The organism is Xanthobacter sp. NM-59 (genome assembly GCF_021401125.1).
Classification (GTDB): domain Bacteria; phylum Pseudomonadota; class Alphaproteobacteria; order Rhizobiales; family Xanthobacteraceae; genus Xanthobacter.
In genome coordinates, this window is sequence record NZ_JACBFQ010000011.1 from 115344 (window position 1) to 159909 (window position 44566).

Below are 44566 nucleotides of genomic sequence, written 5' to 3' on the forward strand. Positions count from 1 at the left end.
GCGTCGAGCTTCGCGCCGTGACCGGGCCGGACTATGGTCGAATCTGGGACCATGAGCTTGTCGGCGCCGTCATGAAGATCGCCGGCAACGGCACGGGCGACACCCTGTGGAAGGTCCCGGGGGTGCTGGATTGGGCCACCATGACGCACAACCCCCTCGTGGACATCACCAAGGACACGACCACCCTTTATGCCAGCGACCGCGACGTGTTCCTGTTCCTCGTGGACGATACTCACCCCATCGAGGCCGGGCGCCTGCCGAACGGGGAGCCGGATTTGTACTTCCGGGGCTTCTATTGTTGGAACTCGGAAGTCGGCAGCAAGACGCTGGGCATCGCGTCTTTCTATCTCCGGGCGGTTTGCATGAACCGCAACCTGTGGGGCGTGGAGGGCTTCGAGGAAATCACCATCCGGCACAGCAAGTTTGCCGCACAGCGTTTCGCCCATGAGGCGGCACCCGCCCTTACGCGTTTCGCCCAGTCCTCCCCGGCGCCATTCGTGGCCGGCATCAAGGCGGCCCGCGAGCGCATCGTCGCCCGCACCGACGAGGACCGGGAAACCTTCCTGCGCCGGCGCGGCTTCTCCAAGACCGAAACCGGAAAGATCATCGAGACCGTGTTGCGGGAGGAGGGCCGCCCGCCGGAAAGCCTGTTCGACTTCGTGCAGGGCTTGACGGCCCATGCCCGCACCAAGCCCCATCAGGATGGCCGGCTTGAACTGGAGGCGAAGGCGAAGAATTTGCTTGAGCGGGCAGCATAGACACCAAAGTCGCGTGGCCGATCATCGGCTGCGCGACTTTCCGCATCCGGGAGTTTCCGCCGATCCGTCAATTCGGATCGGCCGCGTGCGGAGGAGACGGTCCGCGGCTCGCCGGGCTATGCCCGGCTCGCAAAACCCACGCACTGTTGTCCCAACAGGCATGGCGCCGATCCGAATCCCTAGTATATTGGGTGGAAAGGATGCGAGGCGGCCGGCGACTTCTCCCGCATGGAACTGCGGGAGCGAGTGGCGAGAAACCTGCGCCGCCTTGGCCTGCCCCGATTGAGTGGTCCAGTTTAATCCTAATGCATTGTCGGCCTTAGTGCGGGGTTTGATGTTGCCGGTGGCGGCACGATGACGGCCGGCGCCGGCGGTTTGTAGCCGAGCGAGGAATGAGGCCGCTCAGTGTTGTAATGCTGCCGCCAACTCTCGATGACGATCCTGGCCTCGGCAAGGCTGTAGAAGATCTCGCCATCGAGGAGTTCGTCGCGGAGCTTGGAATTGAAGCTCTCGCAATAGCCATTCTCCCACGGCGAGCCCGGCTCGATGAAGGCCGTCCTGGCCCCGACTGCGGCAATCCAGTCCCGGACGGCGGTGGCGATGAACTCCGGGCCGTTGTCTGAACGAACATGCCCCGGCACGCCCCGCAGCACGAATAGGTCCGTCAGAACGTCGATGACGGCGGTCGAGTTGAGCCTCCGGTCGATGCGGATGGCCAAGCATTCCCGGGTATATTCGTCGATAACGTTCAACATGCGGAACTTTCGGCCATTGTGAGTGCGATCCTCGACGAAGTCGTAGGACCAGACGTGGTTGGGATATTCCGGCCGCAGCCGCACGCAGGACCCGTCATTGAGCCAGAGCCGGCCTTTCTTCGGTTGCTTGTGCGGCACCTTGAGCCCCTCCCGCCGCCAGATCCGCTCCACCCGCTTGACGTTCACCGCCCACCCGGCGGCGTGCAGCAAGGCCGTGATCCGGCGATAGCCATAGCGTCCGTACCGGGTGGCGAGTTCGACGATGTCCGCGGTCAGGGCCGCCTCGTCGGCACGACCCACCGGCACCTTGCGTTGGGTCGATCGATGTTGCCCCAAAACCCGGCAGGCCAGCCGTTCCGACACGCCGAGCTTGCTCACGACGTGTGCGACGCAGCGACGGCGCCGGGCGGGGCTCAGAAGTTTCCCGCCGCAGCTTCCTTCAGTATCAGCTTCTCGAGCGTCAGATCCGAGACCGCCTTGCGCAGCCGCTCGTTCTCCTTCTCGAGTTCCTTCAGCCTCTTGACCTGGTCGCTCTTCAGCCCGCCAAACTCCTTGCGCCAGCGGTAATACGTGAACGCCGTCACCCCGATCGCCCTGATCGCTTCGGCAACGGGGCGCCCCTGCGACACCAGAACGTCGACCTGCCGAAGCTTCGCGACGATCTCTTCCGGTTTGTGCTTCTTCTGCGCCATTGCGCCATCCTCCAAAGGCCCGAAAGCCTACTTCACGGAGGACCACTTTTCAGGGGGCAGGCCAGCCTGAGACAGGAAAAATCCATCTCTCAGGAGGAGCTGGCCCATCGTGCCCAGATCAATCGCAACTATGTGGGCATGCTGGAGCGGGAGGAATATGCCGCCACCGTGGACATGCTGGAAAAGCTCGCAACAGCTCTCGACGTGGACCCGATCGAGTTCATGCGCTCCGACAAGTGATGGGTTTGTAGCATCTGCCGGATTCGACTCCAGGATTTCGGTGGCTGCGCTGGTTGCGCCTTTTGTCAGAACCGGAGGGGAACGCTGGGCCTTGCCCCGCTGGAGGCATGGCGTCATTCCAAATTCGAGGTATCCCGTCCGTTGCCAGACGGTTGCGCGCTGGTCCGGCTCCGCTAGGGTTTGAGAGCGGCGGGTGAAGCACGGGGAACAGCCGCGATGAGCAAGCCGACCTTCCAGGAGAGCCCGCCTCTCACCGCGCGGGTGAACGCCTATGACGAGGCGCATCTCGCCACCTATCTCCGCCTTCTCGACGCCGCCGAGGAAGGCGTCGACTGGCGTGAGGTGGCCCGCATCGTGTTCGGCCTCGATGTCGAGGCCGACCCCGCCCGCGCGAAGCGTATCCACGACAGCCATCTCGCCCGCGCCCGCTGGATGACGGAGCACGGCTATCCGCACCTGCGCGAACCACGGATGCAGTAAGGGGGCGTCCGATTCCTGCTGGGGGCGTTAAGCCAGGTGTTACCTGGCAACCATAGATTGTTCAGCCGGCCAAGCATTACCCATTCCAATTTTCCGTCTTCCTGCACTCGTGCTCGCCTCGATACTCGAATCAGGCCGAAGGCACGAACGAAGCAGGAGGCAACGGCATGACGTCGCTGCAGGACTGGCGCTCGCCGCAATTCGAGGAGGAGTTGCGCTGTCTCGATCGCGGCGGCATCAGCTTCGAGTTTCTCCGCCGCAACCCGCAGTACCGACGGGACTATGCCCATACGCTGGCGGCCATCGAAAGCGGGAGCACAACATCGGCCGAAGCCATGAAACGCTTCTCCCGCCGCTGGGGGCTCGCGTTTCCCGGCCGACCCCGCTGCATCGGCCCTGACTGCCCGTCCCGTCTGGAGCGCGAGCCGCTACCCTGCCGTGGTCATTGTCACGGCGCCGCCGGAGAGCCTTGCGCCTTCTTTGCGTCCTGATCGACAGACCCTCTCGTTCCTCGGCCCGTCGGCGGGCGATGGCCTCTATGCCGTCGTGGAGGACGACGAAGGTGCTCACCAGGTCTGGCTGCCCGATGGCGATGCACCCACCACGATGGCTGCCCTCATTCCCTTTGATGCCCATTTCCTGTGGCGCGTGCGCAGCGCCACACGCTTCAAGCGGCGGATGGACGGCAAGCTTGCCGGCCCATGGCCACGCGAGCAGCGCCTGTCTCCCCTCCAGCTCCGCCAGGCTGCCCTCATGCTGCGGGCGTGGGACGGGACAGCATCCGGAGCCTCGCGGCGCGAGGTCGCCAGCCTTCTCCTTAACCGCGATGTCGAAAGCTTACGCGCCCTCGACTGGAAGAACGCGCCGGAGCGCCGTCGTCTCGCCCGTCTCCTGAAGGTTGCCCGCGAGACGATCGACGGCGGTTATCTGGGCTGGCTCACCCCTCGCAGTCGCCGCCGCTGAGGCCATCCGGTCCACCGCCGTCATCGTGCGCTACGAGCCTCCATTCCCCGTGCCGGCAGGGGGACATTTCTGCCTGCCTCCACCTTTGTCACTCCCCCGGATCGCCGCGCCTTCGCCATCGTCGCTTTCGATCCGCCGTTGTGGCGGCGACCGCGATGGAGGCGCGCGATGCAGGACAAGACCGACAGCAACTGGCCGCGCTTCGTGCGCACGCCGGAGGCCGCCCGCCTCCTCGACCTGTCGCCCCGCACCCTGGAGAAGCACCGCTGCGACGGCACCGGGCCGGTCTATCACAAGCTCGGTGGCCGGGTGGTCTATGCGGTCGCTGACCTCCAGGCCTGGATCGAGGCCAGCGCACGGCAGTCCACCTCGCAAGCCGCCGCCGGCCATTCGGCCGCGGCGGCGCGCTGATCCGGGGTCGCGTCCCATGTCCATGCGCCGCACCATCGACGGCCGGCAGCTGGAACTGTTCCGGGCGCGCTCCGGCGACATCGCCGCCCGCGACGCGCAGGACCTGATGAGCTGGCCCTTCTTCTCCCTCGCCAAATCCCGCCGGGTGACGCCCATCGACTTCCGCATGGGCGAGGTGTCGATCCGTGTTGAGGCCACTGCCGAGCACGGCATGGCCACTATCTGGGATGCTGACGTCCTGATCTGGGCGGCCTCGCAGATCGTCGATGCCCGCGACCGGGGCCTCGCCACCTCGCGGCTGATGGCGGCCACACCCTATGAGATCCTGGCGTTCATCGGCCGGACCGATTCCGGCCTGAACTACGATCGGCTGAAGGCGGCGCTGGATCGGCTGCAATCCACCACTGTCGCCACCTCGATCCGCCAGCCCGTCGAACGGCGGCGCCATCGCTTCTCATGGATCAACGAGTGGAAGGAGCGCCTGGACGAGACGGGTCGTCCCCGCGGCATCGAGCTGATCCTGCCCGACTGGTTCTATGCGGGCGTCCTCCATGACGACCTGATCCTGACCATCGACCGGGACTATTTCCGTCTGACAGGTGGCCTGGAGCGCTGGCTGTACCGGCTCGTGCGCAAGCATGGCGGCCGCCAAAGCGGAGGCTGGAGCTTCGAGGTCGCGCACCTTCACCTGAAGTCCGGCAGCCTCGCCCCCCTGCGGCGCTTCCGCTTCGAGCTTCGCGCCATCGTCCGTCGCCAGTCGCTGCCCGGCTATCACCTGGCGCTCGTTGCCGATCCCGACGGACGGGAGCGGCTGACCTTCCGGCCCACGCGCGCCGCCTGGATCGGAACAACGCGGAAACTCGAGCAGGGCACGCGATGAAGGAGCCTCGCCCGACAGCCTGGGCCCGCCGCTGTGGATGGGCTGTGGATGCGCCCGTTCCATCGGGAACGCCAATTCCCGACCTTCCGGGAACGCGATCCCCGATCTATCGGGAACGCTCGCCCTCTCCAAATCTTTGGCACAACAGGTGGAATCCTGCCCCCTCTAACAGTGCTAACAAGGAATCCTTCGGATTCCTGCTAACGCGGCCACACGATTTCGCACATCGGGGACAACCGGACACCGGACGCGCCGGTTCGGCGACGGGCTCGGGTCACCCCTGGAGGATCGCCCCCATGACGATCCTCAGCGGCAACTGCCGCATCCTTGGACCCGATTCCACTCCCTTCGACCTGGCCCTCACCCAAGCTTGCCAGCTCTCGTGCCGCCGCTCTCTCGGCTGCCAGATCAACCTCGGCATGGCGGCATGGACGCGGGCGCGCCTCACGGCTGGGCGGCCCTTTGCCAAAGGAGTGCAGCGATGACGATACCCCTCACATCCGATGACGGATCGAACAGCCATACGTTCGTTCACCTGACCTGGCACGAGAAGCATATCGAGCATTGGATCCGCTTTGGCCGGATCGCCGGAGAGCAGCATCTCGATCGGCACCGGCGGATCGTCTCGTTCGCGCCAAGCAGCATCTTCGCCTGCGTGCGCTGGGCCGGCAACGCGCACGGCACGATCACATCGCGCATCGACATCGTGCGCGCGTCGGTGCCGGGAGAGCCCTGCCAGACGCTGCCGTTCGTGCGTCCCGGCGGCGACATCCTTCTACGCATAGCGGGCTGGCCGAAGGTCGAGTTGGTGCTGGGAGCGATCGACAGCATCGAGGCCATGGGGATTGAGCCGGCCGACGTCGCCCCCGACCACTGGCGGCACATCCACACCCGCATCGTTGTCAACGAGCCGTTCCGCACCTACACGCGCGAGCAGCACCGCGCCTGGCTGCGCCGCCGCGGGCTGCTGTCGTGACCCGCCGTGCTCTGACGCTCGCCGCCATGCTCGCCGGCGTGACCCTCGTCGTCGCCCCGGCATGGAGCCGACCCGACATCCGCTTCGTGTGGAATGCCTCGGCCAGCGTGCCGGTTGGGCTCTACCGGATCGTGCCCGGCGCCACCGTCGACGTCACCGACCTTGCCGTGGTGATGCCGCCCGCGGAACTGGCCGGCTTCCTCGACGCGCGCGGTTACCTGCCGCGCGGCCTGCCCCTCGTCAAGCGGGTGCTGGCGCTGAGCGGAACCGAAGTCTGCCGCACCGGCGCAGACATCATTGCCTACGGCATGGCTTACGGGCGGGCGTGGGAGCGCGACAGGCGGAGCCGCCCGCTGCCCGTCTGGCAGGGCTGCCGGACGCTGCGCAAGGACGAAGCCTTCTTCATGAACTGGGACAGCCCGGACAGCTTCGACAGCCGGTACTTCGGGCCGCTGCCCCTTTCCACCGTGGTGGGCCGGGCGATCCCGCTCTGGACCACCCACGACCCCGATCCGGCCACGGAGGCTTTCCGCGTGCCGGTCCCCGACGCGCCGTGACGGCGCGTTCCTCCCACCTGAGAAAGGCTCCCCCCAATGCCCCAGATCGGCACCTTCACCCGCAACTCGGATGGCTTCTTCGACCGCGTCCGCACGCTGACCCTTGACGTCGAGGTGGCCATCTTGCCCGCTGACGGATCGAATGCAGAGAATACGCCTGACCACCGCGTCTTCTTCGACGGGCTGGAGGTGGGTGCCGCCTGGGATCGCACCGGCGAGAAGGCCGGAACCTATCTCTCGCTGTCCATCGACGACCCGTCCTTCGCCGAGCCGCTACGCGCCCAGTTGTTCGAGTCCGACACCAGGAAGGATACCTGGACCCTACACTGGTCGCGCCGGGCAAAGCGCGATGGCGAGGGGTGACAGGCATGCGCCGCCGCCACTCCCGTGATCCGTCAGGTTCAATCCCCTTGATCGGTCGAACGACGATCAATCCCCTCGACCCGATCGCCCATAGGGCGGCCGTCGCGCGCAGCGGAGGTCAAGGGCGGCGGCGTGTTTTCTGGAAGGCGGACCCATCGTCCGATGCGGCCCGTCTGGAAAACGTCGGCCACCGGCGCAGCCTTGCCCTGGACCGGAGCGAGCACGATGGCAGGCTGATGGCGCATCGGGACGGCGGGACCTGCGCTGCCAGCCTGACGCTCATGACGCTGTTCGTGGCCTGCGTCCTGATCGCAGGCCTGCCGTCGGAGGCAACGGCTGAGCCACCTGCGGCTCGCCCATCGGCTGCCACGGTATTGTCCGATCCCTGGGCCGCTCCCATCGCCGAGGCGGCCGAGCGCTTCGCCATCCCCGAGCGCTGGATTCGCGCTGTGATGATGGAGAACGGCGGCGATCCGGCCAGGCTCTCGCCCCGTGGAGCCATCGGCCTGATGCAGATCATGCCCGACACCTGGGCGGCGCTGCGCGAGAAATACGACCTCGGCGACGACCCATGGGAGCCGCGCGCCAACATCTTCGCCGGCACCGCGTTGTTGCGGCAGATGCACGATCGCTACGGCACCGTCGACGCGATGCTCGCCGCCTACCATGCCGGGACCGTGCGCTACGACGAACACCGCAAGAGCGGCCGCGCGCTGCCCGCGGAGGCCGTCGCATACTTCGCGAAGATCGCGCCGATGATCGGCGACGTGACGGCGGAACGACCCGCTCCTGTCCATGACGAGGAGCCGTCATGGCAAGGCGCGGCGCTGTTCGTCACGCGCCCCGCCGTCACCGGCAACGACCCTTCTGCGGCGGTCTATCCGCCCTCCGCTCGACCTCCGAACAACCCCGTAGTCGTCGATCTGTCTGCGTTCGTGCCGCGGTCCGATGACCTATTCGTGCGCGCACCGGCATCGGAAGGGAAACGGCGATGAACTGCGTGTTTTTTCGTACTGTGGAGCAGGCAATCGCAAGCATTGTGGAACACTGCGGGGCAGCAGAAGAAGCGACCGACGGATGGCAGGATAGAAGGTCGCACATCGCGGCTCGGTCGGTTTGGGGTCGTTCCTGGATTTGCAGGGATTTTCCGCACATCGCGGCGCAGAACTGCGATGTGGTCCCCTTGAAAATATCGAACAAGTTCAAAGAAATCTGCACATCTTACAGGGGCCGGCATGACCCGTGACGACAATTTCCGCGTCCGGCCCGGCCGCATCCGCTCATCACGCGCCCAGCGGGCAAAGCCTTTTGTCGCCCAGGCCCTCGCCGCCGCTCAGAAGGCCGGCGGGCGCATCTCCCGCGCCGGCAAGATCACCTCCGGTTCAGGCTCCCGCTTCGGGCGCGGCCGCACCGCCAGCGTGCGCGCCAACCGCCTCATCACCAGCCGTTCGCGCGGCGCCGTCGTCAAGGCCCGCGTGGTCTGGCACACCGCCCGGTCCACGCCGCTCGCCGCCCATCTTGTCTATCTGCGCCGCGAGGGTGTCACGCGCGACGGTGAGAAGGCGCGCATGTTCGGTCCCGACACCGACGAGGCCGACGTCAAGGACTTCGGGGAAAGCTGCCAGGACGACCGCCACCATTTCCGCTTCATCGTCTCCCCCGACGACGCCGTGGAGATGTCGGATCTCAGGAGCTTCACCCGGGATCTCATGGCGCAGGTGGAGGAGGATCTCGGTACGAAGCTCGACTGGGTGGCGGTCGACCACTGGAACACGGAGCATCCCCACGTCCACGTGATCCTGCGCGGCCGCGCCGACGACGGCCGGGATCTTGTCATCGCCCGTGACTACATCAAGGAGGGGATGCGCAGCCGCGCGCAGGATCTCGTCACCCAGGACCTCGGCCCGCGGACCGACCACGATATCCGCCATGCCCTCGAACGCCAGATCGAGGCCGAGCGCTGGACCCAGGTTGACCGCCAGCTCAAGCATGATGCAGACCGCAGCGGCCTTGTCGACCTTGCGCCGGCACCCGACCGGAAGCCGGACGCGTACCTCGCCTTGAAGGTGGGCCGGCTGCGCAAGCTCGAAAGCTTTGGCCTTGCCGAGGCCGTCTCCCCCGGCCGCTGGATCATCGTCGAGGAGGCCGAAGCCACCTTGCGCGAGCTGGGCGAGCGCGGCGACATCATCAAGCGGATGCACCACGCGCTCACCGAGCGGGGAATCGAACGGGGACTGACGGACTACGTCCTGTCCGGGGAGATCCACCGGGAGCCGATCATCGGCCGCCTCGTCGATCGCGGTCTTGACGACGAGCTCCGCGGCACCGCTTTTGCCGTGGTGGACGGCATCGACGGCCGTACCCATCACATCCGCTTCTCCGACCTCGATGCTGCCGGCGACAGCGCCCCCGGCTCCGTCGTCGAGCTGCGCCGCTACGAGGACACCGAGGGCCGCACCCGCACCGCGCTCGCTGTCCGCTCGGACCTCTCCATCGAGGCGCAGGTGACGGCGACCGGTGCCACCTGGCTCGACCGCCGGCTCGTCACCCGAGATCCGGCGCACCTCGGTGGTGGCTTCGGCCTGGAGGTGCAGCAGGCCATGGCGGCCCGCACCGATCACCTTGTCTCCGAGGGCTTCGCCCGGCGCGAGGGCCAGCGCATCGTCTTCGCCCGCAACCTCCTCACGACGCTGCGCGAGCGCGAACTGAATGCCCTCGGCCAGAGGCTCGCCGGCGAGATGGGGGCGCCCTTCCAGAAGGTAGCTGCCGACGAGTATGTCGCCGGCACCTACCGGCAGCGCTTCGCCCTCGCCTCCGGCCGCTTCGCGCTAATCGGCGGCGGGCTGGGCTTCCAGCTCGTACCCTGGACGCCGTCCATCGAGAAATATATCGGTCAGGAAATCTCCGGCGTCGCCCGCGCCGATGGCGGCATCGACTGGTCGTTCGGGCGCAAGCGCGGGCTGGGGTTGTGAATGGCCGCAGCAGGCTTGCGCTCCAGATGCGTTCTCCCTATGTAGGTAACTACCTACATGGAGGTGCGCCATGACCCTCACAACCCTGTCCAGCCGCGAGCTGAACCACGACGTCAGCAGCGCCAAGAAGGCGGCGCAGAAGGGCCCGGTCATCATCACCGACCGCGGCAAGCCTTCCCATGTGCTGATGACCTGGGACGAGTTCCGACGGCTGACCGGCCGGCGTCGCAGCCTCGCCGAGGCGCTTTCCATGCCCGGCCTGTCGGACATCGACTTCGAGCCCGCCCGCGTCCAGATTGCCCCGCGAAGCGTCGACCTGTCGTGAGCTGGCTGCTGGACACCAACGTCGTCTCTGAGTTGCGCAAGCTCGGGGACGGCAAGGCGGACGCCAACGTCGTGGCGTGGATCGAGGCGGAGGACGTGGAGAGCTTCTTCATCTCGGCCATCACGATCCTCGAGCTGGAACGCGGGGTGCTCGGCATCCAGCGCCGCGACGGCGCGCAAGGCGCCCGTCTGAGGGCCTGGCTCGACACCCACGTCCGGCCCGGCTTCGCCGGCCGGATCCTGCCGGTGGACGATGCCGTCGCGACCCGCTGCGCGCATCTGCATGTTCCCGACCGGCGCAACGAAGCCGATGCCCTGATCGCCGCCACGGCCCTCGTCCACGGCATGGCCGTCGCCACGCGCAACGTCCGGGACTTCGAGGGCACAGGCGTCGTCGTGGTCAATCCCTGGCGGGGGTAAGCTTCCGATCAGATGCGATGATCCGGCCATCGCCGCCGCCCGGCACATCAGCTACCAGACTTCAAGGGATTCGACTCACCGCATTGCACAAGTTCTTTCCGCAACCATTTCGCCCCGCTGCGATCCGCCGCCGCCCCACCATTGCAAGCTGCCCGTCATCTGTCGTTCCTCGCTCTGTCGAGCGCAAGGGAGCCCCGCCGCCGTGTCCGCCAGCCGTGTCCTGTGGGGCCAGATCGCCGTCGTGTGCTCCATCGTGGTTGCCGCCGTCTGGGGCGCGACGCAGTGGACCGCGTGGCGGCTCGGCTTCCAGATGCAGCTCGGCGCGCCCTGGTTCGAGCTGGCTGGCCTGCCCCTCTACCCGCCGCCTGCAATCTTCTGGTGGTGGTATCTCTACGACGCCTATGCGCCCGGCATCTTCCTGGAAGGCGCCGCCATCGCCGCCTCCGGCGGCCTTCTCGGCGCCGCCGTGGCCATCCTCATGTCCATCATGCGGGCGCGGGTGGCGCCGGATGCGCGCACCTTCGGCTCCGCCCGCTGGGCCGAACGGGAGGAGATCGAAGCCGCCGGCCTCCTTGGTGCCGACGGCGTGGTGCTCGGCCGCCATGAGCGCGACTACCTCCGCCACGACGGCGCCGAGCATGTCCTGTGCTTCGCGCCCACCAGATCAGGCAAGGGCGTCGGCCTCGTCGTGCCCACGCTCCTCACCTGGCCGGGAAGCGCGATCGTCCACGACATCAAGGGCGAAAACTGGGAGCTGACCGCCGGCCTGCGCTCTCGCATCGGCTGCGTGCTCCGGTTCGATCCCACCAACCCGGCCTCCGATGCCTACAACCCGCTGCTGGAGGTGCGCAAAGGAGAGAGCGAGGTGCGGGACGTCCAGAACATCGCCGACGTGCTGGTCGATCCGGAGGGCTCGCTCGAAAAGCGGAACCACTGGGAGAAGACCTCCCATGCTTTGCTTGTCGGCGCCATCCTGCACGTGCTCCATGCCGAGCCCGACAAGACCCTGGGCGGCGTCGCCGCCTTCCTCTCCGATCCGCGCCGCTCCATCGAGGCGACGCTCAACGCCATGATGGCGACGCCCCATCTCGGCGAGAACGGGCCGCACCCGGTGGTGGCCAGCAGCGCCCGCGAGCTGCTCAACAAGTCCGACAACGAACGGTCCGGCGTCCTGAGCACGGCTATGTCCTTCCTGGGGCTGTACCGCGACCCGGTGGTCGCCGCCGTCACCGGCCGCTGCGACTGGCGCATCGCCGACATCATGTCGGGGGAGACACCGGCGACGCTCTACCTGGTCGTCCCGCCCTCCGACATCTCTCGCACTCGGCCGCTGGTGCGCCTCCTTCTCAATCAGATCGGCCGCCGCCTCACCGAGGACCTGCACGCCAACGACAAGGCCCATCGCCTGCTGCTGATGCTCGACGAGTTTCCGAGCCTCGGCCGGCTGGACTTCTTCGAGTCGGCGCTCGCCTTCCTCGCCGGCTACCGGATCAAGGCGTTCCTCATCTCCCAGTCTTTGAACCAGATCGAGCGTTCATACGGCGCCAACAACGCCATCCTAGACAATTGCCACGTCAGGGTGTGCTTCTCCACGAACGATGAGCGCACGGCCAAAAGGGTGAGCGATGCGCTGGGCACCGCCACCGAGACACGGACCATGCAGAACTATGCCGGCCACCGCCTCGCCCCCTGGCTCGGCCACCTCATGATCTCGCGCTCGGAAACCGCTCGTCCCCTGCTGACCCCCGGCGAGATCATGCAGCTCCCGCCCGACGAGGAGATCGTGATGGTGGCCGGCAGCCCGCCGATCCGGGCAAGGAAGGCACGCTACTATGAGGATGTGCGCTTTCGGGAGCGCCTGCTCCCCGTGCCTGCGGCCCGCAATGCCGCCGAGCCCACGAGGCCTGACGACTGGTCGGCATTGCCTCCGATCGTCCCGTCGGCGCGCGCTGCCATCGCCACAGAGCCCCTCGATTCCGCCGCCTCTGGAGCATCGAAGCCCGACGACGAGCCGGCCAGTTCCGGCCTGCGCCGCGAACCCGGCCTTGAGCCACACAAGGACATCGCGCCGGAGCCGCCACGGTCCACTATCAATGAATTCGATCCCGATGCCGATGCATCCGAACACGATGCCGTCGCCGGCCGCGCCGTCATCCGCACCATGCGGCTCATGGCGCGGCAGGCCGCTTTGGACCCCGGCGACGGCATGGAGCTGTGAGCCATGAGCGAACGCCACGACAAAAAGGCCCGGCTGTCCGTCTATCTCGATCCGGACCTCATGCGCCTTCTGGCGGATTTCGCCGACCGGCGTGGGCAGTCCCGCTCCCTCATCGCCGAGGCGGCCATTGCCTCCTTCCTCTCGCCTGATGCCGACGAGCGGCAGGAGGCCGCGCTCGCCAAGCGACTCGACCGGATCGACCGCAACCTCCAGCGTCTGGAGCGCGACATAGGCATCTCCAACGAGGCCTTCGCCGTGTTCATCCGCGCTTGGCTGACCTCCACCGCGCAGCTCCCCGAGACTACCCAGGCTGCCGCCCGCGCCAAGGGTGGGGAACGCTACGACAAATTCATGGAAGCGCTCGGCCGCCGCCTTGCCAAGGGGCCACGGCTCCGCCAGGAGGTGCTTGAAGACATGACCTGAGTGGCTACACAGTGGGGCCTCAGGAATGCTGCTACCTTCTCACCCGTCTTGCTCTCCTTGGGCCCCCATCGTCACAGCCTATCTGAATCCGCCGAGAATGCCTCGACATTGCGTGGCTCCTCAAGGCCCGTCAACACCGCGGAAATGCTCGGAAAGCGGGCCCATGGCAAGCGAAGGCAGAAAGCCAAGGGCCACCAGAACGATGATCGTCGAAAGCAGCAGCAGGGCGAACGTTGGCGTATCTGTGGGGAGCGAACCGGCTGACGTCTGCTTTCGGTTCTGTTCCACGAGATGACCCGCTAAAGCCAATGCAAGCGCAGCAGGACCGAGGCGTCCGACGAGCATCGCAAGCCCCGTCGTCATATTGTAGAAGATGCTATTCGCGCTCAACCCGGCAAAGTTCTGCCCGTTGTTCGCGAATGAGCTTGCGTACGCGAACAGGATTCCCGTGAAGCCGTGCGCCCCGTCGTTGGTCGTAAGTCCGGTGCGACCCCAATCTGTCGCAACCGCGATGGCGGTCAGGCTCAGGACGCAGGCACTGCCGATGATCATGTATAGAGCCGCCAGCTTCATCTCGGGGGCGCCGATCTGCTTGCCAAGATAGGTGGGCGTGCGCCCGATCATCAGGCCTCCGATAAAGGCGCAGAGGAGCACCATCATCACCATGCCGCAGAGGCCCGTACCCAGCCCTCCGAAGACGATCTCCCCCAGAAGCATGTTGACCAGCGGGACCATGCCGCCGATGGCGCTGTAGCTGTCGTGCATGGAATTGTAGGAGCCGGTGGCGCCATTGGACGTGGTGACGGCCGCGAGCACGGAACCATGGATGCCGAACCGGACTTCCTTGCCCTCCATGTTGCCGCCCGCCAATCCACCACCCGCCTGCTCTGCCCATCCACAGGCGATGAGCCCGCCGATGAACAGAAGCACCATCACGCCATAGAGCATCCATCCCTGCCGCGGTTGGCCTGTCATCCGGCCAAAGGTGTAGGTGAGAGCCGCGGGCACGATGGCGATCATCCACATTTCCAGGAGATTGGTTAGCGCGGTCGGGTTTTCATAGGGGTGAGCCCCGTTGGTGTTGAAGAATCCACCACCGTTCGTTCCGAGGTTCTTGATCGCCTCAAACGCCGCGACGGGCCCGTGCGCGATGATCTGAGCCCCGCCTTCGAGAGTCGCGGCATGCACATAGGGGGCGAAATTCATCGGTACGCCCTGCCAGACCAAGATCAGGCCGCCGATGATCGACGACGGCAGGAGGATCCACAGCACGGCGCGCGTCACGTCCACCCAGAAATTGCCGAGCGCGTTGGTATTCTGGCGGGCGAAGCCGCGGATGAAAGCGATCCCAACGGCAAGGCCCGCGGCGGCTCCGAGAAAGTTCTGCGCAGCAAGGCCAGCCATTTGCGAGAGGTAGCTCATGGTCGTCTCGCCGCCATAAGCCTGCCACGTGGTGGTCGTGGCGAAGCTGATGGCGGTGTTCGCTGCCAAGTCGGCGGTCATCGGAGTGGTCAGATGGTCGGAATCGTACCATGGCAGTTGCTGCTGCATCAGAAGAATGGCCGCGAGCAGCACGGCACCGACGCCCGTAAAAATCACAAAGGCGGCGAGATACTGCTTCCAATCCATTTCTGCAGGGCGATCAACGCCACAGAGGCGATAGAGCAGGCTCTCGACGGGGCGAAGGGCGAAATAGAGTCAGGTCTTCTGATGGTCGAACACGCGGAATACATAAAGCCCGACCGGTTTGACGCAGAGGCTCACGACCACCAGAAACAACGCATATTGAAGAAGGTGCGAGAGATGCACGATCTCAGCTCCATGTTTCAGCCCAACCGTTCATCGGAAGCCGCGGGCCGGGCTCTTGACGCGCTTTCCCAGATCCGGCGCGCTCATGTCTTCGCCGGCCTGACAACCCCCGCGCTCGACCGTGTTTCGTTGCGCCGACGCCACCAGTCGCCGAGGAAAAGCAGGATGGGTGCGGCGATGAAGATGGACGAGCTGGTAGCGACGACAATGCCGAATACCAGCGGGACGGCGAAGTTGGCGACCGCGCTGCCACCCCACACCGCCATGGGCAGCATGCAAAGGAAGCTCGCGAACGAGGTGTAGATGCACCGGGTGAGCACCTGATTGATGCTGAGATCGATCAGTTCACGAAGCGGCATGCGTTTGTAAAGCCGCAGATTTTCCCGCATGCGGTCATAAACGACTACCTTGTCGTTGACCGAGTAGCCGATGATCGTCAGCAGCGCGGCGATGGCGGTGAGATTGAAGTCGATGCCCAACAGCGCGAAGAACCCGATGGTCTTCGTTACGTCGAGGGCCAGGGTCACGATAGCGCCCACAGCGAAGTTCCACTCGAAGCGCCACCATATGTACGCCACCATGGCGAGGCATGCGAACAGAACCGCGAGAACACCCGATTGCGCGAGTTCCCCGCTGACCTTCGGTCCGACGATGTCGGTGCGCTCGAAGTGGGCATCCGGAGCGATCTGGAAGATCTCGCTCTTGACCTTATCCACTGCTGCGAGCTGCGCGGCCTCGCCGCCCTCTTGGCGCTGAAGGCGAACAAGAATGTTGCGGTCGCCACCGACGTTCTGAAGCGTCACCTCGCCGAGGTCCAGCGCGCCCAGCCGCGCCCGCAGCGCACTCAGGTCCGCGGGCTGCGGCGTGACCATCTCCATCTGGATCCCGCCCTTGAAGTCGATGCCGTAGTTGAGCCCGGGGATCACGAACAGGACCAGGGATGCCACCGATAGAAATGCCGACACCGCAATGCCGAGGAAGCGCGCTTTCATGAAGGAGACATGGGTGCCCTCCGGCACCAGGCGGAAGAGCGGCTCCATGTGGATGGTCTTCATCCGGCGACGGCGCACGACTTCCTGCATCAGCACACGGACGACCGTGACGGCGGTGAACATGGAGATGCAGACTCCCAGACCCATGGTGACGGCAAAGCCACGCACCGGCCCAGACCCGAAGGCGAACAAGAGAGTGGTGACGATAAGAGCCGTGACATTGGCATCGACGATGGTCGAGTAAGCGTGGCGAAAGCCATGGTCGAGCGCGGCGAAGGCGCTCGCGCCCTTGCGGCTCTCCTCCCGGATCCGTTCGTTGATGAGGATGTTGGCATCCACGGCGAGGCCGATCCCGAGAATGATGCCGGCGATCCCCGGCAGCGTGAGAGTGGCGCCGAGCAAGCTCAGGGCTCCGATTGTCAGGATCACATTGAGGCCCAGCGCCACGTTCACGATGAGGCCCCAGCCGCGATAAAGAACGAACATGAGCGCGGCAACCAACGCAAAGCCCGCGATGCCGGTGACGAGCCCCATCCGGATGACATCGCCGCCGAGGTCGGGACCCACCGTGCGCTCCTCGATCACGGTAAGCGGAGCTGGCAGCGCGCCAGCCCGCAAGAGGGCGGAAAGAACCACCGTGTCCTCGACGGTGAAATGACCGCTGATCTGGCCCGAGCCGCCGGTGATAGGCTCGCGGATGACGGGCGCCGCAAGCACCTTGCCGTCGAGCACGATGGCAAAGGGACGGCCGACCTCGGCCGTGGTGATTTCGGAGAACTGCCGGGCGCCAACGCTATCAAAGCGGAAGGAGACAATGGGCTCCCCTGTGTGCGCGTCAAAGCCGGCCCGAGCATCCGCGAGGCGCTCGCCGCTTAACGCCACACGGTCCTCCACCGGATACTGCGCCGCGCCTTTGGAATCCGGCAGCAGTGACACGCCGCGCGGCAGAGCGTCCGTCGAACCCGCGTTGGCAACCATCTGGAACGTCAGCCGAGCGGTGCTGCCCAGCAGCGCCCGCAGCCGCGAGGGATCCTGAAGGCCGGGGAGTTGAACGAGCAGCCGATCCGGCCCGACACGTTGGATCGTCGGCTCGCTGACGCCGACCTGATCCACGCGCTGGCGCACGATCTCCATGCTCTGCTGCAGCGCCGCGGAGAGCCGGTCCCTTAGCCCCGCCTCCGTGAGCGCGATCTGAATCTGCCGACCGGTACTCGATATCTCGAGGTCCCGTTCTGAGGCGGCCGGACCGCTGGCGGGCGAGGTCAAGCTGCGCAACGCGGCGGTGGCGCGCTCCCGGCTTGCGTCGTCCTGCAGGGCGATGACAACCGCCTCCGGTGCGGTCCGCACTGACTGGAAGGGGATTTTTTCCGAACGGAGGAGACCACGCACGTCATCCTGCAGCGCCCGGAGACGATCCCGTTTCAGGGCCGCCCCATCGACCTCCAACACGAGGTGCGCCCCGCCACGCAGATCGAGGCCGAGCGCGATCTGCCGGCCCGGCAGCCAGCTCGGCCACGCCTCAAGTTGCCGGGATGAAAGAATGTTGGGTAGTGCTGCGAACAAACCGAACACGATAATGGCAAGATAGGCCACCAGAACCCAGCGTGATGTTCGCATAGTTTGTCTCGCAACAGCCATTTTTTAGCCAGCAAAGACGACCTATGCCGCGATGCGTGGCCCGTTTGAAGAACTTGTCTTGCTTTCTCGAAGGCGGCCATTCCCGAGTGACGCATCATTGATCGATGTCATCCGGGCCCGTATCAATCGGATACGATGGATATACGCTTCATGTGGAAGGCATCTTGTGCAGCGATCTTCAGGCAATCCCGCGTTGCCAAGATGCTCTTCGTTCCTTTTTGTTCGCTTCTCGCTCGCGGACTCGCGGATCATTTCGACTCTGGGCCGACTCGGTCGTCGTTCCCGCTTCCTGGTTTCGTCCGGGAGGCCTTTCGTTCGGATCGTGAACCCATCGCTCGCCCCGACTGGCGATGTTGTCGGTTATCCGCTTATCCAAGTCTTGCAGAAAACTTCGAAGTGCATTCCAGATCATGGCCGCCTCCATGGCGGTGGTTGAACACCTGCAAGGCATCAAACCGAGTTCGACACACAGGTGTCGTCGGGAGACAAATGCCGTGCGCTGAGATTCATCAGTTCCATCGTGATTCTGCCGTCCGGCAGGTGGATGTAGAAGCGATAAGAGCCACACCGCTCGCCTTTGAGCCGCGCCGCTTTCATCGCGTCCTCACGCGACGCATAGGCCGTGTCGTGCCACTCACCTTCCCGGCGGACGCACCAAGTCCCGTCAAGCTTTTGAAAGGCCCAAAGAACCACAGGCCGACGAGGATTGCTATTCTGTGGCTGCCCTTCAACGCGCACCGCATGTTCCATTTGCGCACCTTCTTTCTGTCTCAACTATATGTCGATGCCGTGTAGGAATTCCAGATTTGATGGCCGGACGATAAATAAATAAAACATAAAAATCCTTGCCTCGATCATCGCGCGTGGGAAACTCAAGTGTGGTGCTTGAATGCTTCCGCACAATTCTCGATGTTGGTGTACTCTTTTTATGCGCTTAATCGACGCCTGTTGGCGATGGGTGGACAATATAAATTTAGATCTCTAAGAGGTTTTTCCTCCACTCAGATGTCATGAAGGCAAAATTGCAGCGGAAAAAGTCGATACCGCGTGTAGCACTCCCGCCAACGACCCGAGCCAAAATGCTTCGTCCCAAAAATTTAACGCATAACTTCTGACACGCTCTCTCCGAAAGAAGGCAAAACACATCGAAATAAACGCGTATGCAGAGACCCACCAAGCCAGTGAATGAATCACATTTCGAGAATTTGTTGCTAAGATGATAATGATGGCGACAAGCAGCTTGAAGCCGATACGCCAAAGTATTTCACAGAGGGTATTGCGCTCGCGCTGGGGAGACATGGCTATTCCTAGGCTTTCCCCTGTCCGCTACGATCTCGGGCCAGGATCATGCGGACAAAAGTGCCGGTCCATTTCGATTGCCCGTAGCACGGCATGCCGCGGTAATTGAGTAATGTTGCGATCTCGGTAGGATCTGCCGTTCGCGTGCTAGCGTATTCCCGCAGCAGTGGCAGGATGTCTGTAATGAAGCCGTTGAGTTGGCGGATGTGAGCATCGCTGGCACTGTTGAGACTGGCGCCGTGGTCTTCGATCGAACCGAAGCAGGGGTGACGCTCGCCGATCATGAATTGTGAATGGGGATACATCGTTTCATCCCGGCTACGGTTGCCAGATGAGGCTCGTGAGCACGTAAAATCCAATCAAGTTTTATTTATCAGTTATATATCGAATTCAATTCTCTAAAATTAATAATATATATTGCTTTAGAAATGATTATGGAAGAAGCATACGATGCGCTATCTTCAGAGCCTGGGAGATGGCGACTAGCCAAAGGACTTCGTCCCAATGCGTGAGTGAGGTCATCTGGAAGCGTATACCGCCAAGCAATGCGAGAATTGCCGTGATCCCGGCGTAGAGTGACAGCCAAGCGGACGTCACTAACATATAGCTGGATTGTCCGAGCAGAGAAATGGCCATAGCAAGGCACAGCTTGAAGCTAAATCTTGCGATCGTTTGGCGCGAGATGCTGTCGAGGCACGCTGTCATGTTGGCCGTTTAGAGATCAAAGAGATTAGTAAAGTGTTATCTTCGCGAGAAATTTCCGCATCGGTTAAGCATGTGGTGATGTTCTGCAGCGCTGAGGTTAGTCAGACCAAATGAAGCGACCATCGCGGAGTTGAATGTAGATTCGAAAATATCCAAGCGCGTCCCCCTTTTTGCGTGCGGATTCAACGGCTTCTTGACGCGAAGATTGCGGGGTTTCTCCCATCACATCGCCTTCGGTGCGCACATACCAGCGAGAATCATAGCCGCGAAAAACCCAAAGTACGGCGGCTCCATCGGCGAGCGGCCGCGGGAGGTTCCCGCGTATGAGATTGGCATTGGACATATCGATAACCTCCGTGTGAAGGTAGAATACGCCAATAAAAATAAAAAAACAATATTTAGAAATCAACAGAAAAATAAATAGTTATAAAAGTGCGATCGAATAAAAATATCTATACGTAGTTATGATCGATTAGTCGCAAACGCCTGTATCACAGTTTGCGTTCTAATTGCCTGAGTATGCCTATATCACTTATGTGATCCGCAAAAATAGATAATAAATTGGAGAGGCAAAAACCAACATATATGGAGTGATGTTTGGATGGGTGCGCCGACGTCAAGCGATTGCAATTCAAGTGGAGCCATCGCAATTCAGAGAAGCCTTTGACGATAAGACGCCTGTGATCGACCTCGGTCCCCTCGCGGTTTTCGGCGTACCCATCGCCCGTTCCTTGCCGCATGGCAACGGCTAGGCGAAAGGTCAAAGCTTTACACGGCTATAAGCATAATTATATCATAAACATTATTAGGCTATTTGGTTTATGAATTGCAACATGAGAGCCGTCGCACCCAGCCAGATTGCCTCATCCCAATAGCTTAAGTGGTCTCGCGAAAGCCGTTGTCGCTCCAGCACGGCGTAGATCGCAGCAAATACGGCATATAGAAAGACCCAGAGCGAGAAGGAAAGCAAGTAATTATCATGTTTTATGATGCGGGCAATCAAGGCGGAAATGATCACCTTCGTAAGATACCGTCCGAGGTGCTCCTTTGTTTCTTCGTGCATGCGTGCACCAAATGCGTTTCATGCGCAGAATAAAAATGTGAAATTATCCTTCTCAACCTCCTGCTACCAGAGGGCCAAGACTAGCTTGTATCCTATCGCTGTGAGTCCCATCAGCATCATGACGCCTATAAGAACCATCTCCATCCGAATAGCTCTCCTTCGCGCGACAGACGCCAGCCTTGGCGTCGACAGTTTGGCATCTGCCCTGGTCTTGTCCACCATCTTTCTTTCTCCCCGCCGCGAATTCGCCACCGGTCACGCTTTTGATTGCGCGAACGTCAGGTCGATCTGCACCCAAGCTGACACTGAACCACTGGGAGCCAGATATTGGGTGGCTACAGCAGACCCGTGTAGGAATTCGAGATCAATTCGGCTTGAAGTTTATAGGCTTGTTTTTATGTTCCGGTTTCGCCGAGTTTCGCATTTCCCGGCATCATGACCATCATGGTTTAGCCGTTGCGTTCATTCTTTGTCGTAGGCAAAGCCCAAAGCGTAACGGCGACCAAAAAAATACGGGATTCATATTTTTTTGCCGCGCCTTCCGCATGGAATTCCAATGCGAGTGCGATTTATGTTTGTTGTCTGGCTCCGCATCGGTAGCTAGATGCGATTAATGGCGTCGTACGACATGTTGAGATCGCCGAATAACGGTGGGCTTAAAGCGACGAATCACCACCCAAATCCGGGACGAATGCCACACGCTCGGTTGGCATTCGAAGTCGTGATGGGCGTTAGCTTTCGTCGGCTTTCGCATTCAGCCTCCAGATCATCTCCGATTTGTTCGAATAGGCCAGATGTCTGCCAAAGCGAGGTGCATTTCTCTGCCATCTCCCGGTCGTTCGCGGGAGAATGGGCATGACCACCCGTGCGAGTGGGCTCCGCCACTGCGCTAGGCGAATACGCCTAATTCTTATGGTCGACGTCGGGCTCCGCTCCAGGGGTAGGCGCGAAGAGCGCGCGAAGGCGGTGGGCATCCGGTGGCATTTCTCCAATGGCTGCAGCTTGGCGCGTGCAAGCCTTTGGAAAGGTGGCCATATATGCGGACGGGGGCTGGCCATTACAACCTCGAAGCATGTCGCGCCTTGGAAAGGTATATAGCCATGTTGGCCGCTTCGATTCAGACGTTTCGCGGTTCGATCCCGGCGCTGATCACACCATTTCTGCCGGGCAATGCCGCGGTCGTCGATCGCCAGGCGCTCGGACGCCTCGCAATTCGCGTCGCGGAGAGAGGCTCTTGCGCGGTCGTGGTTTGCGGGAGTACGGGCGAAGGATTCGCTCTCGATGCGAAGGAGCATGCCGAAGCGGTGGAAACCGTCGTGCAAGCTCTGCATGGACGCATACCCGTGATCGCAGGCATCTGTGCGCCCTCGACCGAGGGCGCCGTCTGTTTGGCCACCGCTGCGGAACGGCGTGGTGCCGATGCGCTGCTCGTGTCGGCGCCGCCCTACGTGCGGCCGACCCAGGAGGGGCTGGGCCTCCATGTTCGCGCCGTCGCTGGCGCTTCCAGGCTGCCGGTTGTGCTCTACGATGTGCCATCCCGCGTTGGTGTCGCCTTTTCCGATGAGACGATAGCGCGTCTGCGGAGCGACGGCAGCATTCAGGGACTCAAGGATGCAACTGCTGATTTAGCGCGAACGACCCGGCTCCGCCGCCTGTGCGGTGAGGACTTTCTGCAGTTTTCGGGCGACGACGCAACCGCTCTAGCATATCGTGCCGCTGGCGGCGTGGGCTGCATTTCCGTGACGGCCAACATTGTGCCTGCGCTCTGCGCGAAGCTGCACGCTGCGTGGGATGCGCGCGACGTCGCCAAGGCGATCAACATGGGCGAACGACTCGCGCCGCTGCACGCCATGCTGTTCCTCGAGACCAATCCGATACCGGTCAAGGCGGTTCTCGGCCTGCTTGGTCTTTGCGATCCGACACCGCGTCTGCCTCTGACGCGAGCGGCAAGGGAAACCATGCGTCAGCTTACGGACATCGTTCCACAGCTCATCGCCGAGGACGACATCTGCACAGCTGAGCGCTATCGAGCCGCCTAAGCTGCGGGAGGGCCGGCAATGATGGCGCAACATCTCAACCGGGTTTCCCGCGCGACGATTGTACGTTTCACGGTAAAAATTTGCGTGTCGATGCTTCTCGCGGCGCTGAGCAAGGGCGGATTCTTCCTCGCGGCTTCGGCGTGGCTGATTCTCTATGCCGCCTTCACAGGTATTCTGGCAGTGCTACTCAAAGAGAGGATCGAGAAAGAATCGTTCAATCATCTGGACGAGATGTTGTGGCTCGCCGCCACCTCTCAGGCTTTCGAAATGGCTTATAGGGTGACGTCGTGATGAGCATCGCGTCGCTATGGTGCCGCGGTAGGGAACTTGCCGCCAGCTCTGACATGGGTGGCAGCTCGATCCGAGGTTTTCATGGTGATCAGGACGATGGACAGATTGGCCTGTCAATTCTCGGCAAGGCGGAATAGGCAATGAATTCTAATATCAGTCCATCAGCATGGGAAACTATCGGCCGCTTCCTCTTCAAGGTTGGCCTATCTGTATTCTTTGCATCCTTTGGCAGTGGCTCCTTTGTGTTGGGCCTCTATGGGTGGCTGGCCGTGTTTGGAACCGCGACTGCGGGCGTTGCATTTTTTCGGCGCCAACGCTTTCAGTTTGGTTCCTTCACCCAGTGGGACGAGGTGCTGTGGCTGACGGCAGGGTCGGCAGGCTTACTTCTAGCTCACGAGGCAGTTATATGATAAATATGGCGTAAACGGATGTATTGTCAATGCAATATCAGCCGAAAAAGGCAGAATCAGCGGATAATATCCGAAATTCGTTCATTTGACGCCACATGCATCGAAGTAATGGTGGGTCATATGAAAGGCGCGAAATCAAGGTGTCATTTTGGCGAATGACCATAATATTAATTTCTCTCTTATTTCTTTTGGTTAAAAGCACAATCGAATTCATATGACAGATCCGTTATCCTCGCCACTGCTGGATGATTGATCATAGCGGAACTCCAAGGAGGCTGCGATGGCCTCAAACAATCCGGTGACCATCAGGAGTAATGACGATGTTCGGTCGTTTGGCCCTGTATTGCCACCTGCTGCAAGCGAGCAAGGCCGAAAATGCCATGTCGAGAACGGGCAGGAAACGCCGATCGACAGCACAGACCCGATCTTCGCCAGAAGTGGGAATGCTTCTCCGCCTCGCCTGCGTCATCACGCCAGTCTTGGCCGCGGTGGCGATCGTGCAATGGGTGGCACATTGACGGCACATTTCGAGCAATGGCGCCTGCTAAGAAGGGATGAATTTTATGAACAAAGTGGTGCAGGAATCCGAGCCTCCCTCGTGTCACTATGCGTTTATCGTCGGGCGCGACACAAGGGGGCGATGGGTCGTTCGTGATCGAAGTGGCTCCACAGGTGGCATCTTTGTGGATCGTGCGTCAGCGCTTAACTTTGCCAGACGGGAAAGCCACTATATCTCGGGTGCCGTATCTTGCGCGGTGGACCCCCCAGAACTTGATTTTTTTGCCATGCTCGGACCAGAGCCTCTGCCGGATCTGCCGGATCTGCCGGTTCAGCCGATGACGATACGGCGCGCTGCGTAGGAGCGCGCTGAGATGCGCAGCGCCGAACCTCTCGTGGCCTGATGCCGTTGATCCCCGAGGCGGAAAATGCCGCTCAAGCTAGGAAACGATGGGAAAGGCCTCCACCCCATCGCCAGGAACCGCCGTGTGGCACGAGGCTCGTGAGAAGCGGACGTGCAGCCCCCCCCCCCCGATGATGGGGCTGGAGAGGCGGCATAAACGGCGCCTTTGGCTGCGCGTCCGTTTACTCTCGCAACTACGGCCGCGCAGAGCGGACCTTCCATGGATATGAAACGGCCCTCATGGCGAAAAAGACAGAATGTAGATGTTCCGGCATCAGCAAGAGACGAGTCTCGCTACAGTAAGGCACCTTGGCCTCTCGAGGGGTTCAGTTTCATGGGCGATAAAATAGTCGCGGACTCAACCGAGTTTTCGCAGATGCAGCTTGTAATCGGACGAAACAGGCTCGGCCAATGGATTGTAGCCGATTTCAGGCGCGGCGAGGGGTGGATTTTCAACAACAGACAGGACGCACTAAACTTTGCGATGTTCCCGCGCGGCGCTCAGCCGCGTGCTGTCCTGTTCATCCCGGACGTCTTGGAGGTGCGTTGAACGATGGACGATATACAAATTAATGCCATCGCCGTGTATAATTATATAATGATATGGTTAAACGATGGCTATATATGGCATATGATCCCTGTCGGACGGACGAGGTGTTTTGACGTATCTGTCGAATTATCGATGTCGCCGGAATGGAATGGCGTTTAAGACGATAGACGTGCACCAGTCCATGTGTGTATGCCGATCGCCGGGGAAATTCACTGGATGAAAGCCAAATGCACAGAGCTCGTCGCATCAAACTGCGATGGCCGCCCTTCTAGCTGGTTTGACCCCGACCGGCCGTGGCATGCCGAGCATCATGATACGGTGTGCTGGGCGCTTGGGTCAGGTGGCGCCGGCCTCAGCGCCGTGGAGGCATCCCGGCGCTTGGTCGAGTTCGGCGCGAACGCGCTGCCCCGACCATCTCCACCGCATCCGCTCTTCCGTTTCCTTGCGCAGTTCAACAGTGCCCTGATCTTCTTCCTGCTCGCCTCGGCGATCGCCGCCTTGGTTATTGGTCATCCGATCGATGCGGCCGTCATCCTGGCCGTCGTCATCGTCAATGCGGTTGTCGGCTTCGTGCAGGAGGGGCGGGCTGAACAAGCGCTCGACGCGATTCGCAACCTCATCGCACCGACTGCGGTCATCATTCGTGACGGGGCCAGGCAGACCAGCCCGGCGGACGAACTGGTTCCGGGCGACATCGTAGTCCTGGAGGGCGGGGACCGGGTGCCAGCCGACCTGCGGCTCCTCAGCGTGCGCGGTATGACGATTAACGAGGCCCTCTTGACCGGAGAGTCCGGTGCGGCGGTGAAGCAGGAAGGTAGGCTCCTCCAGGAGGCCGCGTTGGGAGACCGCAGCAACATGGCGTTCTGCGGAGCGCTGGTGTCATCTGGGCACGCCATAGGCGTTGCTGTGGCCACCGGAGCGCACACCCAGATCGGGCGTATCAGCACGATGCTGAAGGACGTCGAGGGGGTGACGACGCCGTTGCTGCGTCAGATGGCCAGCTTCAGCCGCCGCGTCGCGCTGTTCATCGGGATGGGGGCCGCGGCGCTCTTCGCTTTTGCGGTCCTTGTCCAGGGTTTCGAATGGACAGATGCTCTGATCGCGGCCGTCGCGCTCGCCGTCGCGCTCATCCCTGAAGGTCTGCCGGCGGTCATCTCCATCACCCTGGCGGTTGGGGTCCGTCGGATGGCCGCGCGCAACGCGGTGATCCGCAAGCTTCCGGCCGTCGAGACCCTCGGAGCGATCTCTGTGATCTGCACCGACAAGACGGGAACCCTGACCCGGAATGAGATGACCGTCCGCCACCTCATGGTCGAGGGCCATGACTTTCAGGCCGGCGGGGGCGGCTATGGACCCGCAGGCGAACTCCCGACCAACGGCGAAGAGGATGGCGCGGCCCGCGCCGCCGCGGCGCCTCTCATACGCTGTGCCGTGCTGTGCAACGACGCCTCCCTTCACGAGGACGGCCTGGGATGGCATGTCCAGGGCGATCCGATGGAGGGCGCGCTCCTTTCGTTCGCCATGAAGGCCGGTGTCAGTCCCGCGCATGAACGCGGCGAATGGCCACGGATCAATCTCATTCCCTTCGACGCCAGCCATCGCTTCATGGCCACGCTCCACAAGGGGCTGGGCGGCGAGCATCTCATCTTCGTGAAAGGCGCGCCGGAAGTCGTGCTCGACATGGCGAAAATGAGCTCTCCCGTCTGGATGGAGCGCATGGCGGCATCCGCGGCGAGAGGCGAGCGGGTCCTCGGCTTCGCTGTCCGGCGGCTGCCGCAGGCCCAACAGTCCCTCACCGTCGATGACCTCACTCAAGACGTGCAATTTATCGGGTTGATGAGCTTCATCGATCCGCCGCGGCCGGAGGCTGCAGCCGCCGTTGCTCAGTGCCGTGCGGCCGGAATTGCCGTCAAGATGATCACTGGCGACCATGTCGAGACGGCGTTGGCGATCGGGCGGCAGTTGCACCTCGACGATGATCCACGGGCCATAACAGGTGCGGAGCTCGATCGGCTCACCGATGGCGAGTTGGTCAATGCCGTCGCCCATATCTGCGTCTTCGCGCGCACCAGCCCCGAGCACAAATTGCGCATTGTCCGTGCATTGCAGAAGGAGGGCGCAATCGTCGCGATGACCGGCGACGGCGTGAACGATGCCCCTTCGCTCAAGCAGGCGGATGTTGGCATCGCCATGGGCGGGAAAGGCACGGAGGCTGCCAAGGAAGCCTCCCAAATGGTTCTCCTCGATGACAATTTCGCCTCGATCGTCGCCGCCGTCCATGAAGGGCGGACCGTGTACGACAACATCCGCAAAGTGATCGCCTGGACCTTGCCAACCAATGGAGGCGAGGCACTCGCCGTCGTGCTGGCCATGCTGTTCAACTTCACCCTGCCCATGACGGCAGGGCAGATTCTTTGGGTCAATCTCATCCTCGCCGTTACCCATGGACTCGCGCTCGCCTTCGAACCGCCGGAGCCCCGGAGCATGACGCGGCCGCCGCGCCCCGCCTCGGCGTCGCTCCTTTCGCCATTCCTTCTGTGGAGGGTTTTCCTGGTGTCGGCGCTGATGGCTGTGGCGGAGCTGGCCATGTTCTTCCATGCACTCGATGCGGGGCGCGACATCGAGACCGCGCGGACCCTTGTCGTCAACGCCGTGATGGTCATGGCGACATTTTACCTGTTCAACGTCAGGTTTCTGCATATGCGCTCGCTGACCTGGCAGGGTGCGCTTGGGACCCCATCGGTACTTGTTTCAATCGCCGTCGTTGTGGCTGCGCAGCTCGTCTTTACCTTTTCGCCGATCATGAACCAACTCTTTGATACCCGTCCTCTGACGCTTGCCGATGGCGTATGGCTTATCGCCATCGGATTACTCCTGATGTTGCTGCTTGAGGGTGAAAAGCTGGCTGTTCGAAGCTTGTCTGGAAGAGCGAGTATGGCGCGCGCTGACCGGAAATGACGAGCACGGTCGTGCCGTGCTCCACGCGCCGATCGTTATTCCCAGGCCGGCAAACGCAAATGGTGTCCGGCAAGAACGACTACCGCCCGAGAGGCCTGCTTGGTGTGGCTTTTGTCGATGCAACACCATGGGCGCTGATTTCCGCATCGAACACCGGTCAGACCCTCTGTCCCCGGTCGGCGGGCTATTTCTGGCGGTCGGACTGCGAATCTCCGGGGAGCGGAGGCGGCCAAACCATCGCTCGCGTTTCCTCCAGATCCGTGAGCTGTTGCTGCCTGCTAAGAGACTGTTTGAAAAGTCGGACGGGCAGCGGTGGTTCTATCGCCACCGGGTCTTTTCGGCGCCCGGTTCGTCGAAAATTTGGCCCGATGCGCGGCATCGCGCCTGCATTTTCTCCTGCCGGAGCACCAAAAATCCCTCGGCGGCCCTCAACCGCCGACTTTCCAAACAGTCTCTAAGGCATATGTCCGATCAAACGCTCCAGATCGCGGCAACTGATCGCGCCCGACAAATGCCAGGCGGCACTCCGTGAATGGACGAGTGGTGCTGCGTGGCCTGAAAATTTTATGGAATTTTAATTCCTTTGGCATCCCAGCCATCTCGAACCTTTATGCGGTTTCGATCCATATTCCCGCCAAAATTCGGCAAGGCACGGGATCGGTGCAGACCCCGAATATCAATTTTTGCGCGTTTATTTCATCGCTGAACCAAGCATGGCTCAGAATGAAGTGTATCAGCATATGCAACGCATGGAGTGATGCGGATGGATGTCATCATGATCGCGATAGGGGTTACCTTCTTTGCTGCATCGCTCGCCTACGTGGCGGTATGTGACATTCTATAGGGATAGGACGGATCAATGATTGTCGAATACCTTCTCGGTGGAGCGGTGACGGCGTTCCTACTCTTTTATCTCACCTATGCCCTCATTCGCCCGGAGCGGTTCTGACCGCTCGCGCTCGTTCGGAAAGCAATCTCCATGACGCTGAATGGATGGATTCAGATCCTCGTTTTCTGCGGGATCATCATCGCGCTCGCGCGGCCGCTGGGCGGCTACATGACGCGCGTCTTCAACGGCGAGCGCACGCTCTTCGCACCCGTGCTCGGCCCGGCCGAGCGGGGACTCTACCGCCTGGCCGGCACCGGCCCGAACGAGGAGCAGCACTGGACGACCTATGCGGTCGCGCTGCTGCTGTTCAACCTCGCCGGCTTCGCGCTGCTCTACCTGCTGCAGCGGGTGCAGGGGGCGCTGCCCTTCAACCCCGCCGACATGGGCGCCGTGCCGCCCGAGCTCGCCTTCAACACCGCCGCCAGCTTCATGACCAACACCAACTGGCAGAACTACGGCGGCGAGAGCACCATGTCGTACCTGACCCAAATGGCGGGCCTGGCGGTGCAGAACTTCCTCTCCGCCGCCACCGGCATCGCCATCGCCTTGGCGGTGATCCGCGCCTTCTCGCGCAAGTCGACGAAGACGCTGGGCAGCTTCTGGGTCGATCTCACGCGTGCCACCATCTACGTGCTGCTGCCCCTGTGCATCGTGCTGACGCTCGCCTATGTGGCGCTCGGCGTGCCACAGACCCTCGGGTCCTATGTGGAAGCTGACACCCTGGAGGGGGCGAAGCAGACCATCGCGGTCGGCCCCGTGGCCTCCCAGCTCGCCATCAAGATGCTCGGCACGAACGGGGGCGGATTCTTCAACGCCAATTCGTCCCACCCGTTCGAGAATCCGGGCGCGATCTCCAACCTCATCCAGATGGTGTCCATCTTCGCCATCGGCGCGGCGCTCACCAACGTCTTCGGTCGCATGGTGGGCGACGAGCGCCAGGGCTGGGCCATCTTCTCCGCCATGGGCCTGCTGTTCCTCGCCGGCGTCGCCGTCTGCTACTGGGCGGAAGCGGCGGGCAACCCGCTGGTGCACGCCCTCGGCATCGACGGCGGCAATATGGAAGGCAAGGAGACCCGCTTCGGCATCGCCTTGTCCGCCCTGTTCGCGGTGGTGACCACCGCCGCCTCATGCGGCGCCGTGAACGCCATGCACGACAGCTTCATGGCGCTCGGCGGCATGATCCCCCTCATCAACATGATGCTGGGCGAGATCATCATCGGCGGCGTGGGCGCGGGCTTCTACGGCATCATCCTGTTCGTGGTGGTGGCGGTGTTCGTGGCCGGCCTCATGGTGGGCCGCACGCCGGAATATCTCGGCAAGAAGATCGAGGCTAAAGAAGTCAAGATGGCCATGCTGGCCATTCTGTGCCTGCCGCTCTCGATGCTCGGCTTCACGGCGGCAGCGAGCGTGCTGCCGGGGGCGGTGGCCTCCATCGCCAATCCCGGCCCGCACGGTTTCTCCGAGATCCTCTACGCCTACACCTCGGGCACGGCCAACAACGGCTCGGCCTTCGGCGGCCTCACCGGCAACACGCCTTGGTATAACGTGACCATCGGCCTTGCCATGCTGATGGGCCGCTTCCTGGTTATCATTCCCGCCCTGGCGCTCGCCGGGTCGCTGGTGGCGAAGAAGGCGGTTCCGGAATCGGCCGGCACCTTCCCCACCCATGGAGGCCTGTTCGTGGGCTTGCTGGTGGGCGTCATCATCATTGTCGGTGGTCTGACCTTCTTCCCCGCCATCGCGCTCGGTCCCATCGTGGAGCATCTGGCGATGCTCCAGGGCACGAGCTTCTGAGCATGGCCATGGCAAGCCAGCCCCGTTTTCCCCGCCGGCCTCCAAGGCCCGGCGGGGGGCGCCGAGAGGCAGACGAGCCTGGCGAGCCGCGAGCGTCGAGCATCCTTCTCGGCATGCTGGCGATCGTCATCATCGGCCTCGCCTTCGCTACCGCACTCGCCCTGGTATCGCCCACGGACTGAAGGCCCGCGGCCTGATCCAGGATCCTTTCGCTGGAGTCTTTCATGAGCCATCCCAAAACCGCGAGCATCCTCGATGCCCGCATTCTCGGTCCCGCGGTGGGCGATGCCTTTCGCAAGCTGGACCCGCGCAAGCTTGCCAAGAACCCGGTCATGTTCGTGGTGGCGGTGGTGTCCGCCCTCACCACCGTCCTGCTGGTGAAAGACGCGCTGACCGGCGGCGCCAATCTCGGCTTTTCGTTCCAAATCGTACTGTGGCTATGGTTCACGGTGCTGTTCGCCAATTTCGCCGAGGCGGTGGCGGAAGGCCGCGGCAAGGCCCAGGCCGACGCCCTGCGCCGCACCCGCACGGAGACGCAGGCCAAGCTGCTGGCGAACCCTGCCGGAAGCGGCTTCCGCACCGTGCCCGGCACCTCGCTCAAGGTGGGCGACGTCGTGCTGGTGGAAGCCGGCGACATCATCCCCTCCGATGGCGAGGTGATCGAGGGCGTGGCCTCGGTGAACGAGGCGGCCATCACCGGCGAGAGCGCGCCGGTGATCCGCGAGAGCGGCGGCGACCGCTCAGCGGTGACCGGCGGCACCACGGTGATCTCCGACTCGATCAAGGTGCGCATCACGGCAGCCGCGGGCTCTACCTTCATCGACCGCATGATCGCTTTGGTAGAGGGCGCCGAGCGGCAGAAGACCCCCAACGAGATCGCCCTCAACATCCTGCTCGCGGGCATGACGCTGATCTTCGTCCTCGCCACCGCCACCATCCCGAGCTTCGCGTCCTATGCCGGCGGCTACATTCCGGTGATCGTGCTGGTGGCGCTGTTCGTCACCCTCATCCCCACCACCATCGGCGCGCTGCTCTCCGCCATCGGCATCGCCGGCATGGACCGGCTGGTGCGCTTCAACGTGCTCGCCATGTCCGGCCGGGCGGTGGAGGCGGCGGGCGACGTGGACACGCTGCTGCTCGACAAGACCGGGACCATCACGCTGGGCAACCGTCAGGCGGCTGAGTTCCTGCCGGTGCACGGGGTCAGCGATCGCGAGCTGGCGGACGCCGCCCAGCTCGCCTCGCTCGCCGACGAGACCCCGGAAGGCCGCTCCATCGTGGTGCTGGCGAAGGAGAAATACGCCATCCGCGCCCGCGACATGGCCACCCTGCATGCCGCTTTCGTGCCGTTCACCGCCCAGACCCGCATGAGCGGGGTGGACATGGATGGCATCTCCATCCGCAAGGGCGCTGTAGACGCCGTGCTGAAGCATGTGGAGCTGGCCTACGCTGCTACCGGCGCCGGCCGCAACGGCGCGGAGACGATCCGCGAGTTGCAGGCCATCGCCGACGAGGTGGCGAAGGCGGGTGGCACGCCGCTGGCCGTGGTGCGCGACAACCGCCTGCTGGGCGTTGTGCACCTGAAGGACATCGTGAAAGGTGGCATCAAGGAGCGCTTCAGCGAGCTGCGGCGCATGGGCATCCGCACCGTGATGATCACCGGCGACAACCCCATGACCGCCGCCGCCATCGCCGCCGAGGCCGGCGTGGACGATTTCCTCGCCCAGGCGACGCCGGAGAACAAGCTTACCCTCATCCGCGAGGAACAGGCCAAGGGCAAGCTCGTCGCCATGTGCGGCGACGGCACCAATGACGCGCCCGCCCTGGCCCAGGCGGATGTGGGCGTCGCCATGAACACCGGCACGGTGGCCGCCCGCGAGGCCGGCAACATGGTGGATCTGGACAGCGACCCGACCAAGCTCATCGAGATCGTCGAGATCGGCAAGCAATTGCTGATGACCCGCGGCGCGCTCACCACCTTCTCCATCGCCAACGACGTGGCGAAGTATTTCGCCATCATCCCGGCCCTGTTCGTGGCCTTCTACCCGCAGCTGGGGGCGCTCAACATCATGGGGCTGGCAACGCCGCAGAGCGCCATCCTCTCCGCCATCATCTTCAACGCCCTCATCATCGTGGCGCTGATCCCGCTGGCGCTGAAGGGCGTGAGGTACCGCGCCGTCGGCGCCGGCGCCCTGCTGACGCGCAATCTCGTCATCTACGGCCTCGGCGGCATCATCGTGCCGTTCGTGGGCATCAAGGCCATCGACATGGCCATCACCGCCCTCGGTCTCGCCTGAAGCCCGAGGGAGAAACACAGGACGTCCCTTTCCAGCGGGGAGAGAAAGGGACGCAGCACCCGTTCCCGGTGCCGCGCGTGCCAGGAACGGGTCTCTGCCCTCCCCGGGCCAACGCGAATGTCGTGCGCGCGCCGTCTCCGAATTAAAGGATAAACCATGCTGAAGCAGCTTCGTCCCGCCCTGGTGATGATCGTGGCGCTCACGGTGATCACCGGCCTCGCCTATCCGCTGGCGATGACCGGCATCGCCCAGGCGGTGTTCCCACGCCAAGCCAACGGCAGCCTCATCGAGAAGGACGGCAAGGTGGTCGGCTCTGCCCTCATCGGCCAGAGCTTCACCAGCGAGCGCTATTTCCACGGACGTCCGTCCGCCACCACCGGCGCCGATCCGAATGATCCCACGAAGAGCGTGGCGCAGCCCTACAACGCCGCGAACTCCATGGGATCAAACCTCGGCCCCACCAATGCAGCCCTGATCGAGCGCATCAAGACTGACGCGGCGGCGCTGAAGGCCGAGAACCCCACCACACCGGTACCCATGGACCTCGTCACGACGTCGGGCAGCGGCCTCGATCCCGATATCTCGCCCGAAGCGGCCTATTTCCAGGTGCAGCGAGTGGCAAAAGCCCGCGGCATGACCGAGCAGGCGGTACGAGCGCTGGTGGATGCCCATACCGAAGCCCGTGAGCTGGGCTTCATGGGAGAGCCGACGGTGAACGTCCTCGCGCTCAACCTTGCATTGGACGGCTCCGGCCGGCGCTGACATGCCAGGCCCGCGACGCCCGCCGAAACGGGATGAGCGGGCGAGCGGAGTGACGATATGGCTGACGAGAAGCGTGACACCGGCGCCCGCCCGTCCCCTGAGGCGCTCCTGGAAAGCGCAGAGCGCGAGACCAGGGGACGCCTGAAGATCTTCCTCGGCGCCGCGCCCGGCGTCGGCAAGACCTACGAGATGCTCATGTCCGGCCGCGCCCGCCTCAGTGAGGGGGTGGACGTGGTGATCGGCGTGGTGGAGACCCATGGCCGCAAGGAAACCGAGGCCCTGGTGGACGGCTTCGAGGTCATCCCGCGCCGGATGGTGGAGTATAAGGGCCGTGTGCTCGACGAAATGGACCTCGACGGGATCCTCGCGCGGCAGCCGGCCCTGGTGCTGGTGGACGAGCTCGCGCACACCAATGCCGAGGGCAGCCGCCACCCCAAGCGCTATCTCGACGTGGAGGAACTGCTGGCACGGGGCATCGACGTCTACACCACGCTGAACATCCAGCATGTGGAGAGCCTCAACGACGTGGTGGCGCAGATCACCCGCATCCGGGTGCGGGAGACGGTGCCGGATTCCATCATCGACCGGGCCGACGACATCGAGATCATCGACCTCACCCCCGACGACCTCATCAAACGGCTGAACGAAGGCAAGGTCTACCTGCCGAAGACGGCACGGCGGGCGATCGAGAACTACTTCTCGCCCGGAAATCTTACGGCTCTCCGTGAGCTGGCCCTGCGGCGCACTGCTCAGCGGGTGGACGAGCAACTTGTCAGCCACATGCAGGCGCACGCCATCCCCGGTCCCTGGGCGGCGGGCGAACGGGTGCTGGTGTGCGTGAACGAGAAAGCGCGCGGCCGTGCCTTGGTGCGCTATGCCCGCCGCCTGGCAGACCGCCTGCGCGCGCCCTGGGCCGCGCTGCACGTGGAGACCTCCCGTGACGCCGCGCTTTCCGAGGAGGACAAGGACCGTATCGCGGCTCATCTGCGCCTTGCCGAGCAACTCGGTGCCGAGGCGGTCACCGTTCCCGGCCAGGAGGTGGCGAAGGACATCCTGCGCTACGCCACGGCCAACAACTTCACCCACGTCGTCGTAGGGAGCCCCGGCCAGCCGCGCTGGCGGGAACTGCTGACCGGTTCGGTGTCTCACGAGCTCATCCGCCGCGCCGGCGATATCAGCGTGCATGTGATCTCCGGGGCGGAGCGCGAGAATGGCGCGACGGCGCGCAGCGTGAAGGCGGCGGCTGTGCGTCCGCCGATCCGGATCTGGCCTTATGTGATCAGCACCCTCTATGTGGGGGGTGCGCTTGCAGCGAGTATAGTGCTCGATCGGATGCTCGACGTGCGCAATCTCGCGCTCGTTTTCCTCATGGGCGTGCTCGGTTCGGCCGTGACGGCGGGGCTTTGGCCGGCGCTCTATGCCTGCCTCGTGAGCGCGCTCGCCTTCAACTACTTCTTCCTGGAGCCGCGCTACACCCTCACCGTCCAGGACCCCGAGAGCGTCCTCGCCCTCGTGTTCTTTCTCGTCGTTGCGGTGACGGCCAGCAACCTCATGGGGCGGGTACAGCGGCAGGCAGAAACCGCCCGCCAACGCGCACGGGCCACCGAGGATCTCTATCTCTTCTCCAAGAAACTCGCCGGCGCCGGGACCCTCGACGACGTGCTGTGGGCCACCGCCCACCAGATCGCGCTGATGCTGAAGGTGCGGGTGGTGATCCTGCTGCCGGAGGAAAGCGGCGTCGCGGTGAGAGCCGGCTATCCGCCCGACGACACGCTGGTGGAGGCCGACCTCGCTGCGGCCCGCTGGGCCTTCGAGCACGACCGACCCGCCGGACGGGGTGCTGACACGCTGCCGGGAGCGAAGCGCCTCTACATGCCGCTGAAGTCGAGCCGCACCATCCTCGGCGTCATCGGCCTCGACAATGACCGGCAAGGCCCTTTGCTGACGCCCGAGCAGCAACGCCTGTTCGACGCGCTGGCCGACCAGGCTGCCCTCGCCATCGAGCGCATCCAGCTCGTCGCCGACATCGACCACGCCAAGCGCGTGGCGGAGACCGACCGCCTGCGTTCCGCCCTGCTGACCTCCATCTCCCACGACCTGAAGACGCCGCTCTCCGCCATCCTCGGGGCCGCCGGCGCTTTGCGGGACTATTCCGGATCCATGTCCGAGCCGGACCGCTCCGACCTGCTCGCCACCGTGATCGACGAGGCGGAACGGCTCAACCGCTTCATCGCCAACCTGCTCGACATGACGCGGCTGGAAACCGGGGCAATGCAGCCGAATGCATCTTTCTATTTCGCAGGGGATATCGTCGGCGCAGCACTGCGGCGAGCATCCAAAATCCTCGCCCGGCATCGTGTCGAAGTCGACATCTCCTCCGACCTTCCGATGCTGAAGACCGACGCGGTGTTGTTCGAGCAGGTGCTGTTCAACCTGCTGGACAATGCGGCCAAATACGCACCGGCCGGCTCCCTGGTGCTCATAGGTGGGCGCCAGGAAGGGCGGGATCTCGTCTTTCGTGTGATGGACGAAGGTCCCGGCATCCCCGCGGAGGATCTCGAGCGGGTGTTCGATTCCTTCTACAGGGTGCGCAAAACCGACCACGTCCGTGCGGGTACGGGCCTTGGGCTTTCCATCTGCCGCGGCTTCATCGAGGCCATGGGGGGAACAATCTCGGTGACGAACAGGATGGATCGCAGTGGCGCGATCTTCACCATCCGCATGCCGGTTTCGGCGGACACGCCAAATCTGGACAACCAACTATGACTGTTTCGACGGTAAAAATTCTGGTCGTTGACGACGAGCCTCCCATTCGCAAGCTGCTCCGCGTCGGGCTCGTCGCCGAAGGCTTCACGATTGCTGAAGCGACCAACGCCCGGGAAGCCATGGAATCCGCCAAAGCGGAGCGCCCGGATCTCGTCCTGCTCGACCTCGGGCTGCCCGACCTCCCGGGTCATGACCTTCTCGGGAAGTGGCGCGGAGAGCTGCTGGAAGTTCCTATCATCATCCTGTCGAGCCGCACTGACGAGACCGGGATCGTGAAGGCGCTTGAACTGGGCGCGGACGACTACGTGACCAAGCCGTTCGGCATGAAGGAGCTGGTGGCACGGATCCGTGTCGCCCTGCGCCACAAGTTCCAGCAGCAGGGCGAGAAGCCGGTGTTCCAGACCGGAGGTCTGAGCGTGGACCTCGTGAAGCGGATCGTGAAGGTCGATGGCCAGGAGGTGAAGCTCTCTCCGAAGGAATACGATATCCTGCGTGTCCTCGTGCAGCACGCCGGCAAGGTCATCACGCATCAGCACCTGCTCAACCAAGTCTGGGGCGAAGCCACTGATGTGCAATATCTGCGCGTCTATGTGCGGCAACTGCGGCAGAAAATCGAGAGATCGCCCGACCAGCCTCAGTACATCATGACCGAAACCGGTGTTGGCTATCGCCTGCGTGAGGCTGACGGCTGAAGGGGGCGCCCTCATGCTGCGCCTCATCTGACCCGCGCGAATGAAGTGAACAAAATCATGAAGATTTCCGACTTTCTCCAGCCGGAGAACGTTTTCATCGACCTGCCTTCGACATCCAAGGCAGACGTCTTGAAGCGGCTGTCCGATGCCGCGAGCCGGCAGCTTGGCATCGATGGAAGCGTCATCTTCGACACGCTCCACTCACGTGAGCGGCTCGGTTCAACGGGAGTGGGCGGAGGAATCGCTATTCCTCACGCCCGAGTTCCGAACCTGAAACGACCCTTCGGAATGCTGGCGAGACTTGCCAGTGATGTCGCATTTGAAGCCATCGATGACATTCCGGTGGATATCGTCTTTGTCCTTCTCATGCCAGACGATAGCACCAAGGCCCATCTTAACATGCTCGCATGCATCGCTCGGCGCCTGCGGACAGCCGAAGTCCTAAAGGAAGTGCGCGCCGCGAGGGATTCGGATCAACTATATGCTGCTGTGGTAGACAGGCCGGAGACGAAGTTACCGATAGAATGAAATTGTCTTGAGTGATTATGTTGTTATTTTCCTGTCGGATGGATGTCGCAGTTTTTTTAATATAGAATAATTTACTTCTTAAGTTTAGTGGAAAATTACACGCTCTGTGCGGTCGTGTTGATTTCCATGATTGAAGAGGGATCTGGGTGGACCTGCGCCATCTTCGCTACGTCGTCGCCAGTGCCCGCAACGGCAGCTTCAGCGCCGCCGCGCAGGAGCTGAACGTCCGCCAGCCCATCGTGAGCCGGCGCATCAAGGAGGTCGAGGACGAACTAGGGGTCTCCCTGTTCGACCGCTCCAAGGCCGGCGCGCGCCTGACCCCGACCGGCGAGGCCTTCCTCGTTGCCGCCCGCCGCATCCTCTGCGACGTGGAGCGGCTGTCGGAGCAGACCAAGGCGAACGCGGCGGGCATTCTCGGCCGTGTCGTCGTCGGCTTCTACAAGTCGCTTTCCTCGGGCGCATTCCGGGCCGCCTTGCGCGACTTCCGCTGCCAATATCCCGGCATCGAGGTGGAGCTGATCGAATCCCCCTTCGCCGAGCTGAAGGCCGGCGTCCTCGCCGGCACCATCGACACCGCCATCGTTCTGGGCGATGCCGGATCCAGCGACGCTCTGTCCGCGCTGGAGCTCTGGTCCGAGCACCTCGTCGTTGCCCTGCCGCAGCACCATCCCCTCGCAGGCAAGCCGGTCATCTACTGGCCGGAGCTGAAGGGCGAGCGCTTCCTCCTGAGCCATCACGACCCCGGCCCCGACATGCGCAACATCCTGCTGCGCCATCTCGCCGCCCCGTCGGATCATCCGCTCGTCGCGACGCGGCATCTGAGCCGGGAGAGCATCCTCGGCGAAGTGGCTGAGGGCCAGGGCATCACCCTCCAGTGCGAATCCGCCGAAGGTCTCGCGGGCCTCGGCGTGGTCTTCCGGCCGATCCACGACGGCAGCGGCGCGACCCGTCTCGGCTATGTGGCCTGCTGGCGGCCCGACACCATCAATCCCGCGCTGACGAGCTTCCTGGACGTCCTGAAGCCCCGCCGCTGATTTCCACAGAAGATCTCGGCTGCGGCGGTGGCGCCCACCCGTTCAGGACCGGGGCCGACCGAGCGGGCGTCTCATGGCGCGCGCGGCAAAGCCCGCCGCCTTGATCATGAGGCATGCGAAGCCCCAGATGCCGGCCAGCATTGGAATGGCGAGCCAATCCAATTCGTTGAGGATGATCGCCCTGACGATGGCGAAGGTGAGCACGAGGGCCTGGAAGGCGAAGACGATCTTCTTGCCGCGTTCCAGAAACGTAACGAACATCCCGCGTCCCTCGGCGACACTCACGGAACATATCACGCGATCGCCCGCGTACTGACAGCCGCAATCCGACTGTTCACCCACATCGGCGCGCCGCGAGTCCCATGTATTTTTTCGCTCTCCTACGCCCGGCTGCGACATCAGCAACAATGATGTTGCCCGCCTGCAATTTGTGCCTTTCTTGATTGTCCCCGTCGCCATCCCGCTTCCCGCGGATGGCCGCAGACGGGGGCGCAATGTCGGTACATCACAATGGCGGCGAAGGTCTTTCGCGCGGCGCGCGCATGCTGCGCACCGCGCTCGGCCCGGCCATCGCCGCATGGCTCGAAGATCCTGACATTGTCGAGGTGATGCTCAACCCCGATGGCCGACTTTGGGTCGACCGGCTACGCGAGGGCCTCCTCGACACGGGCGAATGGCTCCTGCCGGCCGACGGCGAGCGCATCGTCCGCCTCGTCGCCCATCACGTCGGCGCCGAGGTCCACGCCGGCGCCCCACGCGTCTCCGCAGAACTGCCTGGGACCGGCGATCGCTTTGAGGGCTTGCTGCCGCCGATCGTGACCGCGCCGGCCTTCGCCATCCGCAAGCCGGCGGTGGCCGTCTTCACCCTCACCGACTATGTCGTTGCCGGCATCATGACAGAGAGCCAAGCCGAGGTGCTGCGGCTCGCTGTCGGGGGGCGCCGGAACATCCTGGTCGCCGGCGGCACCTCCACCGGTAAGACCACGCTTGCCAATGCCCTCCTCGCTGAGGTCGCCGGGACTTCGGATCGGGTGGTACTGATCGAGGATACCCGCGAACTGCAATGCGCCGCGCCGAACCTCGTGGCGCTGCGGACGAAGGACGGCGTCGCCTCGCTTTCCGACCTCGTGAAGTCGTCGTTGCGCCTGCGCCCCGACCGCATCCCGGTGGGCGAAGTCCGCGGCGCCGAGGCGCTGGACCTGCTCAAGGCCTGGTCCACCGGCCACCCCGGCGGCATCGGCACCATCCATGCCAGCTCCGCGCTCGGCGCGCTGCGGCGCCTGGAGCAACTCGTGCAGGAGGCCGTGGTCACGGTGCCGCGCGCGCTGATCGCCGAAACCATCGGCATCATCGCCGTGCTCGCCGGCCGCGGGACCGCCCGCCGCCTCGCCGAGATCGCCCTGGTGGACGGACTCGATCCCGCCACCGGGGACTACCGGACCATCCGCGCCCAGCTCGATCCCGATCCGGACCTCGATCCCGACCTTTATCCCTTGCCCGCACCCAAAGGAGAAGACCTGTGACCCTGCCTGCCTTCCAACGCCTTCGCCATGGCCTCGCTTATGTGACCGCCCTGGCCGCCGTCTCCGCCCTCATGGTCGCCCCGGCCCACGCTTCCGGCTCGTCCATGCCCTGGGAGGAGCCGCTTCAGAAGATCCTCGAATCCGTCGAGGGGCCGGTGGCCAAGATTGTCGCCGTCATCATCATTATCACCACCGGCCTGACGCTGGCCTTCGGCGACACTTCGGGCGGCTTCCGCCGGCTCGTGCAGATCGTGTTCGGCCTGTCCATCGCCTTCGCCGCGTCGAGCTTCTTCCTCTCCTTCTTCTCCTTCGGCGGCGGGGCGCTGGTGTGATGGAGGAGGAGGTCCGCGGCTTCTTCGCTCCGGTGCGCCGCTCGCTCACCCAGCCGATCCTGCTCGGCGGTGCCCCGCGCGCCGTCGCCATCGCCAACGGCACGCTCGCCGGCGCAATCGGCCTCGGTCTGCGCCTGTGGATCGCCGGCCTCGTCCTTTGGGCCATCGGGCACTTCGCCGCCGTGTGGGCGGCGCGGCGCGACGCCCAGTTCGTCGATGTGGTGCGCAGGCACCTGCGCTATCCCGCGCATATGGGCGTGTGAGGTCCGCCATGCTGAACCTCACCGAATACCGCAAGAGAAGCGCGCGCCTCGCCGACTTCCTGCCCTGGGCCGCCTTGGTGGCGCCGGGTATCGTGCTCAACAAGGATGGATCGTTCCAACGCTCCGCCGCCTTCCGCGGTCCCGACCTTGACAGCGCCACTTCGGCCGAGCTGGTCGGTGCAGCGGGGCGCCTCAACAACGCCCTGCGCCGCCTCGGCACCGGCTGGGCGATCTTCGTCGAGGCCCAGCGCAACCCCGCCGCCTTCTATCCCGACAGCCTGTTCCCCGACCCCGCCTCGGCTCTGGTCGATGCGGAGCGGCGCGCGCAGTTCGAGGACAGCGGCGTGCTGTTCGAGTCGCGCTACTTCCTCACTTTCGTCTGGTTGCCGCCGGCCGAGGACGCCTCTCGCCTGGAGAGCTGGCTCTATGAGGGCCGCGAACGGAGCGGCGTCGATCCCCAAGAGCTGTTGATGGGCTTCGTCGACCGCACCGACCGGGTGCTCAACCTCATCGCGGGGCTTGTGCCCGAGGCCGCCTGGCTGGATGACGCCGAAACGCTCACCTATCTGCACTCGACCGTCTCGACCCGGCGCCAGCGCGTGCGCGTCCCGGACGTCCCCGTCTATCTCGACGCGCTGCTGGCCGACCAGCCGCTCGCCGGTGGGTTGGAGCCCCGCCTCGGCGACGTCCACCTGCGCACCCTCACCATCATCGGGTTTCCTGGGGCAACCTTCCCCGGCATCCTCGACGACCTCAACCGGCTCGCCTTCCTCTATCGCTGGTCGACCCGCGTGGTCCTGCTCGACAAGCTGGAGGCGACGCGCCTCGTGACGAAGATCCGGCGGCAGTGGTTCGCCAAACGGAAAAGCGTCGGCGCCATTCTGAAGGAGGTGATGACCAACGAGCAGTCGGTGCTGCTCGACAGCGATGCCGCCAACCAGGCGGCGGACGCCGATGCGGCCCTGCAGGAGTTGGGCTCCGATGAGGTGGGCACGGCCTACGTCACCGCCACGGTGACGGTCTGGGATGCCGATCGCGCCATCGCCGACGAAAAGCTGCGCCTCGTGGAGAAGGTGATCCAGTCCCGCGACTTCACCTCTATCGTCGAGGGCGTCAACGCCGTCGAGGCGTGGCTCGGCAGCCTTCCCGGCCACGTCTACGCCAATGTCCGGCAGCCGCCGCTCTCCACCTTGAACATCGCCCACATGATCCCGCTCTCGGCCATCTGGGCCGGGCCGGAGACGGACGCGCACCTCGATGCGCCGCCGCTGTTCTACGCCCGGACGGAAGGATCGACCCCGTTCCGCTTCGGCCTGTACATCGGCGATGTGGGACACGTCATGGTCGTGGGACCGACCGGCGCCGGCAAGTCCGTGCTGCTGGCGCTCATGGCGCTCCAGTTCCGCCGCTATCGAGGTTCCCAAGTCTTCGTCTTCGACTTCGGAGGATCGATCCGTGCCGCCACGCTCGCCATGGGCGGCGACTGGCAGGACCTTGGTGGCTCCTTCTCCGACGACGAGGTCTTGTCTTCCGTCTCGCTCCAGCCGCTTGCCGGCATCCATCACACGCCGGAGCGGGCCTGGGCTGCTGACTGGCTCGTCGACATCCTCGCCCGCGAGGGCGTGACCGTCACTCCGGACGTGAAGGAACACCTCTGGGCCGCGCTCACCTCGCTCACCTCCGCGCCGGTGGAGGAGCGCACCCTCACCGGCCTCGCCGTCCTGCTGCAGTCCGCGGCGCTGAAGCAGGCCCTCGGCCCCTATTGCATCGGCGGCGCCCATGGCCGGCTGCTCGATGCCGAGCACGAGCATCTGGGCACCGCCTCCGTGCAGGCCTTCGAGACTGAGGGGCTGGTCGGCACCGCCGCCGCGCCCGCCGTGCTCGCCTATCTGTTCCATCGCATCGAGGCGCGCTTCGACGGAAGTCCGACCCTGCTCGTCATCGACGAGGGCTGGCGCGCCCTCGTCGACGGCGGCTTTGCGTCGAAGATCAAGGAGTGGCTGAAGACGCTGCGGAAGAAGAACGTCAGCGTTGTCTTCTCCTCCCAGTCCCTCGCCGACATCGAAGCCTCGCCTATCGCCCCGGTGCTGGTGGAGAGTTGCCCGACCCGCATCTTCCTTGCCAACGAGCGCGCCATCGAGCCGCAGATCGCCGCCATCTACCGCAAGTTCGGCCTGAACGGCCGGCAGATCGAGATCATCGCGCGGGCAACCCCCAAGCGCGACTATTACTGCCAGTCGAGGGGCGGCAACCGCTTGTTCGAGCTGGGGCTCGGCCCGGTCGCGCTGGCCCTGTGCGCCGCCTCCGACAAGGCCGCCCACGCCCGCATGGACGAGTTGCCGCGCGCGGGAGTGGGGGAACATTTCCTCGATGCCTGGCTGCGCGTCGGCGGTCTCGACTGGGCCGCCGACCTCATCCCTGAGCTCGACAACGTGATCGATCCGTTCGACGCGGAGGTGTCCCCATGAAGTTCCGTCATGCTGGCCTGTGCCGGGGGCTTGCCGCCGGCGCGCTCGTCGCCCTGCTGTCGTCCGCCCCGGCGGCGGCGCAGATCGTGTTCGATCCGAACAACTATGCGCAGAACGTCCTCACCGCAGCCCGCGCCCTCCAGCAGATCAACAACCAGATCACGTCGCTTGCCAACGAGGCGCAGATGCTGCTCAACCAGGCGAGGCACCTCGCCAATCTTCCCACCTCGGTACTCTCCCGGATCGAGGATAATTTCGCCGAGATGCAGCGCCTGACAAGCGAGGCCGGCCGGCTCGCCTACAGCGTCGAGGACATCGACCGCAGATTTTCGTCCTCCTATCGGGACTTCGCCTCCGACAAGACCGGCGCCCAGCTTGCCGCTTCCGCGCGCGAGCGCTGGCAGCAGTCGCTCTCCGCCTACGAGCACACGCTGAAGGTTGGCGCGGTCGCCGTCAGCAACATCGACGGCACGCGGACCCAAACCACCACGCTGGTGGAGGCGAGCCAGTCGGCGGTGGGTGCGCTTCAGGCCGCACAGGCCGGCAACCAACTCCTCGCCGTGCAGGCCCGGCAGATGGCCGACCTCACGGCCATGCTCGCGGCACAGGGGCGGGCCGAGGCGCTGGAGACCTCCCGCAAGGCCGCGGCACAGGAGCAGGCCCGCGAACAGCTCGGCCGCTTCCTCGCCGGCACCGGCTACAGCGCGTCCACCGTCCGCATGTTCCATGACTGAGACGCCAGCCATGGACATCAGGATCGTCACCCGGATGCTGGCCGTCCTCGCCCTCGTCGCCGCCGTGGCCTTTGCTGCCACGTCGCTCCGCGAGAACGGCGCGGAGGAGGACGCCCCCAGCCCGATCCTCCGCCATCCGGGCGGCGAGCCGGCGGCGAGCGAGCTGGCCCGCTGCCGGGGCCTCGGCGAAGCAGCGACCGAGGATGATGCCTGCCGCAAGGCGTGGGACGAGAACCGCCGCCGCTTCCTGGGCACGGACCGGGAGCGGCCCCGCCCGTGAAAGTAGAGATGAAGCGCTCCATCCCCTCTCGGAGACGAGTTTCTCCATCCCTCTTCCCGAACCGGACGTGCGGGTTTCCTCGCATCCGGCTCTCCATGCACGGGCGCTTCCACGCCC

The 44566-nt window shown here is 63.8% G+C and carries 43 protein-coding genes and 1 pseudogene (1 of these 44 running past the window's edge); 35 read left to right on the plus strand and 9 right to left on the minus strand.

What is annotated here, in order from left to right; all coding sequences use genetic code 11:
• Nucleotides 1–758: the 3' portion of a DUF932 domain-containing protein gene (locus L0966_RS18185; protein ID WP_234053400.1), read on the plus strand. The gene continues 442 nt to the left of window position 1, outside the view; the window shows 758 of its 1200 coding nt (coding positions 443–1200); its start codon lies beyond the left edge, outside the window; the stop codon is at nucleotides 756–758.
• A 302-nt stretch (nucleotides 759–1060) separates the two neighbouring features.
• Here L0966_RS18185 and L0966_RS18190 read toward each other — a convergent pair.
• Nucleotides 1061–2205 (minus strand): IS3 family transposase gene (locus L0966_RS18190; RefSeq protein WP_234053401.1). Its coding sequence is split into 2 segments (ribosomal slippage): nucleotides 1061–1941 and nucleotides 1941–2205, totalling 1146 coding nucleotides; the frame shifts between segments, so codons are not numbered across the junction.
• Between L0966_RS18190 and L0966_RS18195 the strand changes: the two genes are divergently transcribed.
• The 16 genes from L0966_RS18195 to L0966_RS18270 all read left to right on the plus strand — a co-directional run bounded on the left by L0966_RS18195 (nucleotide 2188) and on the right by L0966_RS18270 (nucleotide 13432).
• Entirely contained in the window at nucleotides 2188–2445 is a 258-nt protein-coding gene (locus L0966_RS18195; RefSeq protein ID WP_234053402.1) for a helix-turn-helix transcriptional regulator, read from the plus strand. The genes L0966_RS18190 and L0966_RS18195 overlap by 18 nt on opposite strands.
• Nucleotides 2446–2625: 180 nt before the next feature.
• Nucleotides 2626–2925: a DNA -binding domain-containing protein gene (locus tag L0966_RS18200; protein ID WP_255684128.1), complete on the plus strand. Its 300-nt coding sequence runs from the start codon at nucleotides 2626–2628 to the stop codon at nucleotides 2923–2925.
• A gap of 167 nt (nucleotides 2926–3092) precedes the next feature.
• Nucleotides 3093–3416 (plus strand): transcriptional regulator domain-containing protein, encoded by a 324-nt coding sequence (locus L0966_RS18205; RefSeq protein WP_234053406.1) that lies wholly within the window; start codon nucleotides 3093–3095, stop codon nucleotides 3414–3416.
• A complete protein-coding gene (locus tag L0966_RS18210) occupies nucleotides 3406–3888 on the plus strand; it encodes a DUF2285 domain-containing protein (protein ID WP_234053407.1) in 483 nt (160 codons plus the stop codon). The genes L0966_RS18205 and L0966_RS18210 overlap by 11 nt, the downstream gene beginning before the upstream one ends.
• Before the next feature lie 168 nt (nucleotides 3889–4056).
• Complete coding sequence (locus L0966_RS18215) at nucleotides 4057–4299, plus strand: AlpA family transcriptional regulator (protein ID WP_234053408.1); 243 nt, start codon at nucleotides 4057–4059, stop codon at nucleotides 4297–4299.
• 16 nt (nucleotides 4300–4315) lie between these two features.
• Nucleotides 4316–5179 (plus strand): replication initiator protein A, encoded by an 864-nt coding sequence (locus L0966_RS18220; protein ID WP_234053409.1) that lies wholly within the window; start codon nucleotides 4316–4318, stop codon nucleotides 5177–5179.
• Between the two features lie 296 nt (nucleotides 5180–5475).
• Entirely contained in the window at nucleotides 5476–5664 is a 189-nt protein-coding gene (locus L0966_RS18225; protein ID WP_234053410.1) for a hypothetical protein, read from the plus strand.
• Entirely contained in the window at nucleotides 5661–6155 is a 495-nt protein-coding gene (locus L0966_RS18230) for a DUF2840 domain-containing protein (protein WP_234053411.1), read from the plus strand. The genes L0966_RS18225 and L0966_RS18230 overlap by 4 nt, the downstream gene beginning before the upstream one ends.
• Nucleotides 6152–6712 carry a S26 family signal peptidase gene (locus tag L0966_RS18235; protein WP_234053412.1) on the plus strand — a complete coding sequence of 187 codons (561 nt, stop codon included), beginning with the start codon at nucleotides 6152–6154 and terminating at the stop codon, nucleotides 6710–6712. The genes L0966_RS18230 and L0966_RS18235 overlap by 4 nt, the downstream gene beginning before the upstream one ends.
• 36 nt (nucleotides 6713–6748) lie before the next feature.
• Nucleotides 6749–7075 carry a DUF736 domain-containing protein gene (locus L0966_RS18240; protein WP_234053413.1) on the plus strand — a complete coding sequence of 109 codons (327 nt, stop codon included), beginning with the start codon at nucleotides 6749–6751 and terminating at the stop codon, nucleotides 7073–7075.
• Nucleotides 7076–7122: 47 nt separating this feature from the next.
• Complete coding sequence (locus tag L0966_RS18245) at nucleotides 7123–8070, plus strand: lytic transglycosylase domain-containing protein (RefSeq protein WP_234053414.1); 948 nt, start codon at nucleotides 7123–7125, stop codon at nucleotides 8068–8070.
• 240 nt (nucleotides 8071–8310) lie between these two features.
• Nucleotides 8311–10047, plus strand: a complete 1737-nt coding sequence (locus L0966_RS18250; RefSeq protein ID WP_234053415.1) for a VirD2 family relaxase/mobilization nuclease — start codon at nucleotides 8311–8313, stop codon at nucleotides 10045–10047.
• Between the two features lie 70 nt (nucleotides 10048–10117).
• Nucleotides 10118–10372, plus strand: coding sequence for a type II toxin-antitoxin system prevent-host-death family antitoxin (locus tag L0966_RS18255; RefSeq protein ID WP_234053416.1), 255 nt, complete (start codon nucleotides 10118–10120; stop codon nucleotides 10370–10372).
• Entirely contained in the window at nucleotides 10369–10791 is a 423-nt protein-coding gene (locus L0966_RS18260; RefSeq protein ID WP_234053417.1) for a type II toxin-antitoxin system VapC family toxin, read from the plus strand. The genes L0966_RS18255 and L0966_RS18260 overlap by 4 nt, the downstream gene beginning before the upstream one ends.
• Before the next feature lie 202 nt (nucleotides 10792–10993).
• Nucleotides 10994–13009 (plus strand): conjugal transfer protein TraG, encoded by a 2016-nt coding sequence (locus L0966_RS18265; protein ID WP_234053419.1) that lies wholly within the window; start codon nucleotides 10994–10996, stop codon nucleotides 13007–13009.
• A 3-nt stretch (nucleotides 13010–13012) separates the two neighbouring features.
• Nucleotides 13013–13432, plus strand: a complete 420-nt coding sequence (locus L0966_RS18270; RefSeq protein ID WP_234053421.1) for a ribbon-helix-helix protein, CopG family — start codon at nucleotides 13013–13015, stop codon at nucleotides 13430–13432.
• Nucleotides 13433–13552: 120 nt separating this feature from the next.
• On the opposite strand, the pseudogene kdpA (L0966_RS18275) reads toward L0966_RS18270, so the two are convergent.
• From kdpA (L0966_RS18275) to L0966_RS18305, 7 genes and pseudogenes are all read right to left on the minus strand, one after another.
• A pseudogene (gene kdpA, locus L0966_RS18275) lies at nucleotides 13553–15106 on the minus strand (potassium-transporting ATPase subunit KdpA); the annotation flags it as partial.
• Nucleotides 15107–15324: 218 nt separating this feature from the next.
• A complete protein-coding gene (gene secD, locus L0966_RS18280) occupies nucleotides 15325–17850 on the minus strand; it encodes a protein translocase subunit SecD (protein ID WP_234053422.1) in 2526 nt (841 codons plus the stop codon).
• A gap of 471 nt (nucleotides 17851–18321) precedes the next feature.
• Nucleotides 18322–18621, minus strand: a complete 300-nt coding sequence (locus L0966_RS18285) for a hypothetical protein (RefSeq protein WP_234053423.1) — start codon at nucleotides 18619–18621, stop codon at nucleotides 18322–18324.
• Nucleotides 18622–18879: 258 nt separating this feature from the next.
• Nucleotides 18880–19170: a hypothetical protein gene (locus L0966_RS18290; RefSeq protein WP_234053424.1), complete on the minus strand. Its 291-nt coding sequence runs from the start codon at nucleotides 19168–19170 to the stop codon at nucleotides 18880–18882.
• 8 nt (nucleotides 19171–19178) lie between these two features.
• Nucleotides 19179–19475 carry a hypothetical protein gene (locus L0966_RS18295; RefSeq protein ID WP_234053425.1) on the minus strand — a complete coding sequence of 99 codons (297 nt, stop codon included), beginning with the start codon at nucleotides 19473–19475 and terminating at the stop codon, nucleotides 19179–19181.
• A gap of 497 nt (nucleotides 19476–19972) precedes the next feature.
• Complete coding sequence (locus L0966_RS18300; protein WP_234053426.1) at nucleotides 19973–20218, minus strand: DUF2188 domain-containing protein; 246 nt, start codon at nucleotides 20216–20218, stop codon at nucleotides 19973–19975.
• Nucleotides 20219–20680: 462 nt separating this feature from the next.
• Nucleotides 20681–20938, minus strand: a complete 258-nt coding sequence (locus L0966_RS18305) for a hypothetical protein (RefSeq protein WP_234053427.1) — start codon at nucleotides 20936–20938, stop codon at nucleotides 20681–20683.
• Nucleotides 20939–22038: 1100 nt separating this feature from the next.
• Here L0966_RS18305 and dapA point away from each other — a divergent pair.
• The 12 genes from dapA (at nucleotide 22039) to L0966_RS18365 (ending at nucleotide 38849) form a co-directional block, all read left to right on the plus strand.
• Nucleotides 22039–22977, plus strand: coding sequence for a 4-hydroxy-tetrahydrodipicolinate synthase (gene dapA, locus L0966_RS18310; RefSeq protein WP_234053428.1), 939 nt, complete (start codon nucleotides 22039–22041; stop codon nucleotides 22975–22977).
• Nucleotides 22978–22995: 18 nt separating this feature from the next.
• Nucleotides 22996–23268 carry a hypothetical protein gene (locus L0966_RS18315; protein ID WP_234053429.1) on the plus strand — a complete coding sequence of 91 codons (273 nt, stop codon included), beginning with the start codon at nucleotides 22996–22998 and terminating at the stop codon, nucleotides 23266–23268.
• A 140-nt stretch (nucleotides 23269–23408) separates the two neighbouring features.
• On the plus strand, nucleotides 23409–23678 hold the full coding sequence (locus L0966_RS18320) for a hypothetical protein (protein ID WP_234053430.1): 270 nt from the start codon (nucleotides 23409–23411) through the stop codon (nucleotides 23676–23678).
• 1667 nt (nucleotides 23679–25345) lie between these two features.
• Nucleotides 25346–28087, plus strand: a complete 2742-nt coding sequence (locus tag L0966_RS18325; protein WP_255684138.1) for an HAD-IC family P-type ATPase — start codon at nucleotides 25346–25348, stop codon at nucleotides 28085–28087.
• Nucleotides 28088–28946: 859 nt separating this feature from the next.
• Nucleotides 28947–29036 (plus strand): K(+)-transporting ATPase subunit F, encoded by a 90-nt coding sequence (gene kdpF, locus L0966_RS18330; protein WP_234053433.1) that lies wholly within the window; start codon nucleotides 28947–28949, stop codon nucleotides 29034–29036.
• A 30-nt stretch (nucleotides 29037–29066) separates the two neighbouring features.
• The gene (gene kdpA / locus L0966_RS18335) at nucleotides 29067–30770 is read left to right on the plus strand and encodes a potassium-transporting ATPase subunit KdpA (RefSeq protein ID WP_234053434.1); all 1704 of its coding nucleotides are present in this window, start codon (nucleotides 29067–29069) and stop codon (nucleotides 30768–30770) included.
• Nucleotides 30771–30994: 224 nt separating this feature from the next.
• Nucleotides 30995–33067: a potassium-transporting ATPase subunit KdpB gene (gene kdpB, locus L0966_RS18340; RefSeq protein ID WP_234053435.1), complete on the plus strand. Its 2073-nt coding sequence runs from the start codon at nucleotides 30995–30997 to the stop codon at nucleotides 33065–33067.
• Nucleotides 33068–33223: 156 nt separating this feature from the next.
• A complete protein-coding gene (locus L0966_RS18345) occupies nucleotides 33224–33829 on the plus strand; it encodes a K(+)-transporting ATPase subunit C (RefSeq protein WP_234053436.1) in 606 nt (201 codons plus the stop codon).
• A gap of 57 nt (nucleotides 33830–33886) precedes the next feature.
• Nucleotides 33887–36595 (plus strand): sensor histidine kinase KdpD, encoded by a 2709-nt coding sequence (locus tag L0966_RS18350; RefSeq protein WP_234053437.1) that lies wholly within the window; start codon nucleotides 33887–33889, stop codon nucleotides 36593–36595.
• Nucleotides 36592–37287, plus strand: coding sequence for a response regulator transcription factor (locus L0966_RS18355; protein WP_234053438.1), 696 nt, complete (start codon nucleotides 36592–36594; stop codon nucleotides 37285–37287). The genes L0966_RS18350 and L0966_RS18355 overlap by 4 nt, the downstream gene beginning before the upstream one ends.
• 57 nt (nucleotides 37288–37344) lie before the next feature.
• Complete coding sequence (locus L0966_RS18360) at nucleotides 37345–37815, plus strand: PTS sugar transporter subunit IIA (protein ID WP_234053441.1); 471 nt, start codon at nucleotides 37345–37347, stop codon at nucleotides 37813–37815.
• Between the two features lie 146 nt (nucleotides 37816–37961).
• Nucleotides 37962–38849: a LysR substrate-binding domain-containing protein gene (locus L0966_RS18365; protein ID WP_234053442.1), complete on the plus strand. Its 888-nt coding sequence runs from the start codon at nucleotides 37962–37964 to the stop codon at nucleotides 38847–38849.
• 42 nt (nucleotides 38850–38891) lie between these two features.
• On the opposite strand, the gene L0966_RS18370 is transcribed toward L0966_RS18365, so the two are convergent.
• Nucleotides 38892–39308: a hypothetical protein gene (locus L0966_RS18370; protein ID WP_234053443.1), complete on the minus strand. Its 417-nt coding sequence runs from the start codon at nucleotides 39306–39308 to the stop codon at nucleotides 38892–38894.
• A gap of 83 nt (nucleotides 39309–39391) precedes the next feature.
• Here L0966_RS18370 and trbB point away from each other — a divergent pair, with 83 nt between their 5' ends.
• Genes trbB through trbK-alt form a run of 6 tightly spaced genes read left to right on the plus strand, consistent with a single transcriptional unit; the run spans nucleotide 39392 to nucleotide 44449 of the window.
• Complete coding sequence (trbB, locus tag L0966_RS18375) at nucleotides 39392–40372, plus strand: P-type conjugative transfer ATPase TrbB (protein ID WP_370640775.1); 981 nt, start codon at nucleotides 39392–39394, stop codon at nucleotides 40370–40372.
• Entirely contained in the window at nucleotides 40369–40704 is a 336-nt protein-coding gene (locus tag L0966_RS18380) for a TrbC/VirB2 family protein (RefSeq protein WP_234053446.1), read from the plus strand. Before trbB ends, L0966_RS18380 begins: the two co-directional genes overlap by 4 nt.
• Nucleotides 40704–40967: a VirB3 family type IV secretion system protein gene (locus L0966_RS18385; RefSeq protein ID WP_234053452.1), complete on the plus strand. Its 264-nt coding sequence runs from the start codon at nucleotides 40704–40706 to the stop codon at nucleotides 40965–40967. The genes L0966_RS18380 and L0966_RS18385 overlap by 1 nt, the downstream gene beginning before the upstream one ends.
• 8 nt (nucleotides 40968–40975) lie before the next feature.
• Nucleotides 40976–43435: a conjugal transfer protein TrbE gene (gene trbE, locus L0966_RS18390; protein ID WP_234053453.1), complete on the plus strand. Its 2460-nt coding sequence runs from the start codon at nucleotides 40976–40978 to the stop codon at nucleotides 43433–43435.
• Nucleotides 43432–44169 (plus strand): P-type conjugative transfer protein TrbJ, encoded by a 738-nt coding sequence (gene trbJ / locus L0966_RS18395; RefSeq protein WP_234053455.1) that lies wholly within the window; start codon nucleotides 43432–43434, stop codon nucleotides 44167–44169. The genes trbE and trbJ overlap by 4 nt, the downstream gene beginning before the upstream one ends.
• Before the next feature lie 10 nt (nucleotides 44170–44179).
• Nucleotides 44180–44449 carry a putative entry exclusion protein TrbK-alt gene (gene trbK-alt, locus L0966_RS18400; protein WP_234053457.1) on the plus strand — a complete coding sequence of 90 codons (270 nt, stop codon included), beginning with the start codon at nucleotides 44180–44182 and terminating at the stop codon, nucleotides 44447–44449.
• Nucleotides 44450–44566: the final 117 nt, after the last annotated feature.

Bases quoted from the DNA above. Each gene is read 5' to 3' on its own strand.
- L0966_RS18370 (WP_234053443.1), bottom strand. From the start codon at position 39,308: ATGGCGACGGGGACAATCAAGAAAGGCACAAATTGCAGGCGGGCAACA.
- L0966_RS18255 (WP_234053416.1), top strand. From the start codon at position 10,118: ATGACCCTCACAACCCTGTCCAGCCGCGAGCTGAACCACGACGTCAGC.
- L0966_RS18295 (WP_234053425.1), bottom strand. From the start codon at position 19,475: ATGTATCCCCATTCACAATTCATGATCGGCGAGCGTCACCCCTGCTTC.
- L0966_RS18285 (WP_234053423.1), bottom strand. From the start codon at position 18,621: ATGGAACATGCGGTGCGCGTTGAAGGGCAGCCACAGAATAGCAATCCT.
- L0966_RS18305 (WP_234053427.1), bottom strand. From the start codon at position 20,938: ATGCACGAAGAAACAAAGGAGCACCTCGGACGGTATCTTACGAAGGTG.
- L0966_RS18320 (WP_234053430.1), top strand. From the start codon at position 23,409: ATGAATTCTAATATCAGTCCATCAGCATGGGAAACTATCGGCCGCTTC.
- L0966_RS18345 (WP_234053436.1), top strand. From the start codon at position 33,224: ATGCTGAAGCAGCTTCGTCCCGCCCTGGTGATGATCGTGGCGCTCACG.
- L0966_RS18250 (WP_234053415.1), top strand. From the start codon at position 8,311: ATGACCCGTGACGACAATTTCCGCGTCCGGCCCGGCCGCATCCGCTCA.
- L0966_RS18220 (WP_234053409.1), top strand. From the start codon at position 4,316: ATGTCCATGCGCCGCACCATCGACGGCCGGCAGCTGGAACTGTTCCGG.
- L0966_RS18225 (WP_234053410.1), top strand. From the start codon at position 5,476: ATGACGATCCTCAGCGGCAACTGCCGCATCCTTGGACCCGATTCCACT.
- trbE (WP_234053453.1), top strand. From the start codon at position 40,976: ATGCTGAACCTCACCGAATACCGCAAGAGAAGCGCGCGCCTCGCCGAC.
- L0966_RS18350 (WP_234053437.1), top strand. From the start codon at position 33,887: ATGGCTGACGAGAAGCGTGACACCGGCGCCCGCCCGTCCCCTGAGGCG.
- L0966_RS18315 (WP_234053429.1), top strand. From the start codon at position 22,996: ATGATGGCGCAACATCTCAACCGGGTTTCCCGCGCGACGATTGTACGT.
- L0966_RS18355 (WP_234053438.1), top strand. From the start codon at position 36,592: ATGACTGTTTCGACGGTAAAAATTCTGGTCGTTGACGACGAGCCTCCC.
- L0966_RS18360 (WP_234053441.1), top strand. From the start codon at position 37,345: ATGAAGATTTCCGACTTTCTCCAGCCGGAGAACGTTTTCATCGACCTG.
- L0966_RS18205 (WP_234053406.1), top strand. From the start codon at position 3,093: ATGACGTCGCTGCAGGACTGGCGCTCGCCGCAATTCGAGGAGGAGTTG.
- kdpB (WP_234053435.1), top strand. From the start codon at position 30,995: ATGAGCCATCCCAAAACCGCGAGCATCCTCGATGCCCGCATTCTCGGT.
- trbB (WP_370640775.1), top strand. From the start codon at position 39,392: ATGCTGCGCACCGCGCTCGGCCCGGCCATCGCCGCATGGCTCGAAGAT.
- kdpA (WP_234053434.1), top strand. From the start codon at position 29,067: ATGACGCTGAATGGATGGATTCAGATCCTCGTTTTCTGCGGGATCATC.
- L0966_RS18215 (WP_234053408.1), top strand. From the start codon at position 4,057: ATGCAGGACAAGACCGACAGCAACTGGCCGCGCTTCGTGCGCACGCCG.
- L0966_RS18300 (WP_234053426.1), bottom strand. From the start codon at position 20,218: ATGTCCAATGCCAATCTCATACGCGGGAACCTCCCGCGGCCGCTCGCC.
- L0966_RS18240 (WP_234053413.1), top strand. From the start codon at position 6,749: ATGCCCCAGATCGGCACCTTCACCCGCAACTCGGATGGCTTCTTCGAC.
- dapA (WP_234053428.1), top strand. From the start codon at position 22,039: ATGTTGGCCGCTTCGATTCAGACGTTTCGCGGTTCGATCCCGGCGCTG.
- L0966_RS18325 (WP_255684138.1), top strand. From the start codon at position 25,346: ATGAAAGCCAAATGCACAGAGCTCGTCGCATCAAACTGCGATGGCCGC.
- trbK-alt (WP_234053457.1), top strand. From the start codon at position 44,180: ATGGACATCAGGATCGTCACCCGGATGCTGGCCGTCCTCGCCCTCGTC.
- L0966_RS18270 (WP_234053421.1), top strand. From the start codon at position 13,013: ATGAGCGAACGCCACGACAAAAAGGCCCGGCTGTCCGTCTATCTCGAT.
- L0966_RS18385 (WP_234053452.1), top strand. From the start codon at position 40,704: ATGGAGGAGGAGGTCCGCGGCTTCTTCGCTCCGGTGCGCCGCTCGCTC.
- kdpF (WP_234053433.1), top strand. From the start codon at position 28,947: ATGATTGTCGAATACCTTCTCGGTGGAGCGGTGACGGCGTTCCTACTC.
- trbJ (WP_234053455.1), top strand. From the start codon at position 43,432: ATGAAGTTCCGTCATGCTGGCCTGTGCCGGGGGCTTGCCGCCGGCGCG.
- L0966_RS18230 (WP_234053411.1), top strand. From the start codon at position 5,661: ATGACGATACCCCTCACATCCGATGACGGATCGAACAGCCATACGTTC.
- secD (WP_234053422.1), bottom strand. From the start codon at position 17,850: ATGCGAACATCACGCTGGGTTCTGGTGGCCTATCTTGCCATTATCGTG.
- L0966_RS18290 (WP_234053424.1), bottom strand. From the start codon at position 19,170: ATGTCTCCCCAGCGCGAGCGCAATACCCTCTGTGAAATACTTTGGCGT.